Below are 54,799 nucleotides of genomic sequence, written 5' to 3' on the forward strand. Positions count from 1 at the left end.
CGAAGGCACCATGAAGACGGTTCGCGAGATCCTCGGGTTCCTGCAGGACTGATCACGAGATCACGCCGCTTGCCAGCCACCGGCTGGCAGGAGCTTCAATGTCTACTAAATCAATAGACTTGTTCCGGAACGGGCTCGGTGGCATGGTCACCCGGTTTGAGCCAAGGAAGGGACGTCATGGTTTCCAAACGACTGAGCCGCGAAACGGGCCACCGGCGCAAGTTCCTCGCTATCGTCGACGACACGCCGGAATGCGAACAGGCGGTGGCTTATGCGTCACGGCGCGCCAAGACCACCGGCGGGGTTCTGGTGCTGCTTTATGTGATCGACAACGCTGATTTCCAGCACTTCCTGGGCGTGGAGCAGGTGATGCGCGACGAAGCCACCGCCAACGCCAAGCTCGCGCTGGACGGTTATGCGACGCGCATCCGCACCTCGCTCAGCATCGAGCCGGAACTGATCGTGCGCGAGGGAGCGGCCAAGGACGAGATCCTCGCACATATCGAGGAAGATCAGGACATCGCCATCCTGGTTCTTGCCGCCAGTTCGGCCAAGGAAGGTCCTGGGCCCTTGGTGATGGCGACCGTAGGCAAAGGCGGCAGCTTCCCCATTCCTGTCACCATCGTTCCACAAACCCTCAGCGAAGAGGACATGGAACACCTCGCTTGATAAGCGGAGTGGGAAGGTCTATTTAGAACTATTCCAAACAGCTTCGGAGCGGAGATCCGCCATGTTTATTCAGACCGAGTCGACGCCCAATCCGGCAACGCTGAAGTTCCTTCCGGGCGTGATTGTGATGGAAGAAGGCACAGCCGACTTCCGCGACGCCGACAGCGCGCGCCTCGCGTCGCCGCTTGCCGGGCGCTTGTTCGACGTCCCGGGCGTGACGGGCGTGTTCTTTGGCTACGATTTCGTGACGGTGTCCAAGGAAGGGCAGGATTGGCAGCACATGAAGCCCGCCATTCTCGGCGCGATCATGGAGCACTTCATGGCCGGGCTCCCGGTGATGGCCAACGAAGCGGCCGGACAAGCGCATCAGGACGCCGACACGGGCGAAGAATTCTTCGACAAGGCGGACGAGGAAATCGTTGTCACCATCAAGGAACTGCTCGACACGCGGGTGCGCCCGGCGGTGGCACAGGATGGCGGCGACATTACCTTCCGCGGCTATGAAAACGGAACTGTGTTTCTGCACATGAAGGGTGCGTGCGCCGGCTGCCCCTCGTCCACGGCCACGCTGAAGCATGGCATCCAGAACCTCCTGCGCCATTTCGTTCCGGAAGTGCAGCAGGTCGAACAGGTGGTTTGAACAAGACAGTGCGGGCTGCTCAGTCAGCCTAGGCTCCAATGTCCTTTATCAGAGTTGCTGGAATGCCGAGGCTTGAGCCAGCCTCGGCCATTTTTTTGTCGCTCGTCGCGCGTTCGGCATGGGCTGTCGCGGCAATTGCAAGATGAAGCGCGGCCCCTGAGCTTCCATCCAGTTCTGCACAAGAGGCGTCGTCACCTCGCGAGAGATCAGTGCGACAATGACCGATGTGTCGAGGTAGATCTCAATAGCGATCCTCGTCCCTCATCAGCCGCACCGTTTCCACTGCGTCACGTGGAGGCTCCGGCAGGCCATCCGTGAAGGCTTTCGCCAACAAAGCACGCGATGGCGAAGCCAGACATGAAAAAGCCGGGCCCCTCCGCCCGGCTTTTTCCTTACGAACCTGGTGCTGTGTTGCCCGGACGGTTCGCGTCTAAGCCCTAGAGGACGATGACCTTCGCGCCGACTTCAGCGCGGTTGTAGAGATCAATGACGTCCTGGTTGATGAGGCGGATGCAGCCGGACGACATCGCCTTGCCGATCGACGCCCATTCAGGCGTGCCATGCAGGCGGTAACCGGTGTCGCCACCCTTGTTGAACAGGTACAGCGCGCGGGCGCCCAGGGGATTGGTCAAGCCGCCCGGCTGACCGCCCGCCCACTTCGCCAGTTCGGGCTGGCGGCCGATCATTTCGCGCGGTGGCGTCCAGGTCGGCCATTCCCGCTTCATGGCAATGCGCGCATCGCCCTTCCATTCGAAGCCTTCGCGGCCAACGCCAATGCCGTAGCGAACAGCCTTTCCGTCCGGCAACACGAAGTACAGGTGCTTGGCGGAGGTATCGACAATGATGGTGCCGGGCTTTTCCGCCGTTTTGTAGCGCACGATCTGGCGCTGGAACTCGCGTGGCACCTTGTATAGCGGCACAGCCGGGATCTGGTAGCCCATGTCGCGACGCGAGGTGTACTCACCCGTGAAGTATTGCAGGCTCCCGCCGCCACCACCGATGGAGCAGCCGGTGAGAACCGTGGAAAGAGCCAGCGTGGCGGCCAAAGCGGTGGTCTTGAATGTCATGCTGGGTCGAGTTCCGTTGCGAAGGGCAAGCGCTCGAAAGGGAGCCTGATGAGGCCGCACTTAATGCCACGCGCCCGCGATTTGCCAAGCGCCGACTGCTTCCACGCAGCAGGTCCTCGGCCGACTATGGCAAAAGGGCAACAGCAGCTTTCCCGAACCTGATGCAGAACAAAAGGGGTTCAAATCCGCTGCGAACGATGGCATGGTCCATGCATGCCCATCATTTCTTCCCGCACCCAAGCTCACCCCCTTGCCGACGGCCGTCAATCCGAGCGCGCACTGGTGATCCGGCGCGGCGTGCAACGCCTGATGGCTGCCATGGGCGCCCATGTGCTGCCGGAACTTTGCTTGTCCACCGGTCGGCGGGCAGATCTCGTAGCGCTCACCCGCGGCGGTGACGTGTGGATCATCGAGATCAAGAGTTCCGTGGAGGATTTCCGCGTTGACCGAAAATGGCCGGAATACCGGCTCCATTCGGACCGCTTCTTTTTCGCCTCGCACCCGGACGTGCCGCAGGACATCTTTCCGCAAGAATGCGGCTTCATCCTATCGGATGGCTACGGCGCGGAAATCCTGCGCGAGGCGCCGGAACACCGCCTTGCCGGCGCAACACGAAAAGCACTGATGCTGCGGATTGCGCGCGCGGGTGCCGCACGCCTGACATCCGCGGAAATGGCCGGAGTTCACATCCCCGCCCTGCAGGGCGAAAGCGAGTAGGAAAAGCGGCGAGCTACCGCGGCGCGCGCTTAGCGAGGATGCGCTGGAGGGTGCGGCGGTGCATGTTCAAGCGGCGCGCGGTTTCGGACACGTTGCGCTCGCACATCTCGTAAACACGCTGGATGTGTTCCCACCGCACGCGATCCGCCGACATCGGGTTTTCCGGCGGCGCCACGCGATCGTCGCCCGTCCGCGTCAAGGCCGCGTAGATGTCGTCGGCATCGGCGGGCTTCGACAGATAATCGATCGCACCAAGCTTCACGGCGGTGACGGCCGTGGCGATGTTGCCATAGCCGGTAAGGATGATGATGCGCGCGTCCGGCCGCTTGTCGCGAATGGCCGACACCACGTCCAAGCCGTTGCCATCCGCCAAACGGAGGTCGACCACGGCATAGGCCGGCGCATGGTGCTTGACCGCACCAACCGCTTCTTCCACGCTCTCGGCGCTGACAACGGCAAAGCCTCGCCCCTCCATGGCGCGCGCCAGGCGCGTCAGAAATGGCTTGTCGTCATCAACAAGAAGAAGAGACGCGTCGTCGCCAAGAAGCGGGTCGGCTGCGAAATCTTCAGGGGTCATTGTTTCCAGTTCCGGGTGACGGCTGAACACGAGGGCTCATCTTGTGATGACCGTGATATAAGCATCAACAGCAAAAAAACCATGCAGATCGCGTGGTTCACGCTGTTTCACCGGTGAAAAAGCGGCGCGGCCAGGTGATAAAAACGGATGCACCGAGGTTTTCATCTTCGGAGTTCCGGAATGAGACGGTGGCCCCCGACCGCTCAAGCAGGGTTTTGGCGATGAAGAGCCCAAGGCCCAGGCCACCGCCCCCCTGGTCGGAAGCCTGGCGGCTCGTCATATAGGGCTCTCCGATGCGGTGGATGATTTCGGGCGCAAAACCCGTGCCATCATCCACGATCTCGATAGCCACCTGATCAAGATCCCAGTTCCATCTGACCACCGCCTCGTGGCGGGCAAAATCCACCGCGTTTTCCACGAGGTTGCCCAAGCCGTAGATCACGCCGGGATTGCGGCGCCCGACAGGCTCGGCGCCCACCAGTTTGCCGGGTTCCAATCGGATGCCGATACCGAAATCGCGATGCGGCGCCGTGACCTCTTCCACCAGTGACGTCAGCGGCAGGCGCTTCAGATGTACCTCGCCTTCGCTGGACAGGCTGGTCAACCGCTTCAGGATTTCGCGGCAGCGCTCGCTTTGGCTGCGCAACAGCGTGACATCTTCGCGGAACCGCTCGTCGGCGCCCAGCGCGCGTTCCATCTCCTTGGCCACCAGAGCGATCGTCGCCAGGGGGGTGCCGAGTTCATGGGCGGCGGCTGCCGCCAGTCCATCCAAGGCAGACAGATGCTGCTCGCGCTGCAACACGAGTTCGGTTGCGGCCAGGGCATTACCCAGCATGCGTGCTTCTTCCGCGACCCGCCACGCATAGATTGCCGTGAAGGCAATCGTCGCGACCACGGACACCCAGATGCCGGCCACAAACACCAACGGCATTGAGAGTTCGGCGCCCTGATACCAGGGAAGCGGGAGATGCTCGAAGGCGAGAACCGTTGCGACAACACCCACCACAGCGCCCAACACCAGCGTGTAGCGGGGCGGCAAGGAGGTTGCCGAGATCACCACCGGCACGCTCATCAGGATGGAAAACGGGTTGGTCAGGCCGCCCGTCATGTAAAGCAGGCCGGCGAGCTGCAGCGCATCGAACAAGAGGATTGCCATTGCCGCGCGCGGGGCGAGGCGCTGCGTGGCCGGGTAGCGAAGGGCAAAGAAGAGGTTCAGCCAAGCGGACAAGGCGATCAGCGCAAAGCACAGGCTGACGGGCAACGGAAAGTTGAGCCAGTAAGCCACCGTGATCACCGCCAGGCTTTGCCCGATGATCGCCAGCCAGCGCAGGCGGATCAGCGTGGTGAGCCGAAGCCGGTGATATTGCTTTGTGTCCTGAAAGGGCATGAGGTTTGCCATGAGCGGTCTATGCGCCGAAGCTGATCCGGAGCCAAGCGGCTTTCGCGGCGCCGTCAGGTTCCGCGCGGCTTGGCGCGGCTGGTGGCCTGGGCGCTGGCGGGATCTTCCGGCCAAACATGCTTGGGATAGCGTCCACGCATCTCTGAGCGGACATCTGCCCAGGAGCCTTGCCAGAAGCCCGGGAGATCGCGCGTGGTCTGAATCGGGCGATGCGCCGGCGACAGAAGCTCGAGCGTGAGCGGCACGGTGCCACTGGCCACCGCCGGGTGTTCGGTCAAGCCGAACAGTTCCTGCACCCGAATGGCCAGAACGGGCCATTCGCCATCCCATCGGATCGGCACCCGGCTGCCGGATGGGGCATCGAAGTGGGTCGGCGCAATGGCGTCCAGTTGGCGTTGCAGATCGAAGGGAATGCGGCTGCGCAGCCCTTCGCTGACCGCAGCTGCCGGGATCCGCGCAAAGGATGCCTCGCCGGAAAGAAACGGCAGAAGCCAATCTTCCAACGCACTCAACAGCGCGTCATCCGAAACGTCGGGCCAAGGTGCGCCCAGGCCGCGGTGGAGCCAGCTTAAGCGATGGCGCAGCGTGGCGGCGGCGTCACTCCAAGGCAGAAGGTCCAGCCCGTGCGCGCGCAGGGCGCTTAGAACGGCCGCATCGGCCTGTGCTCCGCTCGGCGGCGGCAGCAGGCGTTCGGTCAGCACAATGGCGCCCAAACGCTCCGTTTCGCGCACCCGCACGGCGCGGCGCGCGGCATCGAACTGTGTTTCGGTGCGGCGTTCGATCGTTTCCGCGAGGGCGCCGCGAAGATCGGCTTCGGTGATTTCAGCCGCGGCCGCGACCCGTGCGTTTGCGGCAGCGCCTTGCAGGTCCGCCACCACAAGGAAGGGGGCGCGCGCCAGCGGTTCAGTCAGTTCCAAGTTGGCGCCGCGCCCGTTGGCGAGAAGAAAGCGGCCGGTTTCGCCGCGCGCCTTGGCAACGCGATCGGGCCAGGCGTGAAGCAGAAGCGGGCCCGCAGCGCGCGGCGCATCCACCGTCTGCGCTTGCCTGCCAGCGGATGCGGCCAGCCGCTTCGCCAACTGGCGGGCGGATTGCGCGCGCGGCGAGCGATCCGATCGGAAGCGCTGCCAGCGCGCATCGAGATCCACCGCATTGCCGCCCAACCCGCGTTCGGTGAGCAGAACCGCCAGTTCCGCCGCGGCCTCCGCCTGCCCGCTTTGCGCGGCTTGTGCCACCATGTGGGCCAGACGGACTGGCAAGGCGAGCTTGCGCATCGCGGCGCCCGCTTCCGTCAACCGGCCGTTCCCATCAAGGGCACCGAGGTTCTCCAGCAAGGTACGGGCTTCGGCAAGCGCGGGAGCTGGCGGCGGGTCAAGAAAAGCAAGCGCCCCGGGATCCGCCACGCCAAAGGCCGCGCAGTCCAAGAGCAGGCCCGACAGGTCCGCTTCCAGGATTTCCGGCGTGGTGAAGGGCGGCAGCGCTGGTGTTTGGCCGCTGTGCCACAATCGGATTGCAACACCGGGTTCGGTTCGCCCGGCGCGGCCGGCGCGCTGATCGGCCGAGGCGCGCGAAACCCGCACGGTTTCAAGACGGGTCAAACCGGAGGCGGGCTCGTAGCGCGGCACGCGGGCAAGGCCACTGTCGATCACCAACCGCACGCCATCGATCGTGATGGATGTTTCGGCGATTGCCGTTGCAAGCACGACCTTGCGCCGGCCGGGGACTGCGGGGCGGATCGCCAGGTCCTGCGCACGACCGTCCATGGCGCCGAACAGCGGCATCACATCGACGCTTTCGGGCAGCGAAACGAGCCGCTCGGCGGTGCGTTCAATCTCGCGCTGGCCCGGCAAAAAAGCGAGAATGCTGCCGCCTTCGGTGGCCAGCGCTTCACGCACGGCGCGCGCAACGGCATCCTCGATGCGGTCGTGGGGATCGCGCGGCTGGTAGCGGGTTTCAACGGGAAAGGCGCGGCCTTCGCTGCGGAGAACCGGCACATCGCCGAGGAGAGCGGCGACGCGGGCGCCGTCGATCGTGGCGGACATCACGAGGAGGCGCAGGTCCGGTCGCAGCGCGCCCTGCACATCCAGCGCGAGCGCCAGCCCAAAATCGCCATCCAGCGAGCGCTCGTGAAACTCGTCGAACAGGATGCAGGCGACACCCGACAGTTCGGGATCTTCCAGGATCATGCGCGACAGGATGCTTTCGGTGACAACCAGGATCTTGGTCGCGGCCGAGCGCCGGCTTTCCATGCGCATGGCATAGCCGATGGTTGAGCCCGGCTCCTCGCCGAGAAGGGAGGCCATGCGGCGGGCTGCGGCGCGGGCTGCGAGGCGCCGGGGTTCCAGGAGGAGGATCGTGCCTTCGCCGCGCCAAGGGGCATCGAGGAGGGCCAAGGGAATCAGCGTGGTCTTGCCGGCGCCAGGCGGTGCCACAAGCACGGCGGAGCTGCCGCTTTCGAGTGCCGCCAGCAGGTCGGGCAGAACCGCTGTGACCGGAAGCGCGGGCAGTTCGATCATGCGCCGATCCGCAGCAGCGTGCCACCAGCGGCATCCGCATCAGCCTGGTCATGGGTCACAAGCAGAACCGGAAGGTTGCGTGCGCGCGCTTCGGCGAAAACAAGATCGCGCATGGCCCGGCGCAGCGGTGCATCGAGCTTGGAAAAGGGCTCATCGAGAAGCAGCGCATGGGGCGCGGATAACAGGACGCGGGCCAGTGCGACGCGCGCCTTCTGACCGCCGGAAAGGGTTGCCGGATCGCGGTTCCCCAGGCCGCCGAGTTCGAACTGGTCGAGTGCGACGTCAACAGCGTGCCGACGCGCATCGCGCCCCCTGACATGGGGGGCCAAGCCGAACAGGAGATTGCCTTCCACCGTCATGTGCGGAAACAGAAGTGGATCCTGGAACAGGATGCCGGCACGCCGCTCTTCGGCCGGCAGGTCCGTGACATCGCGACCGTTGATCCAGACGCGGCCAGCGGCTTGGAAGGATGGATCGAGAAAGCCGCCGACATAGGCGAGCAGGGTCGACTTGCCGGAACCGGACGGACCCATCACGGTCAAAACCGAGCCCGGCACGACCACCTCTGTCAGGCTCACGAGCGTATGCCCGTCGAGCGCAATCGCGACTTGGTCGAGCTTCAGTTCCAACCGTTCATCCTAGACCCGCACTGCGCGGAAGCGCCGGAATACCAGCGCCGGCACGAGCGTGGCAACGAGGAAGCCAACGAAGGGCAGGATCATCTGAACAAAGGTCCAGACTCCAATCACGCGGCGATTGCCGCCGGAAGCGAGCGCCACGGCCTCCGTGGTGACGGTGGTGAGGCGCCCTGCCCCGATCAGCACCGTCGGCAGGTATTGGCCGACCGAGACGGCGAAGCCGATGGCCGCTGCCGTCAGAAGTGCGCGCAGGAGAAGCGGCATGCGCACCGTCCAGAAGGCGCGGCGGCGCGAGCGCCCAAGGCCGCGCGCGACCTGCTCGTAGCGGCGATCAAGAGAGCGCCAAGGATCGGACAAGGATAGAAAGACATAGGGCAGAACGAAGACGAGGTGCACGAACACCAGGGCGGCAAGCGTTGCCTGGAGGTCAACCGACACAAAGGCGAGCTGCAGCCCGAACAGAAAAGCGGGCTGAGGGATGATGAGCGGCAGGTAGATCATCCAAAGGGCGGCGCGGCCTGCCGGGCGGCCGCGGCGGTCCTCGTTGGCAAGGCAAAGCACAGCCAGCGCAACGGCGAGGAGCGTGGCGGACGCAGCCACGATCAGCGTGGTGAGCAGCGGGTTCGACAAGCGAGGCAGCACGCTTTCCCAACCGCGCAGGGTGAGGGATTGCGGCAGCAGGTCCGGGAAGGTCCAAAGACCGGCAATCGACCAGATGGCGAGGGTCAGAAGGCCCAGAAACACGGCGCCGGCGGAAGCGGCAAGCCCGGCGGCGGCAACAATTCGCACCGCACGGTCGTGACGAAAGCGACGGCCAGACGTCGCCACCCTGTCGCGCAGGAAAGCGCCCCCTTGTTCCAGGCCGATCCACACGAGCAAGACGCCAAGCGTGACGCCAAGCTGAAGCAGCGCGCCGGCTGCGGCGGCAAAACGCAGGGTGAGATCCGGGTCGGTGATCCATTGCAGCAAACGCGGCGCGAGGGTTGGCGGCAACGTCGGCCCCAGAATGGCTGCGACGTCGACCACGGACGACGAAAACGCGAGAACGGCAAAAATGCCCAAGCGGATCTGCCTGTAGATCGCCGGCCATAAGGCAAGGAGAAAGCCGGCCGTGCGTCCGAACCCCAACGCTGCCACCACGGCGCGGCCACGCTGCGCCTCGACCTGCGGAAGGGCGGCCAGCGTGATCAAAAGGAGAAATGGGATCTCCTTGAGCATCAGGCCCGCGATCATCGACAGGCCCCAAGAATCATTGGGGATGAGGACGTTGGGCGGGGCGGTCCACCCGGTCAGTTCAGGCGAAAGGAGGCGCGCCAGAAAGCCGGATGGAGCGATCAGAAAGGCAAACCCGAAAGCTGCGGCTGCATGGGGAACCGACAACAAGGGCGCGATCGTGCGCTGCAAGCGTTTGAAGGTGTGCGTGCCGCTCCAGCCGGCCACGAACAGCATCACCACGAAAAGGGAGCCCGCGCCGGATGCGAGGCCGATCCAGAAGCTCAGAGCCGCCGATCGCCAGACGCCCGGCATCGCAAGAAGCTGTTCGAGAGGTGCAAGGCTCGGCGTGACACCGCCCAAGGCGGGCAGGATGCCGAAGGCCGGCAGGATCGTGCCGAGGAGGCCAATCAGCACCGGCAGCCCCAGCAGCAGAACAGCCAGCGGCGGTCCGAGCCGGGTCACTTGGGCGCCTGAGAAGGGTTCAGTTGCCGGCGCCGTAGCGCCGCGTCCATTCCGCTTCGACGGCGTCCATCCAGCTCGGGTGCGGCTCGTCCAAAGCGGGCCCGAGTTCATCCGGCTTCAGGGTCGCCGGCCCAAGATCAATGGCTTCAAAGCGGGCGCGGTCTTCCGGGGTGAGCTTATCCAGCGCGAGAACTGTCGGGTCGCCCCAATAGGTTGGGTCCTGCTTGCGAGCCTGGGCTTCCGGAGAAAGGAGGAAATTCGCCGTCACCATGGAACCGGCTTTCGCGGCCGCGTTGAAAGGGATCGCTACGAAATGCGTGTTGCCGAGCGTTCCTTCCGGAAAGGTGAAAGAGCGCACCGTGTCCGGCAGTTCGCCCGCGGCAATCGCGCTTTGCGCTTCCGAGGGATTGAAGGCGAAGATGATGTCGACCTCGTTGTCGGCCAGCAGTTGCTTCATCGCCGGATAGTTCTGGGCGAAGGCCTGGCCTCCGCGCCACAGCAGGGGGTTCAGTTCATCGAGGAAGGACCACAAGGGCGCGGTCACCTCGTTGAAGGTTGCGGGATCGGCGGGCTTCGAGAGCACAGCCGGATCCTCGACGCGCTCGATGAGCACCTGCTTGAGAAAAGAGGAGCCGATGAAATCCGGTGGCTGCGGATAGGTGAAACGGCCGGGGTGGCTGCGCGCCCAATCAAGCAGTGCTGCGGAGGAGGTTGGAAGCGAGCCTGCCGCCGTGCGCGCGCTGTCGTGGAAGAAGACCAGCTTGGCCATGCCCCAAGGGCTTTCCTGGCCTTCCACGGGAACGGTGAAGTCGGTGCGGATGGTGGGCTTGTTTTCCGTGTCCGCCAGGGCAAAGTTCGGCAGCTGCTCTGCCCAGGCGTTTCCGAGCAGGAGATCCGCATCCTTCATGGCGGCGAAATTCTCGCCGTTGATCCAGACAAGATCGACGCTGCCGCCTTCTGTCCGCCCGGCGGTTTTTTCCGCCAGGACCGTGGCTACCGCGGTGGCCGTGTCTTCGAGCTTCACATGGACGAGCTCGATGTCGAAGCGGCGTTTCAGCTCACCGGCGGCCCATTGCAGGTAGGCGTTGATGTTTTCCGCGCCGCCCCAGGCGTTGAAGAAAACCTTCTGTCCGCGCGCTTCGGCAACAACTCCGTCCCAATTCCGCGGGTCCGGATCAGCAGCGGTTGCTGCCCCCGCGGTAGCGCCGAACAGGGCGGCTGCGAGAGCCAGAGCTTTGAACATGAAGGTCCTCCAGACGGCCGCAGCCGAACGCACCCACAGGTAAACCAACCGATGGGTGCGTCAACGTCCTGGCCGACAGCCCTCGTCACATTTACGCGACGGAAAGCGCCGGAAGATCCGCTTTAAGAAACTTACTCGCCGTTGTCGGCGGAGTCCGCGTTGAGGAGGCCGTAGCTGGTTTCGCCGAGCCTGTTGAACAGGTCGAGCTGCGTTTCCAGGAAGTCGATGTGGCCCTCTTCGTCGCGCAGAAGCTCTTCAAAAAGCATCTTCGTGACGTAATCGCCCAGTTCGTCGCAGATTTCGCGCGAGCGCTTGTAGGAGGTGCGGGCGTCATATTCGCCGGCAAGGTCTGCTTCCAGAACTTCCTTGACGTTCTGGCCGATGCGCAGCGGCCCGACCTTCTGGAGGTTGGGATGACCTTCAAGGAAGATGATCCGCTCGATGATGCGATCGGCGTGATGCATTTCCTCGATGGATTCTTTGCGCTCCTTCTTGGCGAGCTTCTTGAAGCCCCAGTCGTCGAGCAGACGGTAGTGCAGCCAGTACTGGTTGACGGCACCGAGCTCGAGAAACAAAGCCTCGTTAAGCCGCTCGATGATCTGTGGTTCGCCCTTCATAGCGATTGCTCCCGAATTGATCGCGCAGTCCGCGCACGCGATCGAGATGTGAAACGACATCACCCGCGTCGCTTGCAGAGCGCGCGTGGTAATTTTCGGTGACCCGAATGATCGTTTCCACCACATTTGGGAAACAGCCGCAACACCGACCGCGCTTGGCGAGGTGGTGATACACCTTTGCCGGCACGATCAGATGCCAAGGATCCGCGTCCAGGAGTTCGAGAATCGCGTTCTCGATCTCCTTTTCGGTGATGATGTTACAATGACAAACCAGCATTCCACTTCACCATTTCCCTTCGGGATCGCTCGCGGAAGCGGTCACCTTCGGTACCCTCACCTGCCTGCCCGGGAGTTGGGCGGACGGTGAAACTCGTTTTCGGCCCTAGCGCGCGCCTTCGACCTGCGTTGCGAACGTCACCTGCACCGGTTTTTTTGTGTCGACTGCGTTTGCTGGAAGCAGAAACACCGCTGCCGTCAGCACCAGCGTGGCCATGAATGCGGACAATCTTGCCGTCTTGAGCGTCACCGAAGCCTCCCGGTGAATGCGGCGGAGCGCGCGGACAGCGCCAAGCCTGCGTACGCGGGAGCGCGCGCGAAACACGGATGATCGAGATTGTTGGGAGCAGCCGGGCGCGGGTTCACGCAGCACCCCGCATGGGCGCCAGCCCGAGTTCCAGCGCACCATGGAGCGCGGCAAGGATCGACATTCTTCCTCCAATCCACCAGGTTCAAGGCCTGGACATCAAAGGCGCGCCGGATGCGCGACGCCTCATTTATGCGCCTCCAAGCCTAATCCTGTCAATGCCGCTCAGGTATAAAGCTCTTTCGAAACAAAGGTTTGGAATTATTCTAAACTGCAACTTGTTCACGCAGGCGTCACCTCAGGCCCGGCTTCCAGCTGCGGCGACGCATTGCCCGGACAAGCTCCCCGTGGCAGGTAGCAGCCTTCAGCTGTCGCGGCGTTCTGCCCGGCATTTTTCCAGGTCGTTCAGGAAACGCCATGACCAAGCGAACCACGCTGCGGCTTCCCATGTCGATTGCCGCCGCCCTGCTTGCCGCGCTTGTTGCGGGCTGCAGCACCACCGGCTCCTCCGGCGGCGGCGCGGCCGGCCCGCGGCAATTTGCCATCGCTCCGCTGCCTTATGATCGTTACGCGGCCGTCGCGGTGGATGCCAGCAGCGGCCGGATGCTTTACGGCCATGATGAAACGGCTGCGCGCTATCCGGCGTCCCTGACCAAGATGATGACACTTTACATGCTGTTCGAGCAGATGGAGAGCGGACGGGTCAACAAGAACACGATCATCCCGATTTCCGCTTATGCCGCATCGCGTCCGCCCACGAAGATGGGCCTGAAAGCCGGCGACGGCATCGATGTGGACTCCGCCGTGAAGGCGCTGGTGGTGCGCTCGGCCAATGACATCGCCACCGCGGTCGGCGAATTCATCGGTGGGTCAGAACAGCAGTTCGCCGCCATGATGACGGCTCGGGCGCAGGCGATCGGCATGCGCGACACCCGCTTCCGCAACGCGTCCGGCCTGCCGGATCCGCTGCAAACCACCACTGCGCGCGACATGGCAACGCTTGCGATGGCGTTGCGGCGCAAGTTTCCGCAATACTACGGCTACTTCTCCACCACCGAGTTCAGCTATCGCGGCAAGCAGATCCGCGGGCACAACAAGCTGGTGGGCGGTGTTTCCGGCGTGGACGGCCTGAAAACCGGCTATATCCGGGCTTCGGGCTTCAACGTCGCCACCTCCGTGACGCGCAACGGCCGGCGGATCGTCGTGGTGGTGATGGGGGCAAAAAGCGGCAATGAACGCAACGCCCATGTCGCCCAGATGATCGAGATGGCGCTGCCCGGTGGGTCCGGCAGCTTGCCCGGCGCGCTGGCCGTGCTCGACCCCGGCGCGCTGCCCGGGGTCGAACCGAACTGGGACGACTGAGGGATCAGTTCGCCGCGCCGTGATCGTGGCCCGAAGCGCCACCGTCATGACCAGCCGACTCGGCGGGCTTTGCGCCCGCGGCGTCTACCGCGAAGTCGACCTCCACAGCGCCGGCTTTTTCAAAGGTGAGCGTGCCCTTGAAGCGCTTGTCTTCTTCGGCAGGCGCCTTCAAACCCACGAACATCAGGTGATATCCGCCCGGCTCCAGCGCAACTGTGGCGCCCGGCTCGATCATGATGCCCTCGGCCAGCGGGCGCATGGTCATCACGCCGGTGGTGGCGTTCACCGCCATCTCGTGGATCTCGCCCTTTTCGGAGAGTTCCGACTTTACCGAAATGAGCCGGTCGGGCTCCGTGCCGGAATTGTGGATGGTAAGGTAGCCGGCGGCGACCTTGGCACCCGGCAAAGTGGCGCGTGACCAGGGGTGGCCGATTTCGAGCGAGCCGGCCTTGTATTCATGGGCGGTGGCAATGGAAACGGTGGTCAGGCTCACGGCAAAGATGAAGCCAGCCAGATGGCGGGCGGTTCGGTTTAAAAACATGCGAAAGGATCCTCATGAGCAGGGTCACACGACCGCTGCGTTGTGCTTCTTCTTTTGACGGCAACGATCAAATGAAAAGCGGAGGACCTCGCGCATGACGCGCGCCCTTGAGGAACAGGCGCGGCGCCGCATCCCTCGTCTGGAGTGCCAGCCTGTCCAGGATCTTGTGGCAGAAGGACAGGTCGATCGGTGTGGAGGGGCCGGTTGCAACGCTCAACTCCGCACAGCAGCTCAAAACGCAGCAACCCGGTAGCGCCCCATGTCCGGCGTGGCTGCCGTTTTCCTGCGACGGCAGACAAAGCGGATTGCCGAAGGCGTCGAGCTGGGGACCAAGCGGCGCCGCGCCGGCCGAAAAGGCACCGGCGAGCATTGACAGGACAATCAGCCACGTCACGGCCATTGCGCGCAATGCCACGACCTGACCTGCTGCGTGTGTTCTGCGGATCCCCATAAGAGCCGGTTCTATCACGAACGCCGCCGCCCCGTCATGCAGACGCGGCTGTGCTTCATTGTCACGGTGATCTCAGCGCGCACTGAAGCGGTATACGGATCGGTGTCGGTAGGCCGCCCCGGGATCAAGCCGGGCAGATGGGAAGTCGTGCCGGTTGGGCGCATCCGGCCAGGCCTGCGGTTCCAGGCAAACCGCGTCGCCGGGCCGGATGATCTGGTTGTATTTGCCGACCGTGCTGCCATCCAGCATGTTGCCCGAATAAACCTGCAAGCCCGGCTGGTCCGTCAAAAGCTGGAGCACCCTTCCGGACCGCGGATCTTGCAAGGTGGCTGCGAGGCGCGGCTCCGCCTGCGGCGCGTCGGAAAGACAAAAGCAGTGGTCGTAGCCGCGTGCGTGGAGCAGCTGCGCATTGGCGCGCCGCAGGTCGCGCTCGATCGGCTTTGCTTCACCGAAATCAAACGGCGTTCCGACCAGCGGTTCCGGGCCGCCATGCGGGATCAGGTTTGCGCCAACGGGCAAGAAGTGGGTCGCCTCAACCTGCAGGACATGAGACGTGGCTGGAGCGAGCGCTTCCACACCACCGAGATTGAAATAGCCGTGGTGGGTGAGACCCACCACTGTGGGTTGGTCGCTCGTCGCCTCGAAGGTGATGCTCACCTCGCTTTCGCCCGCGAGGCGGTAGGTCACGGACGCATGGAGGGTGCCGGGAAAGCCCTGGTCGCCATCGGGCGAAACAAGCGACAGGGTGACGGCGGGCTCAGCCCCCTCCTCCACCTGGTCGATCCGCCAAAGCTTCCGGTCAAAGCCTTCCGGGCCTCCATGAAGCACATTGTCGCCGTCATTGGATTCAATCGAATGGCGCTTGCCATCCAGAACAAACGCCGCACCGTCGAGCCGATTGGAAAAGCGACCGATGGCAGCGCCGAAGAACTGCCGCTTGTCCAGATAGGCTTGCGGGGCATCGTGGCCCAGCACGATGTCAGCCAAGGTCCCGTTGCGATCGGGAACGCGCAGGCTTTGGACGAGCGCACCCAGCGTCAGTACACGCATTTCCAATTTGTGCGTGCGCAGCACCACAGCTTCGACGGCATCGCCGTTCGCCAACGTTCCCCAATGCTCACGAACAATGCCGGTCATGCTGCGCTCTCCTTGCTCGCATCGGGAGTAACCACCGCGATGGTTTCGAGTGCCGAGCGGAGCGGCTGGTTCAACGGCTTGGGCCGGCGAGTCTGCCGATCCACATAAACATGCACGAAAAAGCCTTCGGCCGCGGCCGCTTCTTCGTCGTTGCGGAAAAGGCCGACCTCATAGCGCACGGAGGAGGTGCCGAGTTTCGCCACCCGCAGACCGGCATGAACGACATCCGGAAAGGCAATCTCCCCGAAATACCGGCAGCCCGTTTCCACCACGAGGCCGATCTGATCGCCGCCGTGAATGTCGAGCACACCTTTGTCGATCAGCCAGCCATTCACCGCGCTGTCGAACAGGGAGTAGTGCACGACATTGTTCATGTGGCCATAAAGGTCGTTGTCCAGCCAGCGCGTGGTGAGCAGCCGAAACGTCTTGTAGCTTTCGCGGGCGCCGCCTCCGGACATTATCGGGCTGCCCGGCGGCTAGAAGCCGGCCAGCGGAAAGCGTGGCTTTCCGGTGTGTTTCGGATCGAAAGCATGATGTTGAAGCCGAAGGCAGGGATTGTCATGGCCGGAAATTGACAAGTCGGTTGGCTTTTGTCGAGAGTGCGGCGTCACGTTGAACCGGCGGGGCGCGACCGGAACGATGCCGCAAGGCTGGCATTGGTTCTGGCACAAGGAAGCAACCGGAACGGAACAGGCATGGCAGACGCGGCGATCGAGCTCATCGGCATCAACAAGAGCTTCGGCCCCGTCCGCGCCAACCGTGACATCCACTTGGAGGTGGCGCCCGGCACGATCCACGGCATTATCGGGGAAAATGGCGCCGGCAAGTCGACGCTGATGTCGATCCTGTACGGCTTCTACCAGGCCGACAGCGGCGACATCCTGGTGCGCGGCAAACCCGTTTCCATCCAGACGCCCAATGATGCGATCGCCACCGGCATCGGCATGGTGCACCAGCATTTCATGCTGGTGGCGAACTTCACGGTTTTGGAAAACATCATCCTCGGCGCCGAAGGCAGCGCGCTGCTCACGTCGAGCATCGGCCGGGCGCGCGCCGAGTTGCGCCGGCTGGAACAGGATTATGGGCTGGAAGTCGATCCGGACGCTGTGGTGGAAGAACTGCCGGTCGGCCTGCAGCAGCGTGTTGAAATCCTGAAGGCGCTTTACCGCGGGGCAGACATCCTGATCCTGGACGAGCCCACCGGCGTCCTGACCCCACCGGAAGCCGACCATCTTTTCCGCATCTTGGCGCGGCTGAAGGACGAAGGCAAAACGGTGATCCTGATCACGCACAAGCTGCGTGAAATCATGGCCATCACGGACAATGTTTCGGTGATGCGGGCCGGCACCATGGTTGCCACGCGCAAGACGTCCGACACCACCGTGGAAGAACTGGCCGAGCTGATGGTCGGCCGGCGCGTTCTCCTGCGCGTCGAAAAGGACGCTGCAAACCCGGCTGCCTCCAAGCTTTCGGTAGAGAACCTCACCGTGCGCGATGGACGCGGCGTCGACATGGTGAAGGACGTATCCTTTGAGGTGCGCGCCGGCGAGATCGTTGGAATTGCGGGGGTGGCGGGCAACGGCCAGTCGGAACTGATGGAAACCATTGCCGGCCTTCGACGCGCGGTTTCCGGTACGGTTCTGCTCGACAACAAGCCAATCGACGTCACCGGCACCGCAGATCCCGGCGAGCTGCGCGACCGCGGCCTGGCGCATGTGCCGGAAGACCGCCACCATGTTGGATTGGTGCTTGCGTACGAGGAACAGGAAAACGCCATCCTCGGCTACCACGACCAGGCGCAATACCTGAAGGGTCCATTTCTCGACCATGCCGCGATCCGAAGGGATGCCGAGGAGAAGATCGCCAAATACGACATCCGGCCGGGCAACCCGCGCTTGAAGACAGCGAATTTCTCTGGCGGCAACCAGCAGAAGATCGTGCTGGCGCGCGAAATGGAACAGGATCCCGGCGTGCTTCTCGTTGGGCAACCGACGCGGGGCGTGGATGTCGGCGCGATCGAATTCATTCACAAGCGGCTGATCGCCATGCGCGATGCCGGAAAGGCTGTGCTGCTCGTGTCCGTGGAGCTCGACGAGATCCGCGCCCTATCCGACCGCATCCTCGTGATGTTCGACGGCCGCATCGTCGGAGAGCGCGACGGCTCGGCCAGCGAAGGCGAGCTTGGCCTGCTCATGGCGGGCGTAGAAGGGCCGGAGGCAGCGGAATGAGTGTTCCCTACGCCAAGCTGCCGCGCTGGGTGGACTACGGGCTTATCCCGCTGATCAACCTGGTTGTTGCCTTTGCCGTTGCCGGCCTGGTTGTGCTGCTTGTGGGCGAGAACCCGCTCAGTGCGGCGGCGATCATGATCGAAGGCGCGTTCGGGCGGGGGCAGAATATCGCCTATACGCTGTATTACGCGACGAGCTTCATCTTCACCGGGCTTGCCGTGGCCGTGGCGTTTCATGGCGGGCTGTTCAACATCGGCGGCGAAGGCCAGGCCTATATCGGCGGCTTGGGTGTGGTTCTGGTGGTGCTGAACCTCGACGCCGTTTTCCCGTGGTATGTGAACTTTCCGCTGGCGGTGGTGGGGGCCGGACTGGCCGGTGCGCTGTGGGCGCTGATCCCCGCTTATCTCCAGGCCAAACGCGGCTCGCACATCGTGATCACCACGATCATGTTCAACTTCATCGCCGCCAGCCTCATGGTCTACCTCCTGGTGGATGTGTTGAAGCCGCTCGGCCAGATGGCGCCGCAAACGCGCGCCTTTGCGGAAGGCGGGCAGCTGCCCAAGCTCAACTGGATCATCGAGCTGTTTGGCGCCCGCATCCGTTCCGCGCCCTTCAACATCTCGTTTCTGCTTGCGCTTGCTGCTGCCTTTGGCGTCTGGGTGCTGATCTGGCGAACCAAGCTTGGCTACGAGATCCGGACGCAGGGCTTTTCACCCAAGGCGGCGCGTTATGCGGGGATCGGCGAAGCTCGCATCATCATTATCACCATGATGATCTCAGGCGCGCTGGCCGGCATGATGGCGCTGAACCCCGTCATGGGCGACCAGAACCGGTTGCAGCTCGACTTCGTGACGGGCGCGGGATTCGTGGGGATCGCCGTGGCGCTGATGGGGCGGTCGCATCCGGCTGGTATCGTGCCGGCGGCGATCTTGTTTGGCGTGCTTTACCAGGGCGGCGCGGAAATCGCGTTCGAGATGCCGGCAATCAGCCGCGACATGATCGTGATCATCCAGGGCCTCGTGATCCTGTTTGCGGGAGCCCTGGAGCACATGTTCCGGCCGCCGATCCAGGCGTTTTTCGCGTCGCTCGGCAACCCGGCTCGAAGCAACGGTGCAGCGCGGGAGGGGCAAGCCTGATGGACTTCCTCCCGACGATCATCACGGTGCTCGACTCCACGATCCGCTTGTCGATCCCGCTGCTGCTTGCCTGCCTCGCAGGCCTTTATTCGGAACGATCCGGCATCTTCGACATCGGCCTGGAAGGCAAGATGCTGGCCGGCGCGTTTGCTGCCGGCTCAGCCGCCTTCGTGTTTGGTTCGGCCTGGATCGGGCTCGGAATGGCGATCCTTGTTGCCGTGGCTCTGGCACTTGTGCACGGCTTTGCGTCCATCACCCACCGCGGTAACCAGATCGTCTCGGGGGTTGCCATCAACTTCATCGCGGCCGGGGCCACCATTATTCTCGGGCAGGCCTGGTTCGCACAAGGCGGTCGCACCCCACAGGTCAGCGGGCCGGGCCGCTTCAACGCCGTGGAGCTGCCGGGCGCGGCCGCGCTGCGCGACGTGCCGGTGCTGGGCACGATCTATGCCGATCTTTTGTCCGGCCACACGATCCTGGTTTACCTCGCCTTCCTGACGGTGCCTGTAACCTGGTGGGTGCTTTACCGCACGCGATTTGGCCTGCGGCTGCGCGCGGTAGGCGAAAATCCGGCTGCCGTCGACACCGCCGGCATTTCCGTGCCCTGGCTGCGTTATCGCGCGGTGATCTGCACCGGCATCTTGTCAGGAGCCGCTGGGGCCTACCTCGCGCTGGCGATGAATGCGGGCTTCGTGAAGGACATGACCGCGGGACGCGGTTACATCGCGTTGGCCGCCCTGATCTTTGCGAAGTGGCGGCCGGTACCGGCGATGTTTGCGTGCCTCCTGTTCGGCTTTCTCGACGCCCTGTCGATCCGGCTGCAAGGCACGCCCCTGCCCCTTGTCGGCCGCGTGCCGGTGCAGTTCATGCAGGCCTTGCCCTATATCCTCACGGTCATCCTGCTTGCGGGCTTTATCGGCAAGGCCATTCCGCCGCGCGCCGGCGGCGTGCCTTATGTGAAGGAGCGCTGACCCAATGCCGGATGCGCAGGACCTGTTCGACGCCGCGCGCGATGCGATGACCAGGTGCTACGCGCCCTATTCCCGCTTTCCCGTGGGAGCGGCGCTGCGCACCACCGACGGGCGCGTCTTTTCGGGTGCCAACATCGAGGTTGCGTCTTATCCCGAAGGCTGGTGCGCCGAAACCACCATGCTCGGCCATTACATCATGGCCGGCGGCGGCGAGATCGCAGAGATCGCCGTTGTTGCCGAACGCATGGACCGCATCACGCCCTGCGGCGGCTGCCGACAGCGTTTGGCGGAGTTTTCGCGACCTGACACGAAGCTGCACCTTTGCGACCAGACAGGGGTGGTGGAGACCGTCACCATGGCCGAGATCCTGCCCTTCGGCTTTCGCGCGGATCTCTTGAAATGAAGCCCGCAGTGGCGCGACTGGTGCGGGACCTGAACGGACTTGCGCCTAGAGTGGCCGTTGTTCTGGGGTCGGGGCTTGGAAGCCTCGTCGATGTGGTGGAGGATGCGGTCCGCACCCCCTATGCGGAGCTGGAAGGCTTTCCTCGAAGCGGCGTGACCGGGCATCGCGGTGAGGTGGTGGCGGGCACGATCAGCGGCCAACCGGTTCTGCTGCTTTCGGGCCGTGCGCACTACTACGAGCATGGCGACGCCGCCGTTATGCGGCCGGCGCTGGAGATCCTAGCGGATCTCGGCATCCGTCATCTCGTTCTCAGCAACGCCGCGGGCTCCCTCCACCCCGACATGCCGCCTGGATCGGTGATGCTGATCAACGATCATATCAACTTTGCGGGCGTGAACCCGCTGTTCGGAGAAGCAACCGACCGCCGCTTCGTGGGAATGACGGAAGCGTATGACCGCGGCATGAGCGAGGCGATCCGCCTTGCGGCGGGCGCGGCCGGCGTGGACCTCCACGAGGGCGTTTACATGTGGTTTTCCGGCCCCTCCTTCGAAACGCCTGCCGAGATCCGCATGGCGCGGACCATGGGTGCCGATGCCGTGGGGATGTCGACGGTGCCGGAAGTGATCCTCGCGCGCTTCCTCGGTCTCCAGGTGGCCGCGTGTTCCGTGATCACCAACCTTGCCGCCGGGCTCAACCGCTCGGAGCTTTCGCATCAGGAAACAAAAGACATCGCGCCGTTCGGCGGAGCCAAGCTCGCACGCGTGCTGCAGCAGCTCTTTGCGCGCGGCGGCTTCGGTTCCTGAGGAATGCTGCCGCAGGAGATCATCCGCCGCAAGCGAGACGGGGAAAGCCTTTCGGCCGAGGAGATCGGGTTCTTCGTGGGAGGCCTGACGGATGGGCGCTTCAGCGAAGGACAAGTGGCAGCACTTGCCATGGCGATCCTGCTCCAAGGCATGAACCGGCAAGAAGCCGTGGCGCTGACGCTTGCCATGCGTAACAGCGGGGCCGTGCTCGATTGGTCGGAGCTTCCCGGCCCGGTGGTCGACAAGCACTCCACGGGCGGTGTCGGCGACACCGTTTCCTTGATCCTGGCGCCGATCCTCGCGGCCTGCGGTGCCTTCGTCCCCATGATCTCTGGACGTGGGCTGGGCCATTCTGGGGGAACGCTGGACAAGCTGGAAGCCATTCCGGGCTACCGAAGCCATCCGGACATAACCGTGCTGCGCCGCGCCGTTGCCGAGGCGGGTTGCGCCATCGTCGGTGCCACAACCGACATCGCCCCGGCCGACAAGCGGCTTTACGCCGTGCGTGACGTCACCGCGACGGTGGAATCCGTGCCGCTGATCACGGCGTCCATCCTGAGCAAGAAGCTCGCCGCGGGCCTCGGCAGCCTGGTTCTCGACGTCAAGGTCGGCAACGGCGCCTTCATGGCGGAAGAGCAGGACGCGGTCCATCTGGCGCAAAGCCTCGTGGAGGTGGCGAATGGCGCGGGTCTGGCAACATCCGCGCTGATCACGGACATGAACCAGCCGCTTGCCGCAGCCGCAGGCAACGCCCTGGAAGTTGCTGCCGCCGTCGAGGTCCTCACCGGCACGGATAAGGGTTCGCGCCTCTTGGAGGTGACGCTGGCGCTTGCGGCGGAAATCCAGGTTCTGAGCGGACTGGCACCGACTGCCGAGGAAGGTCTCCGCCGAGCCAGGCAGGTGCTCGACAGCGGCGCCGCAGCCGAGCACTTCGGCCGCATGGTGCGCGCGCTTGGTGGGCCGGGCGACTTCCTCCAACGCGCCGAGCACCATCTTCCCCGGGCGCCGGTCGTGCAGCCGGTGCTTGCCGAACGCGCTGGCTATATCGGCTCAATCGCCACGCGTGACATCGGCCTTGCTGTTGTTTCGTTGGGCGGAGGGCGTCAAAAGCCCGCGGATCTCGTGGATCCCGCAGTCGGCTTTTCGCACCTGCTGGCTCATGGAAGCGCAGTGGAAGCAGGACAACCGCTGGGCTTCGTGCATACCCGCGACGCGGACAGGGCAGCGGAAGCGGCGGCAGCGCTTCGGGCAGCCTACCGGATCGGAGCGGAAGAACTCCAGCCAAGAGCGCTCGTGCTGCACCGTCTGGGCGCTTGACGGCTCGGTCTGGAAATCTGAGTGGGCAAGTGCTCGATTTCTGGAGTGACGCTGGCAGCGCTAACTGCCGACGCCATTTTCCTAAGATTGTTACGAACAAGTCCCGGATGCGAACACGCCGGCCGCTCCGGATCTTTCGTATGTCTAGGGGTGAAGATGGGACAAACCATCGCTCACCTCCAGTTCGGAACAAAGCGGTTGCCTCGGCGGGAGTGGCTCATCCTCTCCGGTACGCCGCTGGCTGGCGCTCTGGTCCTGTCATGAAGACGGCAGCTTCGCTGGAATTTGCCTGAAGGCTACTGCTCGAGAACCATGCCGCCGGCTTCCACGCGGTAGCGGGTGATCTTCTGCAGGAAGCTCATGCCCACGAGCGTACCGCTCAGCGCCTTGTCTTCCAGAACCGCAGCCTGAACGTCCTTGACATGGATCTTGCCGATCTGGATCTCACGGATAACCGCCGCCGCAGCCCGCGCCATTCCGTTGGCAGTTTGGACCCGATAACTGAAATCACTTGGCTTCAGCGACAGACCGATACGACGCGCCGTGCTTTCATTGATGGCCACCAGCGTCGCGCCGGTGTCGATCATGGCTTCCGTGCTGCGCCCGTTGAGCCGGAAGTCAGCGGCAAAATGGCCGCGTTCATCCGCTTCCACGCGCACTTTACGTCCTTGCAGCATTTCTTCCGGGGTTTTTTCGACGATCACGACCTTCGGCGCTGCCGCGGCGATCACCGGCTCGACTTCCTTCGCAGAACGATCAAAGAAGCTCGCGAAAAATTCTGGGTTCGACTGGTAAAGCAGCGGCACGGATGCCGCCACGCCTACAAAGGTGCTGACTAGGACAAGTTTCATCGACATGAGCGCTTTCTCCCGCTCCTGCATCGCAAGCACGGGTCGAAACCGCGTTAACAGCGCGGGAAAGCTCTTTTCGTCCTGAAGAAAAGGTAAATGCTATTTGGTGCCGTACATACGGTCGCCCGCGTCCCCCAGGCCGGGAACGATGTAGCCTTGCTCGTTGAGCCTTTCGTCGATGGATGCGGTGAACACCGGAACATCCGGATGCGCTTTGGTGAAGCGCTCGACCCCTTCCGGCGCCGCCAGCAGGCAAACGAACCGCAGATTGGTGGCGCCGCGGCTTTTCAGCTTTTCCACGGCAGCAACAGCGGAGTTCGCCGTTGCCAGCATCGGATCAACCACAATCACCAGACGATTCTCGAGGTCGCTTGGTGCCTTGAAGAAGTATTCCACGGCTTCGAGGGTGTCGTGGTCGCGGTACAAACCGACATGAGCGACGCGCGCGGCCGGCACGAGGTCCAGCATGCCATCAAGCAAGCCGTTGCCAGCCCGCAGCACGGACGCGAAAACCAGCTTCTTCCCTTCCAGCGTGGGTGCTTCCATCTCTTGCATGGGCGTTTGGATTACCTTGCTGGTGAGTTCGAGGTTGCGGGTCACCTCGTAACATAGCAGCAGCGAGATCTCGCGCAGCAGGCGTCGGAAGCTCGCCGTCGAAGTGTCCTTCGAGCGCATGATGGTAAGCTTGTGTTGCACAAGCGGATGATCGACGACTGTGACGCCCTGCATGGTGAACTCCGAACCGACTGCTTCTTTTCTCGATTAACAGACCGGCGCCGGGCTGAGAAACCAAAAGCGAGCCTTGGGTCACAGCTTTCGCGCAGAAGCGGATCGGGCAGCCGGCTTGGGGACGCGCGTGAGGAGTTGCGCCCTAGTTTTGCGATCCACGAAGGCTGCCTCGACCGCAGTTTGCGTGAAACTCGTCAGCGTCCGCTCGTCGAAGCCGAACGCGCGTCGTGTCGCCTCATATTCCCCTGCCAGCGAGGTGCGGAAGAAGGGAGGATCGTCCGAGTTCAGCGTGACCCGGCAGCCCGCCTGCAGAAGCCGGGGCAATGGATGGTCCGCGAGGCTTGGAAATACGCCCAAAGCGATGTTGGAGCCGGGACAGCATTCCAGCACCACGCCTTCGTCGGCGATACGCTTGACGAGGTCGGTGTTCTCCACCGCGCGCACCCCATGGCCGATGCGCGACGGCCGCAGGTGATCAAGTGCGGCGGCCACACTCTCCCAGCCGCCGAATTCACCCGCATGCACAGTGATGCCCAGGCCAGCTTCCCGCGCGATCTCGAAGGCTCGAACGAAGTCTTCCATATCCCCAACGCGCTCGTCACCGGCCATGCCAAACCCCGCAATCAACGGGTGGCGGCTGCGCGCCGCGAAACGTGCGGCTGCTTCCACGGCTTCAACACCGAAGTGGCGCACGCCAGTAACCACCATGCGGCTTTCGATGCCGGTTTTCGCCGCCGCCCGCTGCATGCCTTCAGCAAGGGCGCGGATATAGGCTTCGGGCGAAAGCCCTGCCTTGCGTGCATGATCGGGCGAAACAAAGAGCTCGGCATAGATCGCTCCGTCGCGCGCGAGGCTCGAAAGATAATGATCGGCAAGGCGCACATAATCGTCTTCGCTGCGAAACAGGCCTGCCACGACATCATAGGCGGCCAGGAAGCTCGTGAAATCGTGCCAGACATAGCCGCCGTCGCGAACAAGGGCGGAGAGATCGACGTTGTACTTGCGAGCTTGGCTCACAGCGAGGTCCGGGGACGCTGCGCCCTCGATATGACAATGGAGTTCCGCCTTGATCGGCAACCGCTCTTCCTTCGGCGCCAACAGCGGCGCGTCTCTTCATCGCGCTCCTAAACGTAGCGCGCCGGTCCTGACTGGGCTATGGTCCGGCCGACCTTGAGGATCAAAAACATGTCAGACCAACGCGCCACCGCAGCGGGCGAAATGAACCAGTCCTATGGGTTCCGCGCTGTCGGCGACGGCGAAAAGCAGGCGCTTGTGAACGACGTCTTCCATAAGGTCGCACAGCGCTACGACATCATGAATGACCTGATGTCAGCTGGCCTGCACCGGGTCTGGAAGGACGCTCTGGTGGCGGCTCTGAACCCGCCGAAACGCGGTGACTTCCACTTGCTCGACGTTGCCGGTGGCACGGGCGACATCGCTTTTCGGGTGATCGACGCCTCGCACGGCCATGCACAAGCGACGGTGCTCGACATCAACGGCTCCATGCTGGGCGTGGGCCAAGATCGGGCGAACAAGCGGCACCTCGCCGGCAACACCACCTTCGTGGAAGCCAATGCGGAAAGCCTGCCCTTCCCGGACCTTCATTTCGACGCCTATACGATCGCCTTCGGGATCCGGAACGTGCCGCATATCGACGTGGCGCTCCGCGAAGCCTTTCGCGTGCTCAAGCCCGGCGGCCGGTTTCTGTGCCTGGAATTTTCCGAGGTCGAAATGCCGTTTCTCGAGAAAGCCTATGAAGCGTGGTCGTTCAACGCGATCCCGCGCATCGGCAAGGCGGTTACCGGCGATGGCGAGCCTTACCAGTATCTCGTGGAGTCGATCCGCAAATTTCCGAACCAGGAAAACTTCGCGGCGATGATCCGCTCCGCCGGCTTCGAGCGTGTGACCTACCGCAATTATTCAGGCGGGATCGCAGCGCTGCATTCAGGCTGGAAGCTTTGACGACGCGCATCCGATGAGCACGCCTGCCGCTTATTTCCGGCTCCTGCGGGCCGGCTGGATCCTGTTGCGCGAGGGCGTCTTCGCCGCTTTGCCGGGACATGACCTGGAAGGCATGCCGCAGCGCGGCTGGCGCGTGGCGCAGGTGCTGGCGCGCCGACGCGCACCCGGCGAGCGATCGCAGCGCCTGATCCGCGCCGTGGAGCGACTTGGCCCTTCATACGTGAAGCTCGGCCAGTTTCTGGCCACGCGGCCCGATGTTGTGGGCAGCGAACTTGCACTCGATTTGACCGAGTTGCAGGACCGGATGCCGACCTTTCCGGATGCGCAATCGCGGCTCATGATCGAAGGATCGCTCGGGCGATCCGTGGATGCGCTTTTTACGCGTCTGGAACCCCCGGTTGCGGCCGCATCCATCGCGCAGGTGCATCCGGGCGAGATCATCGATCCGCTTGGCGGCCGCAAGGTTGCCGTGAAGGTGATCCGTCCGGGCATCCGGCAGCGCTTTTATGCCGATCTCGACAGCTTCTTCCTGGCCGCACGGTTGCAGGAGCGGTTCATCCCCTCCACCCGGCGCCTGAAGCCCGTCGAGGTGGCGCAAACGCTGGCGCAAACCACCAAGATCGAAATGGACCTGCGGCTCGAAGCCGCCGCGCTTTCCGAGATCGCAGAAAATACGCGCAACGATCCCGGCTTCCGGGTGCCGGCGGTGGACTGGGAGCGCACCGGGCGCGACGTGCTCACGCTGGAATGGATCGACGGCGTGAAGCTCAACAACGTTCCTGCCATACGCGCAGCCGGGCACGACATGGAAGCGTTGGCCGTGACCCTGATCCAGTCCTTCCTGCGCCACACGCTGCGAGACGGCTTCTTTCATGCCGACATGCATCCCGGCAACCTGTTCGTGGAAGCGGACGGCACGCTGGTTGCGGTGGATTTCGGCATCACCGGACGGCTGGGCAAGAAGGAGCGTCGTTTTCTGGCGGAGATCCTTTATGGCTTCATCACGCGGGATTATCGGCGGGTGGCGGAAGTGCATTTCGAGGCCGGCTACGTGCCACACCGGCATGACGTGGCCTCCTTCGCGCAGGCCATTCGCGCCATCGGCGAGCCGATCCATGGCCAGCCGGCCGAAACCATTTCCATGGGCAAGCTGCTGACGCTTCTGTTCGAGGTCACCGAACTGTTCGACATGCAGACACGGCCCGAGCTGGTGATGCTGCAAAAGACCATGGTGGTGGTGGAAGGTGTTGCCCGTTCGCTGGACCCCGCCTTCAACATGTGGCGGGCTTCGGAGCCGGTGGTTTCAAGCTGGATCCGCGACAATCTGGGGCCGCGCGGCCTCCTTTCCGATGCCGAAGACGCGGCAAAGGCCTTCGTGTCGCTGGCACGCCAGGCACCGGAGCTTGCGGCCCGCACTGAGCGCCTTTCGGCGGAAATCGACAAGATGGCGGAGAACGGACTACGGTTCGACATCGAGACCGCGCGCGCCATCGGCCGCGAAGAAGCCCGACACACGCGTTGGGGTCGTGCGGCGCTGTGGGTCGGCGCGCTGGCGCTGGTCTGGATTGCGGTTCAGGTGAGCTGAGAAGGGAGTCCGCCTGATGCCTACCGAGCAGACACTAACGGGAAAGCGCATCCTCCTTGTCATCGGAGGCGGGATCGCCGCCTACAAGAGCCTCGACCTGATCCGACGCTTGAGCGAGCGCGGCGCTGCGGTTCGCTGCATCATGACAGGGGCAGCGCAGCACTTCATCACGCCGCTTGCGGTTGGGGCGCTTTCGGCGGACCACGTTTTCACCGACCTGTTTGATCGCCAGGACGAGCAGGATGTCGGCCACATCAGGCTCGCGCGCGATTGCGACCTGATCGTGGTTGCACCCGCCACGGCCGATCTGATGGCCAAGCTTGCCCAGGGGCACGCCAACGATCTGGCTTCCGCCGTGCTGCTCGCTGCGAAGGCTCCGGTTCTGATGGGCCCTGCCATGAACCCGCAGATGTGGGCGAACCCGGCAACACGGCGCAACCGGCAGACACTCGCCGGCGACGGGATCCATTTCGTGGGCCCGAACAGCGGCGAGATGGCGGAAAAGAACGAAGCGGGCGAAGGCCGCATGGCCGAGCCGCTGGAGATCGTTTCCGCCATAGAAGATCTGGTGAAAGGACCGTCGAAGTTGCTCGCCGGCCGGCGCATCATCGTGACCTCCGGCCCGACCCACGAGCCGATCGACCCGGTGCGCTACATTGCAAATCGCTCGTCCGGCAAGCAGGGCCATGCGATCGCGGCGGCGCTTGCGCGGCTTGGCGCAGACGTGCGGCTCGTTTCAGGGCCGGTCACGATCCCTGATCCGGCAGGCGTTTCCACCACGCATGTGGAAACCGCGCGACAGATGCAGGCCGCGGTTGAAGCGCTTCTGCCAGCAGAAGCTGCGATCATGGTGGCGGCCGTGGCCGATTGGCGCAGCGAGACCGAAACCAATGAGAAGATGAAGAAGGGCGCAGGCGGACCGCCCAGCCTCCAGATGGTGGAGAACCCCGACATCCTCGCCGGCATCGGACATCATGCGCAGCGGCCGACGCTGGTGGTGGGGTTTGCGGCGGAAACACAGGATGTTCTCGCCAACGCGGAAAAGAAGCTCGCCAAAAAGGGTGCCGACTTCATTGTCGCCAATGACGTTTCGCACGACAGCGGCATCAATCCGGGTGGCGTCATGGGCGGCGCCCGCAACCGGGTGAAGATCGTCAGCCGCGACGGCGTGGACGAATGGCCTGAAATGGACAAGGACGCGGTTGCCGAAAAGCTCGCCGACCTCGTGGCCCGTCATTTGAACACGACTACGGTGTGATGACCCAGGCTCCTACGCTCCATACGCAACGTTTGACCCTGCGTGCTTATCGCCTCGAGGATTTTCCTGCCTTTGCTGCGATGCGTTCCGACCCTGCTGTTATGGCGCATATCACCGGCGGCGTCAGGGGCGAGGAGGATGCCTGGGGCCGCTTCATGCGCAACTTCGGCTTTTGGCAGGTGCTCGGCTTCGGCTATTGGGCGTTGACGGATCGGGACACCGGCACCTATGTCGGCCACGCCGGCTTCCACGAGATGCGCCGCGACCTGATGCCGTCGATCCGAGGCACATTGGAAGCGGGCTGGATGATGACGCCGGCCGTGCAAGGCAAAGGCGTGGCGACGGAGGCCATGCAGGCTGCGCTTGCCTGGGCGAGCGGCACCTTCATGGACAAGCGCATCACCTGCTTCATCGACCAAGACAACGACGCATCGCGCCGGGTTGCGGCGAAGCTCGGCTTCACCGAGCTGGCGCCTTCCACCTATGGCGGCAAAGCGGTGACCATCTTCGAGTGGACCAGATCCTCTCACCGTCCCGCTGCAGGCGCACCCTAACCGGCTCAGATTTTCTGCCGAGCCGGTTTGCGCGTTTGTTGCGCGCGGTCAGGCTCCGGGTCGGTCGCTTGCAGGTGCGCTGCCCCCAAAGCGCTGAGCGTAATCCTTTTCCAAACGCTCGATGTTCGACCAGAAGCCCTTGGTGCTGCGGTTGTTGAGAAGATCCTCCAGAACCTGCAGATGCGCATGCCAGCCACTCGACACGTTGAGCATCTGCCCGGCGTCGCGCAGTCGCTGATGCGTCAGCACAAGAAGGACCTTGTCGCCTTGTTCCGCCAGGTCGAAGGTGACTTCGGACAGGCCGGGGGCGGCCGGCCAGGTGTAGGACAGGCGATGTGGCGGCTCAAAGACCGTCACTTCCACTTCGAAGCCCATCGTGCCCTTGTCCATTTCCTTGTATTTTTCGGGCGTCGGCTCGTCGGCGAAGTTGGCGTGGTTGAACAGCAGCCGGGTCTTGGAGCCGACCTGCGGCCCCATCGCGCCCGCGGCAAACCAAAGGCGGCGCTTGTCCTCGTCCACCAGATAAGACCAAAGGCGCTCGATAGGTCCGGGCATCAGTCGCTCCACCCGGATGGTGTCGCTTGAAAGCTTTTGCACGGGTAAAAGGTTGATTTCCTGCGCATGCATGGGTGTTGCTCCCGTTTGAGGTGACGTTCAGGTCAGTTCTCGCTCCAAAGAAGCGAGCATCATCGTCCAGCCTTCCTTGGCCGGCTCGATCCATTCCGCGTTGCCAGCGTCCATCTCGTTGGTGAGCGTCAGGACGCAGCCGGCACCATCCGGCTCAATCTCGACCGTGACGCGATCGTGAAGTGGACTGAACTGCGGGACCGCGAAGGTGAAGACCAGCAAGTGCGGCCGCTCGATCGCGAGGTAAGTGCCGACATGCGTGATGTCGCCGTCCGGGCGATGATCCACCAGCTTGAAGGCGCCGCCAACGCGGCCGTCGATTTCGCAAACCGAGATCTTCGTGTCGGTTGTGGTAAACAGCCAGCGGCGCGCGATGGCAGGATCAAGCCAGGCGTCGAAGACGCGTTCCGGCAAAGCGTCAAAGCGGCGGGATACAACAACGCGTACGGTTTCCGTCATCGGCTCGCTCCTCCGTTTGCTTGTTCATCTTCTTCGCGCAGCAGCGTTTCCAGAGCATCCAGACGCTCGTTCCAGAAGCGCTCGTAGTGCTTGAGCCAGTTATCCGCTTGTTTCAGCCGCTCGGCTTCCAGCCGGCAGAAGTGGACGCGGCCCTCAATGCGCCTGCGAACAAGCCCCGCGCCTTCCAGCACCCGGATGTGCTTGGACGCACCCGCAAGGCTCATCGCGTGCGGCGCGGCAAGATCGCTCACCGTCTTCTCGCCTTCGGTCAGCCGCTGCAGCATGGCGCGGCGCGTGCGATCCGAAAGGGCATGAAAAACCCGATCCAAAGTGACGTGCTGTTGCTCAACCATGTAGTTTACTATCTGCGTTCTCAACTCGATTGTCAACCATTTGGTTTATCGTTTGCGCAAAGAAAAAGGCCGGCTGTCAGCCGACCTCTTCACGATGCCTCAGGCGCTGGGCTGCCTGGTCTTGCGCAGGTAAGGCAGCACCCGCTCGAAAGAGCCGAACTTCTCGTTGGCTTCCTCGTCTGACACCGCTGCCGTGATGATGACGTCGTCGCCGTTCTTCCAGTTGGCGGGCGTCGCGACCTTGTGCTTGGCCGTGAGCTGAATGGAATCGATGGCGCGCAGGATCTCGTCGAAGTTGCGGCCCGTGGTCATCGGATAAGTGAGGATCAGCTTGATCTTCTTGTCCGGCCCGATCACGTACACGGAACGGACCGTAGCATTGTCCGCCGGCGTGCGCCCTTCGGAACTGCTGCCTGCTTCAGCCGGCAACATGTCATAGAGCTTTGCAACTTCGAGGTTCTTGTCGCCGATCAGCGGGTATTCCACCGCATAGCCCGTGGCGGTCTGGATGTCCTGCTTCCATTGGCCGTGGCTTTCCACCGGATCCACCGAGATGCCAATGATCTTGACGTTGCGCTTGGCGAACTCGCCTTCGAGGCCAGCCATCGTGCCGAGTTCGGTGGTGCAAACGGGCGTGAAGTTCTTCGGGTGGGAAAACAGAACGCCCCAGCCGTCGCCGATCCAGTCATGAAAGTGGATCTGGCCCTGCGTGGTTTCGGCCGTGAAATCTGGGGCCGTGTCGTTGATGCGCAATCCCATTGAAAACCTCCGGAAGCTTCGATGATGCAGAGAAATCGCTGACACCCTATATAGGTCGCCGCCGCTTTTCCTGCGAGGCAGGGCCCACGCGGCGACTGCCGGTTCGGCAAACTTGAATCCGCCTCCAGCGGCGTTTTTGAGAATGCTATTCCGCGAGGCGTTCCACAGACCTTCTTCTAGCGAAAAGAACCCATCATGACCAAAACCGACGGTGAACGCCTTGTGGATCTTGAACGGCTGGCTGCCGAGCAGGAGCGGGTGATCGGCGAGCTTTCCGGAGAACTTGCCGAGCAATGGAAGGTCATCACGGCTTTGCAGCGCAAGCTAGACCTGCTGACCGACCGTTTTCTTGCCTTGGAAGAGCAGACCGCACCGGACGTGCCGGTGACCAAACCACCGCACTGGTGAACCGGCTTCAGAGATTTACCTCGCTCCGGAACCTTGTCGAGTTCCGATCATTCTTTCCGATGACGAGGAGGATCAGGGGCCTGCAATGATTGACGACGTCATGCGCTTCGACCGCCGTGCGGCACTGGCACACGACAGCCTGCTCGGCAGGCTGGATGGACGCGACAGCATGCGCCTTGACCGGCAGTTCAGCTTCGATCCATCCTTCGAAAGCACGGTTGTTGCCCTTGCAGACCGGTTGCGGCGAGCCGAGCCGGATGTTTCGGTTGCAGATCTCCTGCCAGTCGTGGCTGATGAAGAGTGGCGTCGCCGGACACGCGGGCTTTGCCGCCTTTCGCAACCCGGCGGCTGGCGAAAACGCGCGTTTTGGCCTGCTAATGACCGTGGTTCACCGACTTGGTCTGCAGGCGCCCCGAAGAAGCATTCCACCTTGGGCGTTTCCCTTGTGGCGTTCACGATTGGCTTTGCCCTGACCGGTGCCGCCGTCCTGGTTATGGCGCCGGAAGCCGGCCCTTTGGCGACATTGCTGCAGTAGCCGCCGCCGCTACTGGCCGTCGAAAACAGGCGGTCGGCGCTCGGGCCAGTTTGTCGCCTCGTGGTAGGCCTGCCCGAGTTGCAGAAGTCGGAGATCGTTCCCCCGCCGCCCGATCAGTTGCATGCCCATCGGCAGACCCGTTGGCGAGAAGCCGGCCGGCACGTTCAGGGCGGGCAGGCCGACAAGAGACGCCGGCACCACCACCTCCATCCAGCGGTGATAGCTGTCCATTGCTTGATTGTTGATCGCACGCGGCCATGTCCATTCGGCCGGAAACGGGAACACCTGAGCCGACGGCAGCACAAGCGCGTCGAAGCGGTCGAACACCCGTGCCGCTGCGGCGAACCACTGCGATCGCAGAGCGCTGGCCGCCTGGATCTCCTGCGCGGTGAGCCGCTGCCCCCGTTCGATCTCGTAGATCGCTTCCGGCTTCAGGAGTTCCCGCTGCGCGGGATTGTCCCAATGCGCACGCAAGGAGCCGGACACCGCGAAAGAGCGCAGCACCGTCCAGGATTGCCACAGAGCGTCGGCTGGGAATGGAGCCGACACGGGCTCGACCTCCGCCCCCATGTCGTCAAAGACCCGAAGCGCTTCCTCGCACAGAGGCAAGATGCCCGGCTCGATCGGGTAGGCACCGCTCCAATCGCCCAGCCAAGCAATCTTCCGACCCTTAATCTTGGCGGAAAGGTGCGGCGCAAAGGCTTCCGCTTTCGGGAGGGAATGGGGGTGCTCGGGATTGTGGCCCGCCAGCGTATCCAGCAGTCGCGCGAGATCCGACACGCTGCGCGCCATCGGGCCGTCGGTGGAAAGCTGGTGCAGGAAGGTCTCGCCATCCGCATCCGCCGGGACGCGGCCATAGCTCGGACGCATGCCATACACGTTGCAGAAGGCGGCGGGATTGCGCAGCGAGCCCATCATGTCCGACCCGTCGGCGACCGGTACGAGGCGGGCCGCCAACGCGGCTGCCGCGCCGCCCGATGAGCCGCCGGCGGAGCGTGTGTGGTCATAAGGATTGCGTGTCACACCGTGAACGGGATTGTAGCTGTGCGAGCCCAGCCCCCATTCCGGCGTGTTGGTTTTGCCTATGAAGATGGCGCCGGCTGCACGCAGGCGAGCCGCCAGCAGATCATCTTTCTTGGGAACGTGATCGGCAAAGATCGGAGAGCCATGGGTGCTGCGCAGCCCCGCCGTGTCCACGAGGTCTTTCACCGCGATGGGAATGCCGTGCAGCCAGCCCTTTGACTGTCCGAGCGCCAGAGCGGCATCGGCCGCTGCAGCTTCGTTCAGCAGGTCTTCGCGCTGACGCAGCGAGACGATGGCGTTGATTGCGGGATTGCGTCCACCGATGCGGTCGAGAAACGCCGCCATCACCTCTACGCAGGACAGGTCGCCTGTTGCAAGGGCGGCGGACAGGCTGGATGCGTCCCGGTCGGCGATGTCAGTCATGATCTGCCAAAAAGAAAGCGCGCGGCCGGTCCAGCCGCGCGCCTGCTGATGTTACTTGCTTACTTCCGTCCAGATGCGGGTGTAGAGCTGCGACACTTCGGGCGAACACTGCTCGAGGAACTCGCCGGCATCCTCGTATTCCGCCGGGATCACCAGTTCCGGTGCATCCTTCATTTCCGGCGGCATGTATTGTTCAGAGCCCGCGATGCCATTGGCATATTTCGCATGCGCCGAGATCAGGGCGGCGTTTTCCGGATCCATGATGAAGTTCATGAAGAGCTTCGCGTTTTCCGGATTTTTGGCATCCTTCAGGATCGCGACGCTGTCCATGAAGATCGGGAAGCCTTCCTTCGGGAAGCCGAACTTGATGTCCGGGTTTGCCAGGCGCGAGCGCATGATGGCGCCGTTCCAATAGTAAACGGCCGAGTAGTCACCGCGTGGCAGCTTCTCGGTGACACTGTAGTCCATGGCCAGCCACTTGGTCTTGGCTTCCACGAGCTTGTCGCGCACCTTCTTAAGGAGTTCGCGGTCTTCGGTGCACCAGTCGCCGCCCAGATACTTGATCGTGGCGAACATCACGTCGGTCATTTCCGGTTCGACGTTGATCTTGTTCACCAGTTCCGCCGGCGGATCGAGGAATATCGCGGAGGTATTGATGTCGCCATCATACACGCTGGTGTTCACGCCGATGCCCGAAAAGCCCCACTGCCACGGCACGGAATAGTGGCGGCCCGGATCCCACGGCACGTCCACCCAGCGCTTGTCGACGTTCTTGAAGTTCTCCATCTGGTCGGGGCGGGCTTCGAGAAGGAGGCCTTCCTTCACCCAGATCGGGATGTAGTTCGCGGAGGGAACAACGATATCGAAGCCGTGACCGCCAGCGCGTACCTTGGCGAGCGCCGTATCATTGGAGTCATAATCGGTGACGGTCACCTTCACACCATGTTCGGCCTCGAACTTCTTCAGAAGCTCGGGATTGGTGTAGTCACCCCAATTGTAGATGTTCAGTTCACCCGCAGCCTCGGCTAGTCCGGCACTCGCAGCCAGCGCAGCCGCGGCAACAACAGCCTTCCACATGTGTTTCATAGAGGTTCTCCACTCCATTGGTTCAGGCTTTCTGCCTGTTGATAAAAAAGAAAGCTGTCACGATCAGCACCGAAAGGGCAAGGAAAAGCGTGGCAATCGCGTTGACCTCGGGCGTGATCACGCGCCGCAACTGACCCAGCATGTAGGTCGGCAGCGTGTCCTGGCCGCCGGATTTAACGAATTCCGTGATGACGACGTCGTCCAGCGAGATCACGAAAGCCAGCATGAAGCCAGCGACGATGCCCGGTTGCAGCAGCGGCAGGGTGATGCGCCGGAAGGTCTTCCAGGGCGTCGCGTAAAGGTCGGCTGCCGCGCTTTCCAACGCGAGATCCATGTTTTCGAGCCGCGCGCGCACCGGCAGATAAGCAAAGGGAATGCAGAACGCCGTGTGGGCGAGGATCAGGTAGCCAAGGCCGGAATAACCGGTCCAAACCTTGACCTGTGAAAACACGATCAGCAGCGCGACGGCCGTGACGATTTCCGGCACCATCAGCGGCTGGTTGATCATCGCATATTTGAAGGTAAGGCCGCGGTATCGCCGCGTGCGCGTGGTCGCCAGCGCGGCCATGGTCGCGGCAATCGTGGCGAAGGTGGCAGCGAACGCAGCGATCACCAAGGAGCGCCAGGCCGCCTGCTTTACCGCGTCGTTGTTTGCCGCCGCCACGAACCAGCGCAACGAAAAGCCTTCCCAGTTTGCGAGCGACTCGCCCTCGTTGAAGGCATAGATCACCAGTATGGCGATCGGCAGGTAAAGGAGCACGAAAGTGACGATCGCGATCGTTGCGAAGCCCGTCTGTCGCTTGACGTCGAAATACCTAGCCATGACCGGTGGCTCCCGAACGCGATGCGTTGCGCACGTAAAACAAAAGCGCGACCATGACGATCACCATCAGCGTGATCGACAAAGCAGCCCCCAGCGGCCAGTTGCGACCAGCGCCGAACTGCAACTCGATCAGGTTGCCGAGCATCATGTTCTTGCCGCCACCCAGCACCCGCGGGGTGACATAGGCGCCGAGCGAAGGAATGAAGACGAGGATCGAACCGGCAACGAGGCCCGGCTTCACCAAGGGCAGGATGATGCGGCGGAGAACGGCGAAGCGGCCGGCATAAAGGTCGTAGCCCGCTTCGACGAGGCGGAAATCGAGCCGCTCCATGCTGGCGTAAAGGGGCAGCACCATCAAAGGCAGGTAGACATAAACCATGCCGAACAGGATCGCCCAGTCGGTGTAAAGGATCTGGATCGGCTGGTCGATGACGCCTAAGGCCTGCAGCAGCGTGTTCACCACGCCCTCGTTGCGGATCACTTCCTGCATTGCGAATGTGCGGATCAGAAGGTTTGTCCAGAACGGAATGGTGATCAGGAAGACCCACACCTCGCGGGTGTGACGGGGGCGGGTCGCAATGAAATAGGCAGTGGGAAAGCCGAGGATCAGGGTCGAAACGGTGGTGATCAGCGACAAGCGGATGGAGCGCCAGAAGATCGACAAATGCGCATCGGCATAGGTTATCGTGTCGTCAAAGATGTCGCGCTGGAAGAAGACGTTGAACCAGCCTTCGCTCGAGAACTCGCCGAAGCGGACATCGCCGTAATCGCCGCGCACCATGACGGAATAAGCGAGCATCACGAAGAGCGGCCCAACAGCCGCAACGAAGATGATGATCAAGGCCGGCGCGGACAGGAGCCAACGGCTGCGGATTTCCGCGCGGTGCGCCTGGCGCGCGGCGAGTTCGGGTTCGCGCGCCACGGTCAGTCCCTCAGGACCTGAGCGGCATCATCACCAACAACGATGCCGATGCGATCGCCACGGGCAAAGGGCAGCACCGCGTTGCGGCTGTTTTGCTGGCGCACCGTGAAGGCGGAGCCGTCATCCAGCCGCGTGTGGATGTGGGTGTCCGTCCCGAAATACACGATGTCCTCCACCGCCCCTGAAAGATCCGCCGCCCCCTCGACTGCCCGAGCATGTTCGGGACGCACCACGAGGGTCACCTCCCCGCTCGGGGTCATGCCTTCGGAATAGGATGCGGAGATGCGCCCGCCGGTTTTCAGCAGCACCTCCGCCCGCCCTCCGTCGACGCCCTGCACTGTGCCGGCAAGGTAGTTGGTTTCGCCGATGAAATCGGCCACGAAGCGCTCGGCAGGCCTGTCATAGATGTCGCGCGGCGAACCGACCTGCAGGATCTTGCCGGCTGACATTACGGCGACGCGATCCGACATGGTGAGCGCTTCTTCCTGGTCGTGCGTCACGAAGATGAAGGTGATGCCGGTTTCGGCTTGCATCCGCTTCAGTTCAAGCTGCATCTCCTTGCGCAGCTTATAATCGAGCGCCGACAGCGGTTCGTCGAGCAGCAGCACCTTGGGCGCTGGCGCCAGGGCGCGGGCAAGCGCCACGCGCTGGGCCTGGCCGCCGGAAATCTGGTCCGTGCGGCGGTTGGCAAGCTGTTCCATGCGCATCAGCTTCAGCATTTCGGCGACGCGGGCCTCGATTTCGCCGCGCGGCTTGCCCAGCATCTCCAAGCCGAAGCTGACATTCTGCGCCACCGTCAAATGCGGAAACAGCGCATAGCTCTGGAACACGGTGTTCACCGGCCGTTTGTAGGGCGGGAGCGTCGCAATGTCCTCGCCACCAAGCAGGATGGCGCCGCTGGTGGGGAACTCGAAGCCGGCGATCAGCCGCAACAACGTGGTTTTGCCGCAGCCAGACGGCCCCAGCAGCGTGAAAAACTCGTTTTCGGCGATCCCGACAGACACGTCGTCCAGCGCGCGCAGGGCGTGCTCACCCGTGCCGAAGACCTTGCTGATGTTGCGCGCTTCAACCGCAACGCGCCTTTCGTTCACCCGCAAGGGCTCCGGCATGCACTTTTCCCCACGTCGTCCTTCACCGACGGCTCTCGCTTGCGTCGGCTCGAAAATCACGCGGAGCCTAGCTTGACCATCTGGCAGGAAGCAAGGTGGTTGCGTAGAAAGCATGCAGCAAACCAGGGGAGCATCTTCGTGAGGCAGGCGGACATCATCATCGAAAACGCGAAAGTCCTGACCATGGACGAGGACCAGCCGCGTGCGGAGGCCGTTGCGCTCGCAGGCAATCGGATCCTCCACGTGGGAAGCCGCGCGGATGTGGCAGAGCTGAAATCCAGTGCAACAAGGGTGATCGACGCTGCCGGCGCAACCGTGCTGCCCGGCTTCATCGAAAGCCATATCCACATCTTTCCCGGCGGCGTTCAGCTCGATAGCCTGAACCTTGCGGGCATTACCGGCTTCGACAATGTCGCCCGAGCCGTTCAGGCGCGCGCATCCAGCCAGCCGGACGGGCTCATCCTTGCCGAGCAGGCGCAATACTCCGCCTTCGGCGAAGGCACGCCGATCACCAGGCAGATCCTCGACCAGATCCTGCCGGACCGTCCGCTGGCGCTTTATTCCGGTGACCACCACACGATGTGGGCCAACACAGCGGCGCTGGAAAAAGGAGGCATCCTTCACGGCGCCAACCTGCCGCACGGCAACGAGGTGGTGATGGGAGCGGACGGCCTGGCCACAGGGGAGTTGCGCGAGTTCGAGGCGTTTTCCGCCATCGTGATGATGACGCCGACGCAAGGGCGCGAGCTTCTGGGGCTGGCAACAGGCCGCGACCCAGTTGAAGCGCCGTCTGCCGCCGGTCGGGCGATCGATCGCGGTTTCATGCGGCGGGGACTCGATTACTGTGCTTCCTTTGGGATCACCGCCTTCCACAACATGGACGGCAACGCCTACCAGATGGAGTTGCTGCAAGAGATCGAGCATGCGGAAGGCCTGCCGGTGCGTGCGCGCATGCCGTTTCGCATGCTGCCGGACCATCCGCTCAGCGACCTTTCGGACGCTGTTGCGCAACGACGTCGCTGGAACACGGACCGGCTGCGGCTCGATTTCGTGAAGCTCTTCATGGACGGCGTGATCGAAAGCACCACGGCGTTCATGCTGGACGACTACAACGGCGTGCCGGGACAGCGCGGCGAGGCCATGTTCTCGGCTGAAGATTTTGATGCGCTCTGCACCGAAGTCGACCGGCTGGGCTTCCAGATCACGGTTCATGCGATTGGCGATGCTGCCGTGCGACGCACGCTGGACGGCTACGAGGCCGCGCGGCGCGCCAACGGTCCGCGAGACAGCCGCCACCGGATCGAACACATCGAAACGCTGGATCCCGCCGACCTGCCCCGATTTGCGAAGCTGGGCGTGATGGCTTCAGTGCAGCCAACCCATGCACCGGGCGGCGCTTACCCGACCGAGCCGCTGGCAACCCTGATCGGGCGAGACCGCTTGATGACCGCCTATGCCTGGCAAACGCTGCGCCGAAGCGGCGCCCAGATGGTGTTTTCCAGCGACTGGCCGGTGGCGCCGCTCGATCCGCTGCTCGGCATCAAGACGGCCGTGACGCGCGGACCGATCTTCGAGGGCGCGCCGGACGAGCGGCAAAGCCTGCATGACGCCATTGCTGGCTTCACCCGCGATGGGGCTTACGCTGCCTTCACCGAAGATCGGCAGGGGCAGCTGAAAGCCGGCCTGCTGGCAGATGTGGTTGTGCTGGACGGCGACATCGAAGCCGTGGAACCGGCCGCCATCGACACGCTGAACGTGCGCACCACGATCTGCGACGGCCGGATCACCTATCAGGCCTGAGGCAGGCCGCTCCAGATCGGCGGGCGCTGGCTGAACCACGGCTTCGCCCGCTCGATATCTGCGCACAGCGACATCAGGAGTTCGTCCGCGCCGAAGCGGGCGGCAAGGTGTACGCCCACCGGTAAACCGTCCGGCGTCCAATGGAGCGGCAAGGATGCTGCCGGCTGTCCCGATGCGTTGAAGGCCGCGCAGAACGGCGAATAATCGAACACGCGACCGGGTCCCATTCGGTAATCCACATACTCGGCATCGGCATGGGCAAAGCGCCCAATCTTGGCGGGCGGCTCTGCCAGGGTCGCCGTCAGGAGCATGTCATGCTCTTCAAAGAACGCCGCCATTTCGCGCCCGTAGCGGTGGATGCTGCCAACAGCTTCAAGATAGTCCGAGCCGCTGACACTCTTCGCGTAATGAAGCGAGGTGATGCCAATGCTTTCAATCAGCCCGTCATCCGCGCGCGCGCCGCGCGCTTCCAGAACGTTGCGGATCCACAGCGCATTGCCGCAGGCCACGACCTTGGTCCAGGCTTCCATCATGCCGCGCGTATCGGCTTGCGGCCGCGCTTCCACCAGCGTGTGCCCCATGTCCTGCAGCAGGCTCATCGCGTCTTCAACGGCGCGGCGGCATTCTCCATCGATCGCGGCGCCCGTAAAGGTGTCGGTGAGATAAGCAATGCGCAGCTTGCCCGGCGTGCGATCCGTTGCGGCCAGCAAGGTTCCGCCAAGCGGAGGTGCCCAATAGGGCGCGCCCAGATCTGCTCCCTGGCAAACATCGGTCAGCACGGCCGTGTCGCGAACGGAGCGCGTCAGAAAGCCGTCAATCGCCATGCCGGCCCAGCCTTCGCCGGCATAAGGGCCATCGGGCAACCGGGCTCGCGTAGCCTTGAAGCCAAACAAGCCGCAGGATGAGGCAGGGATGCGGACCGAACCGCCGCCATCTGAGCCGTGCGCGGCCGGCACGATGCCTGCGGCCACCGCCGATCCTGCGCCGCCGGAGGAGCCACCAGCCGTACGGTCGAGATTCCAGGGGTTGCGCGTCGGTCCGCCATATACGGCCGCTTCGGTGGCCGGTCCGACGCCGCCTTCCGGAGCGGTGGTGCGACCAAAGGTGACCAAGCCAGCCGCCGCGAGGCGCTCGTAAAGCGCAGAATTTCGGGCATAGGTCGTGTTCATCGTGCTTTTCGAGCCGTTGTGACCCGGGAAGTCGATCGCTTCGGCGCCGAGATCCTTCAACAGGAAGGGGACGCCCTTGAGCGGCCCGTCTGGCAAACCCGCAGCGATCAGGCGGCGGGCCACATCGGGCTTCAACAAGGTCAGAGCATTGATCTGTGGGTTGACGGCCTCGCCGCGGCGCAGCGCTTCGTCCAGCAGTTCAACCGGCGACACATCGCCCGCTGCAACGTGGGCGGCCAGCGCCACGGCATCCGACTGGTCGTAAAGGCTGGCGATCGACATGGGCTTCCCTCCTGCAGGTGTTCCCCATGTGGATACGATTGCGGCGCGCCGGAAAACAAGAGTGGCTGGTGGCGAAAGCCCGTTCGCGCTAGGTCGAGCCATGATTTCGACGAACAACAGGCCCGACGAGGAGCTGCGGCAAACAGCGCTGGCGCTTTTCCAAGCCGGCGTGCGCCGGGCAGATCCGGCGGGCGCCGTGGAACAGGCTCTGCGGGAGCGCACCGCCCAAATTGCTGCAGCCGAGCGGATCTTCCTGTTGGCGCTCGGCAAGGCTGCCGTGCCGATGGCGCGCGCCGCCCTTCCCTTTTTGGCTGAAAAGTTGGCTGGCACGGTGGTCGTCACCAACCCGGAGAACGCGGCGCCGGTGCCGGGCGCAACTGTGATTCCCGGCGGGCACCCGCTGCCGGACAAAAACAGCGTTCGAGGTGGAGAAGCGCTGGAACAGCTGGCCCTTCAGGCGAAAAAGAGCGACCTTGTGGTCTGCCTGGTGAGCGGCGGCGGTTCGGCACTTGTGTGCTCGCCAGCAGAAGGCGTGACACCCGAGGACAAGATTGCGCTCAATGACGCCCTGATCCGGTCCGGCGCCGATATTCGCGAGATCAATGTGGTGCGAAGTGCGGTGTCCCGGCTGAAGGGCGGTGGGTTGGCACGCGCGGCGGCACCTGCCGCCGTGCTTGCCTTGATCGTGTCGGATGTTCCCGGCGACGATCTCGCCACCATCGCCAGTGGACCGACGCTTTGGCCGAGCCCTTCGCCGCAAGCTCAGCGCGAGCACGCGCTGGCGATTCTGGCCCGTTACCGCCTTCTCCATGCGCTGCCTGCGGGCCCGCGGAACGCGCTGGCCAGCACATCCGCGGCTGCTCCACCTCCCGCCGGCCTGACCGTCGAAAACCGCGTGATCGGCAGCAACCGCCTCAGCGTGGATGCCATGCAGGGAGCTGCCGTTTCGATGGGTTGGACTGTGCTGCGTTTGCCTGGCTGGCTCGACGGCGATGTCGCGGATGCCACCCGCCGGATGCATGCCTTGTGCCTTGAGCAGACCGCTGCCCCCATTGCAATCCTGTCCGGCGGGGAACCGACCGTACAGGTCACCGGCAGCGGACGCGGCGGCCGCAACCAGGAACTGGCGCTTCGCTTTGCGCTCCAGGCCGAAGCTTCACCGCTCGCGCGGTCGTTCGTGTTTCTCAGCGGCGGAACCGACGGTCGGGACGGCCCCACCGATGCGGCCGGTGCCTTGGTGAATGCCGGCACGCCGCACAGGATCCGGGCAGCGGGGCTCGACCCGCTGACGCTCCTAGGCAACAACGACGCTTACCCAGCGCTCCGCGCTTCCGGCGACCTTCTTATCACCGGCGCCACCGGCACAAATGTGGCTGACCTTCAGGTGATCCTGCTCGGCGCAAAAGAAAACGCCGCGGCATGATCTGCCGCGGCGTTGCTTGTTGCGAGAGAGCCGAGCCTCAATAAGGGCAGGCGTTGTCCGACATGTAGTCGTGAACGGTCACCGTTCCGGCGATGATGTCGGCCTTGGCCTTTTCGGCCGCCGCCTTCATCTCTTCCGTCACCAGATCCTTGTTGTTTTCGTCCATCGCGTAGTCGACGCCGCCCTCCTTCAAGCCAAGCACGTTGGTGCCGGCCTTGAACTCGCCCTTCGCCGCATCCGTGAAGGCGTTATAAACGGCGACATCCACCCGCTTCACCATGGAGGTCAGGATCTTGCCGGGGTGGAGCATGTTCTGGTTGGAGTCAACGCCAATGCCGAGCTTGCCCGCATCCGCCGCAGCCTGAAGAACGCCGACGCCCGTGCCCCCGGCGGCATGATAGATCACATCCGCGCCCTGATCGATCTGCGACTTCGCGATCTCGCTGCCCTTCGTCGGGTCGTTCCAGGCCGCCGGCGTGTCGCCGGTGTAGTTCTGCAGGACGTCCGTTGCGCCGGCAGCCTTGGCACCCCCGACATAACCGCAAGCAAATTTGCGGATCAGCGGGATGTCCATGCCGCCAACGAAGCCGACCTTGTCCGACTCGGCAGCCATGGCCGCCAGAAGGCCGACGAGGTAGGAGCCTTCTTCTTCCTTGTAGACGACCGACTGAACGTTGGGCGCGTCCACCACGCTGTCGATGATCGCGAAGTTCAGTTCCGGATATTCCTTGGCCACCTTTTCGAGCGTGGACGACCAGGCAAAGCCGATTGCGACGATCGGGTTGCGGCCGTCATCCGCGAAGCGGCGCAGGGCCTGCTCGCGTTGCGCTTCGTTGGAAACTTCGAATTCGACGTAATCCGTATTGGTCTCAGCCTTGAACTTTTCAGCGCCATTATAAGCGGCTTCGTTGAAGGACTTGTCGAACTTGCCGCCCAGATCAAACAACAAAGCGGGCTGCACGTCGTCTTGCGCCCAAGCAGGCATACTCAAGGCGGTGGCGGTCAAAAGGCCGAGGAAAAGTCGCTTCATCTGGTTCAAACCCCTGTCGGTTCCCGGTTGGTGTGGCTCGCGCGGCAGCCGAGGCGGCCAGCACAAGCGGCAGGTTCTTGTTTCCCTGCTTCCTGCCCAATGTGGCACGCATGCTAGGAGATTTCACGCACAAAAGAGCGCGCCCTCCGGGAGCGTTTCCGACAGGGCGTCGCTGGTCGCGCGGTTATTTATTCGGCAGGCTCTACGGCTGCAGGAGCGGCGGCACAGGACACGCCGGTGCCGCGAAGGCCGCAATAGCCGCCGGGGTTCTTGGCGAGATACTGCTGGTGCTCTTCCTCCGCGAAGAAGAACAGCGGCGCCGGCTCGATCTCCGTTGTGATCTGGCCCAGCCCTGCATCGGACAAGCCCTGCTGGTAGGCCGCGCGGGAGGCAATCGCCGCCTGAAGCTGGGCGTCCGTCGTGGCATGAATCACCGACCGGTAGGTGGTGCCGACATCATTGCCCTGGCGCATGCCCTGCGTGGGATCATGGCTTTCCCAGAAGATCGCAAGCAGTTCCGGAAAGGTCACTTTCACCGGATCATACACCACCTTCACCACCTCTGCGTGGCCTGTGAGCCCGGTGCAGGTTTCGCGGTAGGTCGGGTTGGGTGTCAGGCCGCCAGCATAACCCACAGCCGTGAGGTAAACGCCGGGCGTTTGCCAGAACAGGCGCTCGGCGCCCCAAAAACAGCCCATGCCGAGATATACGACCTCCAGATTGTCCGGCACGTCGCCGTCGAGCGGCAGCCCGGACACGGCATGCGTGCGCGCGGTCGGGATCGGCTGGCTCCGACCGGGCAGCGCATTGTCAGCCGTCGGCATCGTCGTTTTCTTGTTCAGGAGATCGCTCAAAAAGAACATGGTGGCTTCCTTTCATCCCGGCGGCTGCGCAAACACAGCCCCGATCATTCAAAACATTGCTTTGCCTTGGACGCTCTGCATCCTTGCGGAAGCCTCACGCCACCCGCGCGATCCGCCCTCGTTTGGGAGCGGGGCTGCGGCCCAACGCGTAAAACACCACCGCCATCGCGGCGAACAACAAGAAGCCGGGCAGCGCCAACAGCGACACCATCGCCGGGTCCCATGCCGCTTCGCCCAACCAGCGGATGACCCAGGCCTGCGCCGCTTCAAGGCTGGCCGGCGCCGTTTCAAGCCAGCTTGCGATCATCGGCGTCACCCGCCAATCCGCGACGGCCACGGAGCGCGCGGCATCGCCGATCGCCAGAAAAAGAGCGAGGATCAGGCTCAGCGTGGCCGCGAGGCGCAAAAAAAAGCGGATCCCACGCATGACGCCCCCGTTGCCGCTCAGCCTTCCTAATCTGTTTCACAAGAAATAGGTTTCGCGTGTGCAAACCGCAACATGCGGGTGTCCCGCTCTCCTTTCAACGCTGTGTGAGCATGCCGCAGGATTGACGCTTGGCATCCGCCGGCTAATCGACTAGACAGCGCCGTCCTCGGAAGTTGGCTTCGCCATTCCGTTGACCGCGGAGAGGTGGCCGAGTGGTTGAAGGCGCACGCCTGGAAAGTGTGTATACGGGAAACCGTATCGGGGGTTCGAATCCCCCTCTCTCCGCCATGAGATCCGGCAAGTTATTGATAACGACGGCACGAACTGTTCTAGCGGCGCGTTGAACCACGAATGACCCCACATTTGCGAAGGTAATATCGGCTTTGACGGAGGCCCTTCGCACTTAGATGTCGCTAGCACACGCAACCACGTTCTTGAGGAGATGCCTCCTCTAGATAACTTCCCTCTTCCAAGCGGCTCCTGAAACGGGATCGCGAGAACTGATTTTGGGCCCGCAGGAGCGCCGTGGGTGACTCGTGCCACGTTCGACCGGCAACAACCTATGGCAGGGTGTTGCGCCCTGCCTCGGCTGGTCAACGCGCGCGGAGGGCACAACACGAGCAGATCCTCGCACGACCAAATCAGGCTGGCAGAAGGTCGCGCAATGTGGTTTTCAGGATCTTGCCATTGGCGTTTCGCGGCAGCGGCTCATCCAGGAAGCTGATGCTGTCGGGCACCTTGTAGTCGGACAGGCGCTCGGCGCACCAAGCCTTAGGGGATGCAGGATCCTGTTGACGCCCGTCGCTCAGATAAAGGCGTGTACCTTTTCCTCCAGCACCGGATCCGGCTTGCCGATCACGGCGGCCTCAACGACATCCGGATGATACGATAACGTGCTTTCCACTTCGATGCACCGCACAACGCGGCCAAAATGCACCTCGTGGCGAATGGCAGGCTCAGTCATGATCACTTCGAGAGCTTGACCGCGCGGCCAAGCGTGTAGCCGCCGTCGATGGTCATGAGTTGTCCTGTCATCTTGGTGGCGTCGCAAGCAAGGAAGATGGCGCCGGCCGCGATCTCTTCCGGTGAAGAGATGTCGCCCAGAGCCGAGGCTTCGGCAAAGCCCCGCGCAACGCCGGCAAATGCCTCCTCGCCAAGCCCGTCCTTCATCCAGCGCGAACTGATCATGCCCGGCAGCACAGCATTCACCCGCACCTTCGGTGCAAGCAGACGCGCCAGTGCGAGCGTCATGCTGTTCAGCGCGCCTTTGGACGCGATGTAGGCCAGCGAGCTGCCATTGCCGGTCGGACCGGCGATGGACGAGATATTGACCACCGCGCCCTTGTTGCTGCGCGTCAGGTGCTCGGATGCGGCGCGGACCATCTGGTAGGTGCCGACCACATTCACATCGAAAACGCGGTGAAAGTCCTCGGAATTCTGCGCTTGGAGGTTGGCGAGCGCGGTGAACTGCGTGGTTCCGGCCGAATTGATCAGGATGTCCAGCCGACCCCAGCGTTCCACGACCTCCGACACCATGCGGCGGCAATCCGCATCGTCGGCCACGCTGCCCTGGATGGCGAGGGCGTCAGCACCGGTCTCTTTCAGCGCCGCCACGGTTGCTTTCGCCTCAGCAGCGCTGCGGCTGTAATTCACCGCTACATGATAACCGCGCTTCGCTAGCATCCCGGCCGCGGCCGCACCGACACCCGTTCCCCCGCCGGTGATCAGCGCGACGCCTGCCCTGCCCTCGGATGCCATTTTCAAAGTCCCATGTAAGCGGCCTGGATGGCAGGGTCGCCGCCGAGTTCGGCGGAAGACCCGTTGCGCACGAACCGACCATGGTCGAGTACATAGGCTCGATCAGAGACTTCCAGTGCTTCCTGCACGTTCTGCTCTACAAGGACGACCGTGATGCCCTTGGTGCGCGCCAAATTTTCAACAAGCGAAAACACCTCGCCCACCATCTTCGGCGACAGGCCGACGGAGGGTTCGTCGAGCATGATCATCTTCGGCCGGCTCATCACGGCGCGCGCCACCGCACACATCTGCCGTTCGCCGCCGCTCAGGTGTCCGGCAAATTGGGCGCGCCGCTGTTTCAGGATCGGGAAAAGCTGCATGACCTCTTCCAAACTGTCGGCGAAGTCGCTGGCCTTGCGCCGCGAAAAGCCGCCCATTTCCAGATTTTCCTCGACGGTCATGAACGGAAACAAGCGTCCGCCTTCCGGTACCAGCACCAGGCCCTGCTTCGGCAAAGCGTGCGCCGGTGTTTTAGTGATATCCGTGCCATCGAAGGTGATCGAGCCGGAAAATGGCTGCAGGACGCCGGCAATGGTGTTGAGCAGGGTTGTCTTGCCGGCACCATTGGCGCCGACGACAGCGACAACCTCGCCCCGCTTCACCGTAAAGTCGACGTGCTCAAGCACAACGGCCTGGCCGTAGCCCGCAACAAGGTCGCGCACCTGCAGCATCGCGCTCATGCCCGCTTCCTTCCCAGATAGGCTTCCACGACCTGTGGATCCGACAGCACCTCCTCAGGCATGCCGTCGGCGATCTTGGTCCCGAAATCGAGCACCACGACGCGGCTGTCGAAGGCGCGCACGACCTTGAGATTGTGCTCGATCACCAGGATCGTCAGCCCTTCGCGATGAAGTCGTCGCACCAGATGGATGACGTTGTCGACCTCGGTCTGGTTCAGCCCGGCCATCACTTCGTCGAGCAACAGGATTTCACAGTCCAGCGCCAGCGCACGCGCAATTTCGAGCCGCCGTCGTTCGCTCAAGGTCAGCGTTCCCGCCTTGATGCGGCCGCGAGCGCCAAGCCCCACAATATCCAGCACTTCCGCCGCGCGCTTCGCCGCCTTGGTCAGGCTGGGGCGGTTGAGGAACGCGCCGACCAGCACGTTTTCCAGCGTTGTCAGACCAGTCAACGTCTTGGAGATTTGGAAGGTACGTCCAAAGCCGATCTGCGCCCGCTGCTGCGGCGAAAAACGGGTGATGTCCCGGCCCTTGAAGCAGACAGTTCCGCTGGTTGGTTCAAGCTGCCCGGTCAGCAGGTTGAAGAAGGTGGTCTTGCCTGCGCCGTTTGGCCCAATGATGCTGAGGAGATCGCCCTTCTGCAGGTCGATGGTCACATTGTTGACGGCCGTCAAGCCGCCGAACTTCTTCGTCGCCCCGGCCACAGACAGGATAGGCTCGCTCATTGGCTCTTCCTTCCGAAGCGATCCCAAAGCTGCATGACCAGCCCGACGATTCCCTTCTTCATGAACAACGCGAAAAGGATGAGGATGGCGCCGAGCACGATGAGATTGGCGCCTGGAACCGAAGCGCTCAGGCCAGCGCGCAACTGTGATTCCAGCGGCACGATCAGCAACGCCCCCGCCAGCGGCCCATAGAGCGTGCCAACCCCGCCGATCAGCGCGATCAGCGCGAACTTCACGCCGATATCCGGCAGGCTGAGCAACGTTGGCGGATCGATGAAGCGCAGATACATGGCAAAGAGCGCACCACCGATGCCTGTAAGCGCGGCGCTGATCGCCATGCCGACAAGCTTAACCTGAAGGACCCGGATACCGGTTGCGCGCGCCGCATCTTCATCAAGGTGCAAGGCCTGAAGGTAATAGCCCAACCGGCTGCGAAACACCCAGGCACAAACGATCAGGCAGACCACCAGGAAACCCAGCATCAGCAGCACGGAATGGAAGCGGCTGGTGAAGATCATGTTCTCCAGGCCCGCCTTGAAGGGGATCGTCAGGCCGCGCGGACCACCGGTGATGCTGCCGAAATAGTTCGCGAGGACGAAAGCCACCTCGTTCAGCGCGATGGTTGCGATGCTGAAAAAGGGGCCGCGCAAGCGAAAGGTCGGCCAGGACACGGCCACCGCGACCAGCGCCGCCAGGATCGCAGCGGGGATCAGCGCCAGCCACGGTGAGATCTGCCAGTTGATGTAAAGATTGGCGGTCGTATACGCGCCGATCGCAAAAAACACGCCGTGCCCGAGCGAGAACTGGCCACCGAAGCCGCCAATAATGTTCCAGCTCAGTGAGACAGCCGCAAACAAGAAGGTTTGTGCCATAATGTTCAAGATGAACGGGTCGCCGGAATAGACCCAGGTGACGGCGAGCAGCGCGACGGCAATTCCCGCAATGCGCAAAAGCTCGGTGTTGAAGGTGGTGATCCCGGGCGGAACTGCGCCGCCTTCGTCCCGGGTGGAAGTCACTCCGGACATGGTATCAGTTTTGCTCACGGAGACCGACCTCCTCTGCGCCAGCGATACCGAACAGGCCGCCGGGTTTGACGATCAGCACACCGATGAAGACCAGGAACCAGATGGCCGTTTTCAGGGCGGGATCGAGGTAGTAGCCAGCAAAGGCTTCGATCAAACCGATGATGAAGCCCCCGATATAAGCGCCCCAAACGCTGCCGAGCCCGCCAAGCACGACCACAGCAAAGGCGGCCATGATGAAGTTGCCGCCGATCTGGGGAGACATCGTGTAGATGGGCGCAAGAAGGGTGCCCGCGAGGCCCGCAAGTGCGGCACCGGCGCCGAACGTCAACATGAAGGCGAGCTCGACATTGATCCCCATCAGGCGTGCCGCGCGCCGGTCCTGCGTCACTGCGCGGATAGCCTTCCCGGCCATGGTGTTCTTTACGAACCAGCTGAGGAACAGAGCTGCAGCCGTGACGGCAACCAGCGCCACAAGGCGAACCACGCTGATGTTAAGGGGGCCGACGCTGATCACGAACTCGGAAAGCTTCGAGGGCGCCGTGTAGCCTTGCCCGCGCGTCACGGCGAGAACGACGTTTTGCAGCAGGAGAAGCAGGCCGAACGTCGCGAAGATCTGCATCATGGGCTCATTCTGCAGCGGCTGCAGGATGAAGCGCTGCATGATCACGCCGAACAGAAACAGCGCCGGGACGACAATGAAGATGGAAAGGTATGGATCGAGCCCGATGAACAGATAACACACATAAGCGCCATACATCCCGAGCATCACCAACTCGCCCTGGGCGAAATTGACGATCCGGATGACACCGAAGATGAGGTTCAGCCCCATGCTGACCAGGCCGTAGATGCCTCCCAGCAGCAAGCCGACCACGATGATGTTCAGCAAGGATGACACGCGCGTCTCCTGTTTCGGACATACCTCTGGAACGTGCCCCCAGCCTCAAGTGGCCGGGAGCACTCGCGCGATCCCGCGTCCTTACTGTGCCGCTTTGACGGTCTTGTTCTCGCCTGCAGCCGCCACGGGGTAGATCGTCACCGGCTTGCCCGACTGCCACTGGACAACAGTGGGGAAGGCCCGAGTGTTCTGCGCGTTCTCGTTGTATTTGACGCCGAAGCCGGTTTCGTAGCTACTCTCCGGCTTGTCGAACTCGGCCAGTGCAGCGCGCACCGCCTCAGGCTCGGCACTTTCCGCGGCATTGACGGCTTCCGCCATCATCTTGAAGCCGACGAAAGCGGCCATGCTTTGCGGCGCAAGCGGTTCGGCGTTGTACTTCGCCTTGTAAGCCTCAAGATAGGCTGACGAGCCCGGCCCGAATTCCTCAGAAATGTCGGGGCGCGGGTAGGAAACGACGTAAAGTCCTTCTACGCCCGCCTCGCCCATTGCTTCCAGCGTCTCCTTGGTATCGCCGGTGCCAACAAACACCATCGCAGCGGGCTTGAAGCCCTGGTCGCGGGCGGTGCGAAGCAGAAGGTTTCCGTCCGGTACATAGCCCGTGTTGAGGTAAACGTCCGGCTTCGCATCCCGGGCGCGCAGGATCGAGTCTGTCAGGTCGATGGCCTTGAAGTTGTGGGCACCAACGCCAACGACCTGTACGCCCGCTTTTTCCAGCGCTTCCTTCTGGCGGTCAGCGATCGAGGTTCCGTAGATCGACTCCTCGTGCTCGATCCACACCTTCAGTTCCGAAGGTTGTTTCCCAAGCTCCTTGGCGACCAGCTCGGTGATGAACTCAGCCGACCGATCTGCGAAGGACTGCGAGAACGGACCTGATCGCACGAAGTTCGGCAGGCCGCGCTCGGTGAGGTTGGCGGCAAGCGCGTTGGTGTCCCAGTAAAGCTTGTTGTAATTGAGCGCTGCTTCGGAAGCAGCCTGGGCCACCGCCGAAAGGTAGGTGCCGATGAACACATCGACATTGTCACGGCCGGCAAGCTGCTCAACAGCGGCAATGCCTTCCTGCGGTGCAGTAGCATTGCCGCGGATGAGTTCGACCTGCTTGCCGAGGATCCCGCCTTCCTTGTTGACGGCGTCAGCGGCGAGTTCGTAGCCGCGCGTGACTTCATCACCGTAAAGCGCAGTGGGGCCGGAAAACGGATTGATCACGCCGACCTTGAAGGTTTCCTGCGCCCAGGATGGAGCGCTTGCAAGCATGGTGCCGGCAAGCACGGTACCGAGAAAAATGCGTCTGCTGATCATCATTGCTACCTCCCAGTAAAAGCCCGCACCGAAGCAGGCGGATGACCCTCTAGTTCACGGCCCCCGCAGCTTAAAGCGCGGCAGCGGCCGGTCGAATTCCTCCTCGAATGCCAACGTCACGGCCTGGCCGATGACGTCTTCTCCTTCCGACAAGTCGATGAGATTTGTGACCATGCGCGGTCCCTCAGCGAGCTGAACAACCGCAACATTGTAAGGCAGGTGGCCGGCAAACCGCTTGTCGAAAGCCGTGTGATAGACCACCCAGCTCACCACTTCGGCTTTTCCACTCGCTTCTTCCCAAACCCAGTCCGAAGACCAGCATTTGGGACATTCCTCGCGCGCGGGCAGCCAGGCCTGTTCACAGGACCGGCAGCGCTGGTAGGTCAGGCGGCGATCGTCGAGCGCCGCTCGATGCGTTTCGGCTGGCGTCGACGCCGGTGCTTCAACCGTTTTGCTCATTGGCCGAGGATCAGCGTCGAATGCGTGTGCATGATCCCTCCCTGGTTGGACACGATACAGTTCCGTGCGCCCGGCACTTGGCTAGTGGAAGTGCCGCGCATCTGACGCACGCCCTCCAGCACGAGTTGCAGGCCAGGCATGCCGGTTTCGGAAAGCAGGCCGCCCGAAGTGTTCAGCGGCAGCTTTCCGCCGACCTCGAAGCCGCCCTCTTCTATGAAGTCTCGCAGCCGGCCCTTCGGCGTGAAGCCATAGGCTTCCAGTGTCATCAGGACCGTGATCGTGAAGCAGTCGTAGATCTGCGCGACGTCGATGTCCTTGGGCTTCAACCCCGCCATGGCGAATGCGGTTTTTGCCGACCCGCCCGCCATGGTCGTGGTGAGATCTTCGCGCAGCGGAACGGCATCCGACGTGTTGCCCTGCCCGAAACCAAGGATCGGCACCGGTGCTTTGATGCCAAGCTTGCGGGCGCGCTCAGCCGACATCACCACAACAGCGGCGGCGCCATCCGAAACAAGGCAGCAGTCGTCTCGGCGCAGCGGCTCTACCACCCAGGGCGATTGATCATACATGTCGCGGGTCAGCGGCAGCTTGAGCTGCGCGTTGGGGTTGGCCGCACCATGCTTGCGCGCGGCAATCGCGATCGCCGCATTCACGTCATCGATATTACCGTAGTCATGGGCATAGCGCCGCGCGATCATGGCATAGCCAGCAACCACGCTCGACCAGCCGAAGTCCGCATCGTCACCCCAGACCTTCTCATAGGCATGGCGCGAACCCGTGCGTGGGTTGTCAGCAAGCGAAACCAGCGCCACTTCGCACTGGCCCGCCTCGATTGCCATGGCGGCAATGGCGATCATGGAGATGTTGGAGGCGCCGCCCTGATCGAAAACGCCACCGAAACGGGGACGAAGTTGCATGGCCTCCGCGAGGGTCTGCCCGTACATCATTTCGACGCGTGAGGTCGGCACTTTCACAAGGAGAGCGTCTACCGCGCCTTTCTCGATCCCGGCATCGGCCACCGCCTTGCGGCAGGCCTCGATGTTGAGCGAGATCGTGGAGCGCCCTGGCACCTTGCCGAACGCGGTTTGGCCGATGCCTGCAATAACTGCCTTGCCGCGCATCAGACCACACCCTCCTTGCGGAGTTCCTCGACCTCGAGCGCATCGAAGCCGATCAGATCTGCCAGAACTTCGGCCGTATCAGCGCCAAGCGCCTTCGATGGCTTCAGTTTCCGCTCCGGTTCGTCGCGGTAGCGCATTGGGCTGGTGGGCAGCACCAGTTCGCCCAGCAAGGGATGCTCAACCTTCTGCAGCATGCCGCGCGCGTGCATATGTGGGTCATGCACAACCTCGCCGAGATCGCGCAACGGGGCGCACGGCACGCGGTGCTTGCGCAGCTTCTCGTATAGATCGTCGCGGGTGCGCTTAGCGGTCCAGCCAGACACGACCTCATCCACGAAGTCGATATTGGCGACGCGGCTCTTCAGCGTTTCGAGGCGCGGATCGGATGCGAGATCTGTCCGATCCATGGCTTCCAGAAGCGAGGTGAAATGCTGTTCGCTGACACAGATCAGGGCGATGTAGCCGTCGGCGGCCGGGTATACGTTGTAAGGGGCTTCGGCCATGCCGGAATGGCGGTTGCCGGTGCGCATCGGCGCCTCGCCGCCTGAACCGAAATAAAGGCCGAGTGCCGACGAGTTCGCCGCATAAACCGCATCAAACATCGCAACCTCGACGAAGCGTCCTTCGCCGGTCCGCTCGCGCTCAAACAGCGCAGTGACCACGGCGCCGTAAAGATGCACACCCCCAGAAAAGTCTGCGACGGCCGGACCCGCCTTGACCGGGGGACGGTCGGGATAGCCGGTGGTCGACATGATGCCCGACATCGCTTGTACGGTGAGGTCCATCGCGGGGTAATCGCGGTAAGGACCGGACCAGCCAAAGCCGGAACCTGCAGCATAAATCAGGCGAGGATTGATCTTGAAGAGGTCGTCGGGGCCAAGGCCGAGACGATCCATCACGCCCGGCGCGAAATTCTCCAGAAGCACGTCGGCCTTTTCCACCAACTGCTCAAGGATGCGCTTGCCCTTGGCCGACTTGATGTTGAGCGAAACGAATTCTTTGTTGGAGTTCAGCATGGCGAAAGGCACCATGGCTCCGCCGACGGCGCCGCGGCGGCGCATGTTCTCACCGTTCAGCGGCTCAATCTTGATGACACGCGCGCCGGCCTGCGCCATCAGGAACGTGGCGTATGGGCCGTTGTAGATCTGCCCCAGATCGACGACGGTGACGCCTTCGAGCGGGAGAGCACGTCCTGTCATTCATGCACCCTTGAAATTGGGCTTGCGCTTCTCGGCAAAGGCGGCGGGGCCTTCCCTTGCGTCTTCGGTGAAGCCCAGCATGCGATTGGTAAGCTGCTCCAGGCGCAAACCGGTGGTCAGCGGCATTTCACGCGCCCGGATAGCAAGCTCCTTAGCCGCCTGAACCGCCAATGGCGCATTAGCAGCGATTTGCGACGCAACGCGCCTCGCTTCATCCAGAAGTTGGGCTTGCGGCACGATCTTGTTAATCAGGCCCCAGCGTTCCGCCTTGACGGCATCAATGCCATCGCCTGTCAGCAGCATTTCCATGCCGATGGCATACGGGACCTGGCTGAGGATGCGCTGCGTGCCCCCATTGGCAGGAATGACACCGCGCTTAACTTCAGCCAGCGAGAATGTCGCAGTCTCGGAGGCGATCCGAATATCGGTCGCCATCAGGAGCGTCATGCCGCCGCC

The 54,799-nt window shown here is 63.1% G+C and carries 60 protein-coding genes and 1 tRNA gene (2 of these 61 cut by a window edge); 20 read left to right on the forward strand and 41 right to left on the reverse strand.

The annotated features are described in order from the left end of the window. From trpS to J5Y06_RS20855, 3 genes are all read left to right on the forward strand, one after another. Nucleotides 1-52, forward strand: the final stretch of a protein-coding gene (gene trpS, locus J5Y06_RS20845; protein ID WP_209337136.1) for a tryptophan--tRNA ligase. It extends 1,016 nt beyond the left edge of the window; the window shows 52 of its 1,068 coding nt (coding positions 1,017-1,068); its start codon lies off the left edge, out of view; its stop codon occupies nt 50-52. 125 nt (nt 53-177) lie between these two features. Beyond that, nucleotides 178-669 (forward strand): universal stress protein, encoded by a 492-nt coding sequence (locus J5Y06_RS20850; RefSeq protein ID WP_209337137.1) that lies wholly within the window; start codon nt 178-180, stop codon nt 667-669. Between the two features lie 61 nt (nt 670-730). After that, nucleotides 731-1,309 (forward strand): NifU family protein, encoded by a 579-nt coding sequence (locus J5Y06_RS20855; protein WP_209337138.1) that lies wholly within the window; start codon nt 731-733, stop codon nt 1,307-1,309. A gap of 437 nt (nt 1,310-1,746) precedes the next feature. Here J5Y06_RS20855 and J5Y06_RS20860 read toward each other — a convergent pair whose 3' ends face one another. Next, on the reverse strand, nt 1,747-2,376 hold the full coding sequence (locus tag J5Y06_RS20860) for a L,D-transpeptidase (protein ID WP_209337139.1): 630 nt from the start codon (nt 2,374-2,376) through the stop codon (nt 1,747-1,749). Nucleotides 2,377-2,589: 213 nt separating this feature from the next. Between J5Y06_RS20860 and J5Y06_RS20865 the strand changes: the two genes are divergently transcribed. Further along, nucleotides 2,590-3,093: an MmcB family DNA repair protein gene (locus J5Y06_RS20865; protein WP_209337140.1), complete on the forward strand. Its 504-nt coding sequence runs from the start codon at nt 2,590-2,592 to the stop codon at nt 3,091-3,093. Between the two features lie 13 nt (nt 3,094-3,106). Here the strand turns inward: J5Y06_RS20865 and J5Y06_RS20870 are convergent, their stop codons facing one another. The 9 genes from J5Y06_RS20870 to J5Y06_RS20910 form a co-directional block, all read right to left on the reverse strand. Beyond that, complete coding sequence (locus tag J5Y06_RS20870) at nt 3,107-3,670, reverse strand: ActR/PrrA/RegA family redox response regulator transcription factor (RefSeq protein ID WP_209337141.1); 564 nt, start codon at nt 3,668-3,670, stop codon at nt 3,107-3,109. 97 nt (nt 3,671-3,767) lie between these two features. Beyond that, nucleotides 3,768-5,069, reverse strand: a complete 1,302-nt coding sequence (locus tag J5Y06_RS20875) for an ActS/PrrB/RegB family redox-sensitive histidine kinase (RefSeq protein WP_209337142.1) — start codon at nt 5,067-5,069, stop codon at nt 3,768-3,770. 53 nt (nt 5,070-5,122) lie between these two features. After that, a complete protein-coding gene (gene hrpB / locus J5Y06_RS20880) occupies nt 5,123-7,582 on the reverse strand; it encodes an ATP-dependent helicase HrpB (RefSeq protein WP_209337143.1) in 2,460 nt (819 codons plus the stop codon). Then, nucleotides 7,579-8,211, reverse strand: a complete 633-nt coding sequence (locus tag J5Y06_RS20885) for an ATP-binding cassette domain-containing protein (protein WP_245248214.1) — start codon at nt 8,209-8,211, stop codon at nt 7,579-7,581. The genes hrpB and J5Y06_RS20885 overlap by 4 nt, the downstream gene beginning before the upstream one ends. Nucleotides 8,212-8,220: 9 nt before the next feature. Next, a complete protein-coding gene (locus J5Y06_RS20890; RefSeq protein ID WP_342453471.1) occupies nt 8,221-9,897 on the reverse strand; it encodes an ABC transporter permease in 1,677 nt (558 codons plus the stop codon). 19 nt (nt 9,898-9,916) lie between these two features. After that, complete coding sequence (locus tag J5Y06_RS20895) at nt 9,917-11,140, reverse strand: ABC transporter substrate-binding protein (RefSeq protein ID WP_209337145.1); 1,224 nt, start codon at nt 11,138-11,140, stop codon at nt 9,917-9,919. 131 nt (nt 11,141-11,271) lie between these two features. Beyond that, nucleotides 11,272-11,757 (reverse strand): bacterioferritin, encoded by a 486-nt coding sequence (gene bfr / locus J5Y06_RS20900; protein WP_209337146.1) that lies wholly within the window; start codon nt 11,755-11,757, stop codon nt 11,272-11,274. After that, nucleotides 11,723-12,034: a (2Fe-2S)-binding protein gene (locus J5Y06_RS20905; RefSeq protein ID WP_209337147.1), complete on the reverse strand. Its 312-nt coding sequence runs from the start codon at nt 12,032-12,034 to the stop codon at nt 11,723-11,725. Before J5Y06_RS20905 ends, bfr begins: the two co-directional genes overlap by 35 nt. 105 nt (nt 12,035-12,139) lie before the next feature. Beyond that, the gene (locus J5Y06_RS20910; RefSeq protein ID WP_209337148.1) at nt 12,140-12,283 is read right to left on the reverse strand and encodes a hypothetical protein; all 144 of its coding nucleotides are present in this window, start codon (nt 12,281-12,283) and stop codon (nt 12,140-12,142) included. A 474-nt stretch (nt 12,284-12,757) separates the two neighbouring features. Here J5Y06_RS20910 and J5Y06_RS20915 point away from each other — a divergent pair, with 474 nt between their 5' ends. Beyond that, nucleotides 12,758-13,702 (forward strand): D-alanyl-D-alanine carboxypeptidase family protein, encoded by a 945-nt coding sequence (locus J5Y06_RS20915; RefSeq protein ID WP_245248216.1) that lies wholly within the window; start codon nt 12,758-12,760, stop codon nt 13,700-13,702. Nucleotides 13,703-13,706: 4 nt separating this feature from the next. Here J5Y06_RS20915 and J5Y06_RS20920 read toward each other — a convergent pair whose 3' ends face one another. The 4 genes from J5Y06_RS20920 to J5Y06_RS20935 form a co-directional block, all read right to left on the reverse strand. Beyond that, nucleotides 13,707-14,243, reverse strand: coding sequence for a copper chaperone PCu(A)C (locus tag J5Y06_RS20920; protein ID WP_209337149.1), 537 nt, complete (start codon nt 14,241-14,243; stop codon nt 13,707-13,709). 67 nt (nt 14,244-14,310) lie between these two features. Then, on the reverse strand, nt 14,311-14,658 hold the full coding sequence (locus tag J5Y06_RS20925; RefSeq protein ID WP_209337150.1) for a hypothetical protein: 348 nt from the start codon (nt 14,656-14,658) through the stop codon (nt 14,311-14,313). A 108-nt stretch (nt 14,659-14,766) separates the two neighbouring features. Continuing rightward, a complete protein-coding gene (locus J5Y06_RS20930; RefSeq protein WP_209337151.1) occupies nt 14,767-15,831 on the reverse strand; it encodes an aldose epimerase family protein in 1,065 nt (354 codons plus the stop codon). Further along, nucleotides 15,828-16,289: an acyl-CoA thioesterase gene (locus tag J5Y06_RS20935; protein WP_209337152.1), complete on the reverse strand. Its 462-nt coding sequence runs from the start codon at nt 16,287-16,289 to the stop codon at nt 15,828-15,830. Before J5Y06_RS20935 ends, J5Y06_RS20930 begins: the two co-directional genes overlap by 4 nt. A 237-nt stretch (nt 16,290-16,526) precedes the next feature. Here J5Y06_RS20935 and J5Y06_RS20940 point away from each other — a divergent pair, with 237 nt between their 5' ends. Genes J5Y06_RS20940 through deoA form a run of 6 tightly spaced genes read left to right on the forward strand, consistent with a single transcriptional unit; the run spans nt 16,527 to nt 22,689 of the window. Continuing rightward, nucleotides 16,527-18,059: an ABC transporter ATP-binding protein gene (locus J5Y06_RS20940; protein ID WP_209337153.1), complete on the forward strand. Its 1,533-nt coding sequence runs from the start codon at nt 16,527-16,529 to the stop codon at nt 18,057-18,059. Continuing rightward, entirely contained in the window at nt 18,056-19,195 is a 1,140-nt protein-coding gene (locus J5Y06_RS20945; protein WP_209337154.1) for an ABC transporter permease, read from the forward strand. The genes J5Y06_RS20940 and J5Y06_RS20945 overlap by 4 nt, the downstream gene beginning before the upstream one ends. Next, nucleotides 19,195-20,166 (forward strand): ABC transporter permease, encoded by a 972-nt coding sequence (locus tag J5Y06_RS20950; protein ID WP_209337155.1) that lies wholly within the window; start codon nt 19,195-19,197, stop codon nt 20,164-20,166. Before J5Y06_RS20945 ends, J5Y06_RS20950 begins: the two co-directional genes overlap by 1 nt. 4 nt (nt 20,167-20,170) lie before the next feature. Beyond that, entirely contained in the window at nt 20,171-20,569 is a 399-nt protein-coding gene (gene cdd / locus J5Y06_RS20955; protein ID WP_209337156.1) for a cytidine deaminase, read from the forward strand. After that, the gene (locus J5Y06_RS20960) at nt 20,566-21,372 is read left to right on the forward strand and encodes a purine-nucleoside phosphorylase (RefSeq protein WP_209337157.1); all 807 of its coding nucleotides are present in this window, start codon (nt 20,566-20,568) and stop codon (nt 21,370-21,372) included. Before cdd ends, J5Y06_RS20960 begins: the two co-directional genes overlap by 4 nt. 3 nt (nt 21,373-21,375) lie before the next feature. Continuing rightward, a complete protein-coding gene (gene deoA / locus J5Y06_RS20965) occupies nt 21,376-22,689 on the forward strand; it encodes a thymidine phosphorylase (RefSeq protein WP_209337158.1) in 1,314 nt (437 codons plus the stop codon). Nucleotides 22,690-22,985: 296 nt separating this feature from the next. Here deoA and J5Y06_RS20970 read toward each other — a convergent pair whose 3' ends face one another. From J5Y06_RS20970 to J5Y06_RS20980, 3 genes are all read right to left on the reverse strand, one after another. After that, nucleotides 22,986-23,546: a TIGR02281 family clan AA aspartic protease gene (locus J5Y06_RS20970; RefSeq protein WP_209337159.1), complete on the reverse strand. Its 561-nt coding sequence runs from the start codon at nt 23,544-23,546 to the stop codon at nt 22,986-22,988. A gap of 93 nt (nt 23,547-23,639) precedes the next feature. Continuing rightward, entirely contained in the window at nt 23,640-24,269 is a 630-nt protein-coding gene (gene upp / locus J5Y06_RS20975; RefSeq protein WP_209337160.1) for a uracil phosphoribosyltransferase, read from the reverse strand. A 78-nt stretch (nt 24,270-24,347) separates the two neighbouring features. Beyond that, nucleotides 24,348-25,346: an adenosine deaminase gene (locus J5Y06_RS20980; protein WP_209337220.1), complete on the reverse strand. Its 999-nt coding sequence runs from the start codon at nt 25,344-25,346 to the stop codon at nt 24,348-24,350. Between the two features lie 108 nt (nt 25,347-25,454). Between J5Y06_RS20980 and ubiE the strand changes: the two genes are divergently transcribed. Genes ubiE through J5Y06_RS21000 form a run of 4 tightly spaced genes read left to right on the forward strand, consistent with a single transcriptional unit; the run spans nt 25,455 to nt 29,628 of the window. Continuing rightward, the gene (gene ubiE / locus J5Y06_RS20985) at nt 25,455-26,231 is read left to right on the forward strand and encodes a bifunctional demethylmenaquinone methyltransferase/2-methoxy-6-polyprenyl-1,4-benzoquinol methylase UbiE (RefSeq protein ID WP_209337161.1); all 777 of its coding nucleotides are present in this window, start codon (nt 25,455-25,457) and stop codon (nt 26,229-26,231) included. A 13-nt stretch (nt 26,232-26,244) separates the two neighbouring features. Further along, nucleotides 26,245-27,816, forward strand: a complete 1,572-nt coding sequence (gene ubiB / locus J5Y06_RS20990; protein WP_209337162.1) for a 2-polyprenylphenol 6-hydroxylase — start codon at nt 26,245-26,247, stop codon at nt 27,814-27,816. Nucleotides 27,817-27,832: 16 nt separating this feature from the next. Continuing rightward, nucleotides 27,833-29,074 (forward strand): bifunctional phosphopantothenoylcysteine decarboxylase/phosphopantothenate--cysteine ligase CoaBC, encoded by a 1,242-nt coding sequence (gene coaBC / locus J5Y06_RS20995; protein WP_209337163.1) that lies wholly within the window; start codon nt 27,833-27,835, stop codon nt 29,072-29,074. Further along, entirely contained in the window at nt 29,074-29,628 is a 555-nt protein-coding gene (locus tag J5Y06_RS21000) for a GNAT family N-acetyltransferase (RefSeq protein ID WP_209337164.1), read from the forward strand. Before coaBC ends, J5Y06_RS21000 begins: the two co-directional genes overlap by 1 nt. A gap of 48 nt (nt 29,629-29,676) precedes the next feature. Here the strand turns inward: J5Y06_RS21000 and J5Y06_RS21005 are convergent, their stop codons facing one another. From J5Y06_RS21005 to J5Y06_RS21020, 4 genes are all read right to left on the reverse strand, one after another. Further along, the gene (locus J5Y06_RS21005; RefSeq protein WP_209337165.1) at nt 29,677-30,255 is read right to left on the reverse strand and encodes an SRPBCC family protein; all 579 of its coding nucleotides are present in this window, start codon (nt 30,253-30,255) and stop codon (nt 29,677-29,679) included. A gap of 27 nt (nt 30,256-30,282) precedes the next feature. After that, nucleotides 30,283-30,714 (reverse strand): SRPBCC family protein, encoded by a 432-nt coding sequence (locus tag J5Y06_RS21010; RefSeq protein ID WP_209337166.1) that lies wholly within the window; start codon nt 30,712-30,714, stop codon nt 30,283-30,285. Further along, nucleotides 30,711-31,067: an ArsR/SmtB family transcription factor gene (locus J5Y06_RS21015; RefSeq protein WP_209337167.1), complete on the reverse strand. Its 357-nt coding sequence runs from the start codon at nt 31,065-31,067 to the stop codon at nt 30,711-30,713. The genes J5Y06_RS21010 and J5Y06_RS21015 overlap by 4 nt, the downstream gene beginning before the upstream one ends. 99 nt (nt 31,068-31,166) lie before the next feature. Further along, on the reverse strand, nt 31,167-31,826 hold the full coding sequence (locus tag J5Y06_RS21020; protein ID WP_209337168.1) for a peroxiredoxin: 660 nt from the start codon (nt 31,824-31,826) through the stop codon (nt 31,167-31,169). Between the two features lie 195 nt (nt 31,827-32,021). On the opposite strand from J5Y06_RS21020, the gene J5Y06_RS21025 reads away from it, so the two are divergent. Together J5Y06_RS21025 and J5Y06_RS21030 are read left to right on the forward strand one after the other, a co-directional pair. Continuing rightward, nucleotides 32,022-32,234, forward strand: coding sequence for a SlyX family protein (locus J5Y06_RS21025; protein WP_209337169.1), 213 nt, complete (start codon nt 32,022-32,024; stop codon nt 32,232-32,234). A gap of 85 nt (nt 32,235-32,319) precedes the next feature. Beyond that, nucleotides 32,320-32,769 (forward strand): hypothetical protein, encoded by a 450-nt coding sequence (locus tag J5Y06_RS21030; protein WP_209337170.1) that lies wholly within the window; start codon nt 32,320-32,322, stop codon nt 32,767-32,769. Between the two features lie 9 nt (nt 32,770-32,778). On the opposite strand, the gene J5Y06_RS21035 is transcribed toward J5Y06_RS21030, so the two are convergent. From J5Y06_RS21035 to J5Y06_RS21055, 5 genes are read right to left on the reverse strand one after another with little or no spacing between them, the layout of a single operon-like run. Further along, on the reverse strand, nt 32,779-34,215 hold the full coding sequence (locus J5Y06_RS21035; protein WP_209337171.1) for an amidase: 1,437 nt from the start codon (nt 34,213-34,215) through the stop codon (nt 32,779-32,781). 51 nt (nt 34,216-34,266) lie between these two features. Continuing rightward, on the reverse strand, nt 34,267-35,301 hold the full coding sequence (locus J5Y06_RS21040; RefSeq protein WP_245248217.1) for an ABC transporter substrate-binding protein: 1,035 nt from the start codon (nt 35,299-35,301) through the stop codon (nt 34,267-34,269). A gap of 22 nt (nt 35,302-35,323) precedes the next feature. After that, complete coding sequence (locus J5Y06_RS21045; protein ID WP_209337172.1) at nt 35,324-36,124, reverse strand: ABC transporter permease; 801 nt, start codon at nt 36,122-36,124, stop codon at nt 35,324-35,326. Then, on the reverse strand, nt 36,117-37,046 hold the full coding sequence (locus J5Y06_RS21050) for an ABC transporter permease (protein WP_209337173.1): 930 nt from the start codon (nt 37,044-37,046) through the stop codon (nt 36,117-36,119). The genes J5Y06_RS21045 and J5Y06_RS21050 overlap by 8 nt, the downstream gene beginning before the upstream one ends. Before the next feature lie 2 nt (nt 37,047-37,048). Then, the gene (locus J5Y06_RS21055) at nt 37,049-38,155 is read right to left on the reverse strand and encodes an ABC transporter ATP-binding protein (protein WP_209337174.1); all 1,107 of its coding nucleotides are present in this window, start codon (nt 38,153-38,155) and stop codon (nt 37,049-37,051) included. A gap of 138 nt (nt 38,156-38,293) precedes the next feature. On the opposite strand from J5Y06_RS21055, the gene J5Y06_RS21060 reads away from it, so the two are divergent. Continuing rightward, complete coding sequence (locus J5Y06_RS21060) at nt 38,294-39,955, forward strand: amidohydrolase (RefSeq protein WP_342453472.1); 1,662 nt, start codon at nt 38,294-38,296, stop codon at nt 39,953-39,955. Here J5Y06_RS21060 and J5Y06_RS21065 read toward each other — a convergent pair. Next, nucleotides 39,946-41,406, reverse strand: a complete 1,461-nt coding sequence (locus J5Y06_RS21065) for an amidase (protein WP_209337175.1) — start codon at nt 41,404-41,406, stop codon at nt 39,946-39,948. The two genes, J5Y06_RS21060 and J5Y06_RS21065, sit on opposite strands and share 10 nt — an antisense overlap. Nucleotides 41,407-41,506: 100 nt before the next feature. Here J5Y06_RS21065 and J5Y06_RS21070 point away from each other — a divergent pair, with 100 nt between their 5' ends. Next, the gene (locus tag J5Y06_RS21070) at nt 41,507-42,829 is read left to right on the forward strand and encodes a glycerate kinase type-2 family protein (RefSeq protein WP_209337176.1); all 1,323 of its coding nucleotides are present in this window, start codon (nt 41,507-41,509) and stop codon (nt 42,827-42,829) included. 37 nt (nt 42,830-42,866) lie between these two features. Here J5Y06_RS21070 and J5Y06_RS21075 read toward each other — a convergent pair whose 3' ends face one another. The 3 genes from J5Y06_RS21075 to J5Y06_RS21085 all read right to left on the reverse strand — a co-directional run bounded on the left by J5Y06_RS21075 (nt 42,867) and on the right by J5Y06_RS21085 (nt 45,128). Beyond that, nucleotides 42,867-43,859, reverse strand: a complete 993-nt coding sequence (locus J5Y06_RS21075; RefSeq protein ID WP_209337177.1) for a BMP family lipoprotein — start codon at nt 43,857-43,859, stop codon at nt 42,867-42,869. A gap of 188 nt (nt 43,860-44,047) precedes the next feature. After that, nucleotides 44,048-44,722, reverse strand: coding sequence for a peptide-methionine (S)-S-oxide reductase MsrA (gene msrA, locus J5Y06_RS21080; protein WP_209337178.1), 675 nt, complete (start codon nt 44,720-44,722; stop codon nt 44,048-44,050). A gap of 94 nt (nt 44,723-44,816) precedes the next feature. Continuing rightward, the gene (locus J5Y06_RS21085) at nt 44,817-45,128 is read right to left on the reverse strand and encodes a hypothetical protein (RefSeq protein WP_209337179.1); all 312 of its coding nucleotides are present in this window, start codon (nt 45,126-45,128) and stop codon (nt 44,817-44,819) included. A gap of 219 nt (nt 45,129-45,347) precedes the next feature. Here J5Y06_RS21085 and J5Y06_RS21090 point away from each other — a divergent pair. Continuing rightward, nucleotides 45,348-45,437, forward strand: a tRNA-Ser gene (locus J5Y06_RS21090). Nucleotides 45,438-45,954: 517 nt separating this feature from the next. Here J5Y06_RS21090 and J5Y06_RS23170 read toward each other — a convergent pair. The 11 genes from J5Y06_RS23170 to J5Y06_RS21145 all read right to left on the reverse strand — a co-directional run. Further along, complete coding sequence (locus J5Y06_RS23170) at nt 45,955-46,113, reverse strand: AMP-binding enzyme (RefSeq protein WP_245248219.1); 159 nt, start codon at nt 46,111-46,113, stop codon at nt 45,955-45,957. Between the two features lie 2 nt (nt 46,114-46,115). Then, on the reverse strand, nt 46,116-46,907 hold the full coding sequence (locus J5Y06_RS21100; protein ID WP_209337180.1) for an SDR family NAD(P)-dependent oxidoreductase: 792 nt from the start codon (nt 46,905-46,907) through the stop codon (nt 46,116-46,118). Between the two features lie 2 nt (nt 46,908-46,909). Beyond that, on the reverse strand, nt 46,910-47,626 hold the full coding sequence (locus tag J5Y06_RS21105) for an ABC transporter ATP-binding protein (protein ID WP_209337181.1): 717 nt from the start codon (nt 47,624-47,626) through the stop codon (nt 46,910-46,912). Beyond that, complete coding sequence (locus J5Y06_RS21110) at nt 47,623-48,348, reverse strand: ABC transporter ATP-binding protein (protein ID WP_209337182.1); 726 nt, start codon at nt 48,346-48,348, stop codon at nt 47,623-47,625. Before J5Y06_RS21110 ends, J5Y06_RS21105 begins: the two co-directional genes overlap by 4 nt. Further along, on the reverse strand, nt 48,345-49,391 hold the full coding sequence (locus tag J5Y06_RS21115) for a branched-chain amino acid ABC transporter permease (RefSeq protein WP_209337183.1): 1,047 nt from the start codon (nt 49,389-49,391) through the stop codon (nt 48,345-48,347). Before J5Y06_RS21115 ends, J5Y06_RS21110 begins: the two co-directional genes overlap by 4 nt. Continuing rightward, nucleotides 49,378-50,268, reverse strand: a complete 891-nt coding sequence (locus tag J5Y06_RS21120; RefSeq protein WP_209337184.1) for a branched-chain amino acid ABC transporter permease — start codon at nt 50,266-50,268, stop codon at nt 49,378-49,380. The genes J5Y06_RS21115 and J5Y06_RS21120 overlap by 14 nt, the downstream gene beginning before the upstream one ends. An 81-nt stretch (nt 50,269-50,349) precedes the next feature. Beyond that, nucleotides 50,350-51,567 carry an ABC transporter substrate-binding protein gene (locus tag J5Y06_RS21125; protein WP_209337185.1) on the reverse strand — a complete coding sequence of 406 codons (1,218 nt, stop codon included), beginning with the start codon at nt 51,565-51,567 and terminating at the stop codon, nt 50,350-50,352. A gap of 51 nt (nt 51,568-51,618) precedes the next feature. Then, nucleotides 51,619-52,023, reverse strand: a complete 405-nt coding sequence (locus tag J5Y06_RS21130) for a Zn-ribbon domain-containing OB-fold protein (protein WP_209337186.1) — start codon at nt 52,021-52,023, stop codon at nt 51,619-51,621. Continuing rightward, nucleotides 52,020-53,144, reverse strand: a complete 1,125-nt coding sequence (locus J5Y06_RS21135) for a thiolase family protein (RefSeq protein WP_209337187.1) — start codon at nt 53,142-53,144, stop codon at nt 52,020-52,022. Before J5Y06_RS21135 ends, J5Y06_RS21130 begins: the two co-directional genes overlap by 4 nt. Beyond that, entirely contained in the window at nt 53,144-54,343 is a 1,200-nt protein-coding gene (locus J5Y06_RS21140; RefSeq protein WP_209337188.1) for a CaiB/BaiF CoA transferase family protein, read from the reverse strand. The genes J5Y06_RS21135 and J5Y06_RS21140 overlap by 1 nt, the downstream gene beginning before the upstream one ends. After that, a protein-coding gene (locus J5Y06_RS21145; RefSeq protein ID WP_209337189.1) for an enoyl-CoA hydratase/isomerase family protein crosses the window boundary here: on the reverse strand, nt 54,344-54,799 show its 3' portion. The gene runs 321 nt beyond the window's last position; the window shows 456 of its 777 coding nt (coding positions 322-777); its start codon lies off the right edge, out of view; it ends in the stop codon at nt 54,344-54,346.

Source organism: Tianweitania sediminis (assembly GCF_017813335.1).
Taxonomy (GTDB): domain Bacteria; phylum Pseudomonadota; class Alphaproteobacteria; order Rhizobiales; family Rhizobiaceae; genus Tianweitania; species Tianweitania sediminis.

Bases quoted from the DNA above. Each gene is read 5' to 3' on its own strand.
- J5Y06_RS20850 (WP_209337137.1), top strand. From the start codon at position 178: ATGGTTTCCAAACGACTGAGCCGCGAAACGGGCCACCGGCGCAAGTTC.
- J5Y06_RS20855 (WP_209337138.1), top strand. From the start codon at position 731: ATGTTTATTCAGACCGAGTCGACGCCCAATCCGGCAACGCTGAAGTTC.
- J5Y06_RS20860 (WP_209337139.1), bottom strand. From the start codon at position 2,376: ATGACATTCAAGACCACCGCTTTGGCCGCCACGCTGGCTCTTTCCACG.
- J5Y06_RS20865 (WP_209337140.1), top strand. From the start codon at position 2,590: ATGCCCATCATTTCTTCCCGCACCCAAGCTCACCCCCTTGCCGACGGC.
- J5Y06_RS20870 (WP_209337141.1), bottom strand. From the start codon at position 3,670: ATGACCCCTGAAGATTTCGCAGCCGACCCGCTTCTTGGCGACGACGCG.
- J5Y06_RS20875 (WP_209337142.1), bottom strand. From the start codon at position 5,069: ATGGCAAACCTCATGCCCTTTCAGGACACAAAGCAATATCACCGGCTT.
- hrpB (WP_209337143.1), bottom strand. From the start codon at position 7,582: ATGATCGAACTGCCCGCGCTTCCGGTCACAGCGGTTCTGCCCGACCTG.
- J5Y06_RS20895 (WP_209337145.1), bottom strand. From the start codon at position 11,140: ATGTTCAAAGCTCTGGCTCTCGCAGCCGCCCTGTTCGGCGCTACCGCG.
- bfr (WP_209337146.1), bottom strand. From the start codon at position 11,757: ATGAAGGGCGAACCACAGATCATCGAGCGGCTTAACGAGGCTTTGTTT.
- J5Y06_RS20905 (WP_209337147.1), bottom strand. From the start codon at position 12,034: ATGCTGGTTTGTCATTGTAACATCATCACCGAAAAGGAGATCGAGAAC.
- J5Y06_RS20915 (WP_245248216.1), top strand. From the start codon at position 12,758: ATGACCAAGCGAACCACGCTGCGGCTTCCCATGTCGATTGCCGCCGCC.
- J5Y06_RS20920 (WP_209337149.1), bottom strand. From the start codon at position 14,243: ATGTTTTTAAACCGAACCGCCCGCCATCTGGCTGGCTTCATCTTTGCC.
- J5Y06_RS20930 (WP_209337151.1), bottom strand. From the start codon at position 15,831: ATGACCGGCATTGTTCGTGAGCATTGGGGAACGTTGGCGAACGGCGAT.
- J5Y06_RS20935 (WP_209337152.1), bottom strand. From the start codon at position 16,289: ATGTCCGGAGGCGGCGCCCGCGAAAGCTACAAGACGTTTCGGCTGCTC.
- J5Y06_RS20940 (WP_209337153.1), top strand. From the start codon at position 16,527: ATGGCAGACGCGGCGATCGAGCTCATCGGCATCAACAAGAGCTTCGGC.
- J5Y06_RS20945 (WP_209337154.1), top strand. From the start codon at position 18,056: ATGAGTGTTCCCTACGCCAAGCTGCCGCGCTGGGTGGACTACGGGCTT.
- J5Y06_RS20950 (WP_209337155.1), top strand. From the start codon at position 19,195: ATGGACTTCCTCCCGACGATCATCACGGTGCTCGACTCCACGATCCGC.
- cdd (WP_209337156.1), top strand. From the start codon at position 20,171: ATGCCGGATGCGCAGGACCTGTTCGACGCCGCGCGCGATGCGATGACC.
- J5Y06_RS20960 (WP_209337157.1), top strand. From the start codon at position 20,566: ATGAAGCCCGCAGTGGCGCGACTGGTGCGGGACCTGAACGGACTTGCG.
- deoA (WP_209337158.1), top strand. From the start codon at position 21,376: ATGCTGCCGCAGGAGATCATCCGCCGCAAGCGAGACGGGGAAAGCCTT.
- J5Y06_RS20970 (WP_209337159.1), bottom strand. From the start codon at position 23,546: ATGTCGATGAAACTTGTCCTAGTCAGCACCTTTGTAGGCGTGGCGGCA.
- upp (WP_209337160.1), bottom strand. From the start codon at position 24,269: ATGCAGGGCGTCACAGTCGTCGATCATCCGCTTGTGCAACACAAGCTT.
- ubiE (WP_209337161.1), top strand. From the start codon at position 25,455: ATGTCAGACCAACGCGCCACCGCAGCGGGCGAAATGAACCAGTCCTAT.
- ubiB (WP_209337162.1), top strand. From the start codon at position 26,245: ATGAGCACGCCTGCCGCTTATTTCCGGCTCCTGCGGGCCGGCTGGATC.
- coaBC (WP_209337163.1), top strand. From the start codon at position 27,833: ATGCCTACCGAGCAGACACTAACGGGAAAGCGCATCCTCCTTGTCATC.
- J5Y06_RS21000 (WP_209337164.1), top strand. From the start codon at position 29,074: ATGACCCAGGCTCCTACGCTCCATACGCAACGTTTGACCCTGCGTGCT.
- J5Y06_RS21005 (WP_209337165.1), bottom strand. From the start codon at position 30,255: ATGCATGCGCAGGAAATCAACCTTTTACCCGTGCAAAAGCTTTCAAGC.
- J5Y06_RS21010 (WP_209337166.1), bottom strand. From the start codon at position 30,714: ATGACGGAAACCGTACGCGTTGTTGTATCCCGCCGCTTTGACGCTTTG.
- J5Y06_RS21015 (WP_209337167.1), bottom strand. From the start codon at position 31,067: ATGGTTGAGCAACAGCACGTCACTTTGGATCGGGTTTTTCATGCCCTT.
- J5Y06_RS21020 (WP_209337168.1), bottom strand. From the start codon at position 31,826: ATGGGATTGCGCATCAACGACACGGCCCCAGATTTCACGGCCGAAACC.
- J5Y06_RS21025 (WP_209337169.1), top strand. From the start codon at position 32,022: ATGACCAAAACCGACGGTGAACGCCTTGTGGATCTTGAACGGCTGGCT.
- J5Y06_RS21030 (WP_209337170.1), top strand. From the start codon at position 32,320: ATGATTGACGACGTCATGCGCTTCGACCGCCGTGCGGCACTGGCACAC.
- J5Y06_RS21035 (WP_209337171.1), bottom strand. From the start codon at position 34,215: ATGACTGACATCGCCGACCGGGACGCATCCAGCCTGTCCGCCGCCCTT.
- J5Y06_RS21040 (WP_245248217.1), bottom strand. From the start codon at position 35,301: ATGAAACACATGTGGAAGGCTGTTGTTGCCGCGGCTGCGCTGGCTGCG.
- J5Y06_RS21045 (WP_209337172.1), bottom strand. From the start codon at position 36,124: ATGGCTAGGTATTTCGACGTCAAGCGACAGACGGGCTTCGCAACGATC.
- J5Y06_RS21055 (WP_209337174.1), bottom strand. From the start codon at position 38,155: ATGCCGGAGCCCTTGCGGGTGAACGAAAGGCGCGTTGCGGTTGAAGCG.
- J5Y06_RS21065 (WP_209337175.1), bottom strand. From the start codon at position 41,406: ATGTCGATCGCCAGCCTTTACGACCAGTCGGATGCCGTGGCGCTGGCC.
- J5Y06_RS21070 (WP_209337176.1), top strand. From the start codon at position 41,507: ATGATTTCGACGAACAACAGGCCCGACGAGGAGCTGCGGCAAACAGCG.
- J5Y06_RS21075 (WP_209337177.1), bottom strand. From the start codon at position 43,859: ATGAAGCGACTTTTCCTCGGCCTTTTGACCGCCACCGCCTTGAGTATG.
- msrA (WP_209337178.1), bottom strand. From the start codon at position 44,722: ATGTTCTTTTTGAGCGATCTCCTGAACAAGAAAACGACGATGCCGACG.
- J5Y06_RS23170 (WP_245248219.1), bottom strand. From the start codon at position 46,113: ATGACTGAGCCTGCCATTCGCCACGAGGTGCATTTTGGCCGCGTTGTG.
- J5Y06_RS21100 (WP_209337180.1), bottom strand. From the start codon at position 46,907: ATGGCATCCGAGGGCAGGGCAGGCGTCGCGCTGATCACCGGCGGGGGA.
- J5Y06_RS21105 (WP_209337181.1), bottom strand. From the start codon at position 47,626: ATGAGCGCGATGCTGCAGGTGCGCGACCTTGTTGCGGGCTACGGCCAG.
- J5Y06_RS21110 (WP_209337182.1), bottom strand. From the start codon at position 48,348: ATGAGCGAGCCTATCCTGTCTGTGGCCGGGGCGACGAAGAAGTTCGGC.
- J5Y06_RS21125 (WP_209337185.1), bottom strand. From the start codon at position 51,567: ATGATGATCAGCAGACGCATTTTTCTCGGTACCGTGCTTGCCGGCACC.
- J5Y06_RS21130 (WP_209337186.1), bottom strand. From the start codon at position 52,023: ATGAGCAAAACGGTTGAAGCACCGGCGTCGACGCCAGCCGAAACGCAT.
- J5Y06_RS21135 (WP_209337187.1), bottom strand. From the start codon at position 53,144: ATGCGCGGCAAGGCAGTTATTGCAGGCATCGGCCAAACCGCGTTCGGC.
- J5Y06_RS21140 (WP_209337188.1), bottom strand. From the start codon at position 54,343: ATGACAGGACGTGCTCTCCCGCTCGAAGGCGTCACCGTCGTCGATCTG.